The following is a 57671-nucleotide window of genomic DNA, read 5'->3' as shown; positions in this document are numbered from 1 at the left end:
ACGGGAAAGCGCCGTTTGTTTATGCAGGGAAGCTCGATTTCAATCCGATCGCTTTCGGCAGCGTGCTGGTTGACGGTGCTATCGATCCTGCGGTTGAGGCCGCACCTCCGCAAATCGAGCTGTCCAAGGGAACGAACAAGCTCAAAAATTATTCAGGACCGGCGGACCTGGATGGCAGCGTGTGGTTGAATTGGGACCGGGATACTTTTTATCTGACGGCGGAAATCACGGACGATATTCATTTTGCTTCCGCAAGCGAAGGAGACATCTGGAAGAACGACAGCGTACAATTTGCCGTGATGGCAGGCATGCCCGGAGAGCCGATGGGATGGTATGAGCTTGGGGTTTCCCAAACGCCGCAGGGGCCGCAAATCTACCGATGGCAGGCTGCCGATTATGGAGACAAGAAGCTGGTTGCGAACGGTTCCTTGCAGATAACACGCGACGAAGAGCGGAAGGTTACGACCTATGAGCTTGCGCTTCCATGGTCCGAGCTGACGCCGACCAAGCCGGTTTTGAACGAAGTTTTCAGCTTTTCGCTGCTGGTTAACGACAATGACGGAGCCGGTCGCAAAGGGTATATCGAGTGGGGCTCGGGGATAGGCGACGGGAAGGATTCCAAAAAATTCAGAACCGTACAGCTGACCAAAAATCCGTCCGCACCGGTCATCGCTGTCGAAGGGATCGCAGACGGGGAAACCTACGCGGATCAAGCTGTTCCAGTCGTAAACGTTGAAGACGAGGACGGCGATCTGCAAAACGTCCGGATCCTGCTGGACGGCGAGAGCTGGACGTCCGGTACGCCTGTAACCGGCAAAGGAAGTCATATTTTGTCCGTGCAAGCTTCGGATCAGACGGGGCATATGACCGAGCAGACGGTTGCGTTCAAGCTGGTTCACAGCACGACGCTTGAGGCGTCGAACGCAGCAGGGCAAGTTAACGACACGGTAACGCTCCGTGCGATGCTCCGGGATAAGAACGGTCAAGCGATTCCCGGGGAAAACGTGTCCTTCTCCGTGAACGGGAATTCGCTCGGAACCGCGGTAACCGGCGCAAACGGGGAAGCGGCGCTGAATTATAACATCCAGCTGGCGGCAAGCGCCGAGCAGGATACGGTTTACCCGGTGCAGGCTTCGTTCGGCCGGAACGATGCGGCGTATTTCCTCGGCAGCGAGGGAAGCGGGGAATTGACGGTTAAGCGTACGTCTCCGCCGAATCCGGCGGAAGCGCCGGGGAAGCCCTATTTGTCGGATGACAACGGGTATGATACGGGGATTATGGACGGGAACTATTCGGTGAAGATGAATATGTGGTGGGGGAATAACGGCAGCACGTATAAGCTGTACGAAAATGACGTCCTGATCGATACCCAAACGCTTATCGCTCATTCGCCGAATGCCCAATCGACCGTCACGTCCGTTACTTATCGGAAGAACGGCACGTACCGCTACTATGCGGAGCTCATCAACGCGTCGGGCACGACGAGAAGTGATATCCACACGGTAAACGTTGCGCAAGCGGCACCGGGTACTCCCGTTCTCTCCCATGACAACTGGGACGGCGACGGAAGCTACAAAGTCTCTATGAACATGTGGTGGGGCACGAACGGTACGACCTACCGATTGTACGAGAACGGTACGCTCATCGATACGCGAACGCTTGCCGATCAAACGCCGGGCTCGCAGTCGGCTGTAACGGTTATCGGCAACAAGCCGGCCGGCACGTATGAATATCAATGCGAGCTCATCAATGACGCAGGAGAAACGGTCAGCGGAAAGATCATTGTGAAAGTAACCAAGCCATAATATCGAAACGCTTGCTCTCCTTGGCGGGGGCAGGCGTTTTTTTTTGAAATTGTCAGAAAGTATATCCTTCGCTGACTATTCCAGTGCCCGGTAAACGCGCCCTCAGAACTCGTTGCGATGCCGGCAAAGCTGCTACGGCATATTCCAGGGCGACTAAAATCGTCCTTACTACCTATGCGCCCATACATGCTCCGCCCTGCGGACATATGCTATCCATGATGTTAGTAACAAAATTTGGAGGTGGCGATCATTCCTCCTATTCGAAAAAAAGCTTTAAGAAAAGGTTCATTTCCGGCCCGCTCGATACGCGCCAGACGAAAAAAACGCGCCGGCCGCTTCCGTAAGCTCAAGTGGAAGCGGCGTCTCGCTCTGTTCAGGCATTGGCACAAAAGGCACAAGCATAAACGGCGGTTCCGGTTTCTCCGCAGGTGGAGACGGGCGAGATACCGCAGACTGCGCGGGCGGAAGGGCAAGCAAGGCGTGCCGGGAACGCAAGGAGCTTCGGGAGCGTCAGGCGCTCCAGGCGCGCAAGGACAGCAGGGTCCTCAAGGCCAGCAAGGGATCGCGGGAGCGACAGGCGAAACCGGACCTGCGGGACCGGCAGGGGGACCGACCGGCCCGCAAGGCGTCACCGGCCCGACGGGGCCGCTTGGACCGCAAGGACCGATTGGTCCTCAGGGCATTGCCGGCGCGCTGGGCCCGACAGGACCGCAGGGCGTTTCCGGTCCGACGGGACCGCTTGGGCCCACCGGAGCCTTAGGGCTGCAAGGCCCGCTTGGCCCCCAAGGCCCGACCGGCCCGCAAGGGCCTGCGGGATTCGGCGGCCCGACCGGCCCGTTAGGTCCCCAAGGGGAAAACGGCCCGCAGGGAGCGGCTGGACCGACCGGCCCGACCGGCCCGACAGGCAGCGGCGGTCCGACCGGTTCGCAGGGCGAAACCGGTCCGGCGGGCCCGACGGGACCGGACGGATCGCTCGGTCCGACAGGACCGCTGGGGACGATCGGCCCGACAGGGGCTACCGGACCGCTCGGTCCGCAAGGGCCCGCCGGCGGCGACGGGGCGACAGGGCCTTTGGGGCCAACGGGACCGCAAGGTAACGACGGCCCGATCGGAGCGCTCGGTCCAACAGGCCCGACGGGGCCTACCGGACCGGACGGACCTGCGGGAACGACGGGCCCTCTCGGGCCAACGGGGCCGCTAGGCGAGACCGGTCCAAGCGGACCTGCGGGGCCGACGGGAGCGTTAGGCCCAACCGGGCCGCTTGGCCCGACTGGGCCTCAGGGAGGCGACGGGCCCACGGGTCCGCAAGGCGCAACCGGTCCGCTCGGACCTACGGGTTCCGGAGGCCCGCAAGGGCCTGCGGGCGGCGACGGGCCGACCGGTCCGCAAGGGCCGGCGGGGGCGGCAGGGCCGACAGGCAGCGATGGCCCGACGGGAGCGCAAGGCCAGCAAGGGCCGACAGGAGCGCTCGGCCCGACCGGCCCGCTTGGCCCTGCGGGTCCGACCGGAGCCGATGGCCCGACCGGCCCGCAAGGCCCGACCGGCGCTACAGGCTCGGATGGGCCAACAGGGCCGCAGGGCGGCACCGGAGCGCTCGGGCCGACAGGTGATAGCGGCCCGGCAGGCCCTACGGGTCCGCAAGGCGCTACGGGACCGCTCGGTCCGACAGGCGCTACAGGCGCCGATGGCCCCACCGGTCCGCAAGGGTTCATCGGTCCGACGGGTCCGACCGGTCCGCTGGGCGCTGTCGGCCCGACGGGACCGCAAGGGCCGATCGGGGCTGACGGCGCCACCGGCGCCACCGGGGCGACCGGGGCGCTCGGCACGACCGGTCCGACTGGCCCGACCGGTACTGCCGGAGCCGACGGGGCTGACGGCGTCACGGGCCCGACCGGGCCGACAGGCGATACCGGCGCGACGGGACCGGCAGGACCCGCCGGCGGGCCAACAGGCCCCACTGGACCTGCGGGGCCTGCCGGAGGACCGACTGGGCCGACTGGGCCGACGGGGGCTACCGGGCAGACGGGCGATACCGGTCCGGCAGGGGCAACCGGGCCGACGGGAGACGCCGGACCGACCGGCGATGCAGGGCAGACAGGACCGCAAGGCGCCATCGGCCCCGCGGGTCCGACGGGCCCGACCGGCCCGACCGGTCCGATCGGCGCAGATGGCCCGACGGGTCCGCAAGGGCAGATCGGTCCTACCGGTCCGACGGGACCTCTGGGGCCAGCGGGTCCGACGGGTCCGCTTGGCCCGACCGGTGACGCCGGTCCTACCGGATCGGCGGGACCGCAGGGCGGTACGGGGCCGCAGGGCGCCACAGGGCCGGACGGTGCAACCGGTCCGACGGGTCCGCAAGGGCCAACCGGCGCTCTCGGCCCGACCGGACCGCAGGGCGTCACCGGCCCGGTCGGAGCGGATGGGGCGACGGGCCCGCAAGGCCCGACCGGGGCGCTCGGTCCGACGGGTCCGACCGGTGCGCAGGGCGACGCCGGCCCTCAGGGAGCGACGGGTCCGACCGGACCTGCCGGGCCGCAAGGCGACGCAGGGGCGACGGGCCCGCAAGGCCCGACCGGAGCGCTCGGTCCTACCGGTCCGCAAGGCGCCACAGGACCGGTAGGGGCGGATGGCGCGACGGGCCCGCAAGGCCCGACAGGTCCGCTCGGTCCGACGGGCCCTCAGGGTCCGCAGGGCGATGCCGGTCCGCAAGGCCCGACTGGGCCGCTTGGTCCCACGGGGCCAATGGGGCCGCTCGGCCCTACGGGAGCCGCCGGTCCGGCGGGTCCGGACGGCGCAACCGGTCCGACCGGGCCGCTTGGCCCGACCGGCCCTCAAGGGTCGACCGGCCCGCAAGGCGACGACGGCCCGACCGGCCCGACCGGCCCGACAGGTCCTCAAGGGGCTGCAGGTCCGGCAGGACCTACAGGGGCCGGCGGCCCGCAAGGCGTCACCGGTCCTGCAGGCGCAACCGGCCCGCAGGGCCCGACAGGTCCCGCCGGCCCGCAAGGCTTGACCGGTCCGCAAGGAGCGATAGGCTCGACGGGTCCGACCGGCGGAACGGGACCGGCCGGCCCAACCGGCCCGCAAGGCCCGCTCGGCCCTACGGGTCCGACCGGACCGACAGGGGCGCAGGGGCCAACAGGCGCTTCCGGTCCGACCGGAGCGCTCGGTCCCACGGGCCCTACCGGCCCGCAGGGCGCAATCGGGTCTGCCGGTCCGACGGGGCCAACCGGCCCGACAGGCCCGACAGGACCTACCGGACCGACAGGCCCGCAAGGGGCGAATGGCGCCACGGGTCCGATCGGCCCGACCGGACCGGCGCCGGCCGTTTCGACGAAGGTTGTGCTTTTCGAAGGGGCGAACGCCGGTTTTCAGCGGGTAGCCGGGTCGCCGGGAGCATTGTCGAACGTCATTCCGTATGTCGTGGCGGGAACGGGAAGCGTCGTCGCTTTTTCGGGCTCGATCAACGTAAATAATCTCTCTGCAGGCGCTTATATTTTTCAAATATGCTCGAATGTAGCGAACAACGCATCCGCCCCCGCTGTAGGGAATATATTGGTTACCGTCACCTTAACTACAACCGCCGCCATTACCGGTACGATCGTCTTTTCGAGTCTGCGAACGGACGTGGGCGCGCAAGCCGTTTTCGTGTTTAATCCGGCTAAAGCGGCCGCGCCGGCCACTGTTTCGTGGACCAGCAACATTGCGGGAACGCCGATCACCCGGAATGACGCGATATCGCTTTATTCCAACCCGAATATAACGCAAAGCGCCATATACTCCGTATTCATGTCAACAAACAGCTGACGTTATATGCAGGCGCTGCGGCAAAACCGGGCGGTTGGCCAGCCGCCCCCACGCATCGCCGCACTGCGCGCTAAAGAGCTGCGCGAGGCGTAAAAGACGAATAGCCGGGCATGACGTGATTATCCCCCGGCTGTTCGGCATGCGGGTATGGGTTAGGTTACCCGACGAAAGATTTTCTGGAGGATCCATGATTACTATAAGCTTGTGCATGATCGTCAAAAACGCGGAGGACACGATCGGCGATTGTCTCGCATCTGTCCGCGGTCTCGTTGACGAAATCGTCGTCTTGGACACCGGCTCGACCGATTCGACCGAGTCGATTGTCCGTTCCTATACGGACCGGATTTACAGATTCGCGTGGATCGACGACTTCGCCGCCGCGCGCAATGAATCGTTCCGTTACGCCTCCTGCTCGCACATCCTTTGGCTGGATGCCGACGACGTGCTGCTGGAGGAGGACCGCGGCAAGCTGCTTGAACTCAAACAAACGCTTTCCCCCGATGTCGATTCCGTCACGATGATTTACCATTATGCCTTCGACGAATACGGCCGCGTGACGGTAAGTCTGAGGCGGAACAGACTGATTAAACGGGAGAACGGCTTTCGGTGGCATGGCGCCGTTCACGAATATTTAGCCGTAAGCGGGAAGATCGAAGACAGCGGCATCGTAGTCACGCATAAGCGCCGCCATCGGCAAGGCGGCCGCAATCTTGCGATTTTCGAGCGGAAGCTGGAAAACGGGGAAACGCTTACCTCCCGCGACCGGTTCTATTACGCCAACGAGCTGACGGATAACCGGCATTACGAGAAAGCGGCCGCGATCTACCGCGAGCTCATCGAGAAAAACGACGGCTGGAGCGAAGATCTTCTGACTTCGTGCGGCAGGCTCGCCGACATTTGCGAAGCTGAGGGAGACGACGAAGAAGCGCTGCGCTGGGCGCTCCATTCGTTTGCTTACGATATTCCGCGAGCGGAGTTTTGCTGCCGGCTCGGTTACCGCTTTTTGCAGGAAAACAGGCTGACGCAAGCCGTTTATTGGTATAAGCTGGCGACGGAGCTTCGCAAGCCGGAGCAAAGCTGGGGATTTTTCAACGACGCTTGCTGGACCTGGCTCCCTCACATCCAGTTGTGCATATGCTACTATCGGCTGGGCGATTACCCCGAAGCGTACCGCCACAATGAAAAAGCGCGGGCTTATCGGCCGGACGATCCCGCCGTCTTATCCAATAAAGCGCTGCTGGAAGGAGCTTTTCCCCATGTCTTCCCTCCTAGTTAGACCGGAAATGCCGAAACGTATCGTTCAAGTCGCGCCGGATTTTTACCCGGTGCCTCCCCGTCTGTACGGCGGCATCGAGCGGATGGTGCACGGATTGACGGAAGAGCTGGCAGCCCGCGGCTTCGACGTTTATTTATATGCCCGGGCGGGCAGCGAAACGAGCGCGAAGCTGGTCCCTTACGAGCACGAAGGCTCCGATCCGCAGGCGATCGCGTCGTTTGTGGAAAGGACGATGCCCGACGGCGTCGATCTGATCCACGATCATACCCATCATTCCGTCATCGGGCGAAAAAAATTACCCATCCCGACCGTCTGCTCGATTCACGACAGCTTGAAAAATCCGGTCGACCATCCGGTTTACTTAAGCCGCAGGGCGTTGGCCGTTATCGGGCGGAACGAGGGACGCTTCGTATATAACGGCATCGATGTGCAAGCCTATCCTTTTCAAGAGAACAAACAATCCTACTTGCTGTTTATGGGCGTACTCAACTGGCATAAAGGAATCGTGCACGCGCTTGACATCGCCGAAAAATCCGGCAAACGGCTCATTATCGCCGGCCCTGTATTCAACAATACTTATTACGAGAAGGAAGTGGCTCCGCGTCTTGCGAAAAATCCGAATGTAAGCTATGTCGGCGAAGTCGGAGGCGAGGAGCGGCTGAGTTTGCTGGCCGACGCCGAGTGCATGCTGTTCCCCACATCGTGGGAGGAGCCGTTCGGACTCGTCATGGTGGAAGCGCTGGCGTGCGGCACGCCCGTGCTTGCGCTGGCAAACGGCGCTGTCCCCGAGGTGCTGGCCGGATTTCCGGAGCTCGTTTGCGGCTCGGCGGAGGAAATGGCCGCCAAAGCTGAGGCAGGCTGTTATCCCGATCCCGGAACGCTTAGGGACTATGTGGCCGGGCAATTTACTACCGCTCTTATGGCGGACCGGTATGTGTCCGTCTACGAAGAGCTTTGGAGCGTCCCGACTTCGGCAGCCGAAGCCGAGCCGACTGCGGCGGATGCCGAACGGCAGCCTAAACTAGAGGAGGAAAACCTCGAGCAAGCTTTGGAGGCTTGCGAGCGGATGCTTCGTTCGTCCGATATCGGCGATGAAATGAAAATAACCGTATGCGAGCGGGCGGCCGACCTTTGCTATCGGAACGGGGACACGGCTCGGGAGCGGGCATACGCTCTGCGTTCTTTCCGGTACGATACGCCGCGGGCCGAATTTTGCTGCCGGCTCGGCTTCCAGCATCTGCAGCTGCAGGAGCTGGACAAAGCGATATTTTGGTACTCGCTCGCCGTCCGCCTGGAAAAGCCCGCTAAGCCGGGGGCTCTCTATTACGAGGCATGCTGGACGTGGCTCCCCTACGTGCAGTTGTGTATCTGTCATTACCGCCAGAACAATTATGAAGAAGCCTACCGTCAAAACGAGCTTGCCCGGCAGTTGGTTCCCGACAACGAGCATGTCATTCATAATAAAAGCCTGCTCAAGCGCCTATTGTCGCCGGCTCCTTCGGCGGCCTCAAGCAGGACGGAAGAAACAGTCGAGCTGACGAACGTCCGCGGCGGCATGTTCCGCATGACGCTCGAATTGCCCGGCTTCCTCGAGGAAACGATCATCCGGGAGGGCGGCTGGGAGCCGCAGCTGGCGCGGATGCTGAGCCGGTTCGTCCAAGTCGGCGGGATCTTCCTGGACGTCGGGGCGAATATCGGTTACCACGCCTTGTACATCGCCGGCTTATATCCCGATGCAACGTGCATATGCTTCGAGCCGCATCCGGACATTTTCCGTCAGCTTGAACGCAACAAATCGTTGAACGGGTTCGAGCGGCTTTTCGTCCGCGAGCTCGCCGTCGGCGATTCGAACGGGCGCGTTTCTTTTCATATGCAGACGGACGATTGCTATAACCGGGGAATGTCCGCGATCGACGCGTACGCCAATCTGGGGCCTTCCTACCGGGTCGCGGAAGTGGAGCTGGCGACACTCGACAGCCAGCTGCCGGAGGCCGACAAGTCGCGCGTCAGCGTCATGAAGATCGATACGCAGGGCAACGAACTCCGCGTGCTTGCCGGCGCCCGGGACATCATCCGCCTTTCGCGGCCGGTCGTCGCGTTCGAGCTGCATGACGACGCCAAGAGGATGCTTCCGGAGCTTCTGGTTTTTCTCGATGGCTACCGCATTTATAAAATCCAGCCGTGGAGCGGCGAAGTCCGGTCATACGACGAGGAAGATCCGCCCGGCTTTTTGCATGATTACATCTGCATTCCGGAAAGCCGCTTTTCGGGATTGTGGGCGCCTAAATTGTAGCGGGGCCGGACGTTGAAAAAACGCTAGTAACATTTCAACTCTAATACTATAGATTTTAAAGATGTAAGCACTTGATCATGCAACGGACAGTGGCCCTCATAATGAGGAAAAGATTGCTATTCGTGAGGCAAACCTCACTATTTCAAATCGAAAACCCGTGTTTTGTTGAGGTAATGAGGCAAATGCAACTATTAGTGAGTCAAACGAAATTGATAGTGGCGTTTGCCTCACTGATGGGCGAGAACGAGCATGTTACCTGCGAAATAGTGAGGACAGCCTCATGAACAATAAGGTTTCCTCCACTAATCGCACGGTTCGTGCATAACCACTACGATATCCATGTTTGCTTTCGTAAGCAGGTCATCACTCCCTAGTTTTAGACTTGATGGCGGACTAGTTGGCGGCAACGGGGGAAGCCCCATTTTCATATTCCGGTGATGTCGGTCGCAGGTTGTGCTTTTGAGGCTGGCGGGCTGCTGCGGGCCCGGCTGTCTGTATACATTCGCCTCCGAAAAAGTACGCTGCGCCGGCACCAATCGGGAACTGGGCGAATAACCTGCTTTTGTTCGGAAGCAAAGGAGGATTCGCAGTGATTCCCATGTACCCGTATTACGGTTACGAGACCCGCTGCCGGCAGGTGCCGGTCACGTTCCCGCCGCAGCATCAGAATGTGCAGCCCGGCTTGGAGTATTTGATGAACCCTTTACCGATATCGGATAATCCGGCATACAAGGGAAGCGGCAAAATGGCCGGGAAAATCGCCATCATCACCGGAGGCGACAGCGGGATCGGCCGTGCGGTCGCGATCGGCTTCGCCAAAGAGGGGGCGGATGTGGCGATCGTTTACTTATACGAACGCGTAGATGCAGAAGCGACCAAGCAGATGGTGGAGCAGTACGGGCGCCGCTGCCTACTGATCGAAGGTGATTTGCGGCATCCCGGTTTTTCCGCCGAAGCGGTAAGAAGAACATTGGCATGTTACGGGAAGCTTGACGTACTCGTTCTAAATCAAGGCGTTCAGTTCCCGCAAGAAAGCATTTTGGATATTTCCGATGAACAGCTCGAGAATACGTATCGGACTAACATTTTTCCGATGTTTTACATGACGAGAGCGGCGCTTCCTTATTTGCGGCCGGGCAGCACCATTATATCGACGGCATCGGTAACCGCTTATGCGGGCGCTCCTTTGCTTGTCGACTATTCTTCGACCAAAGGCGCGATCGTATCTTTCACCCGTTCCTTGTCTCTCCAATTGGCGGATAAGGGCATACGGGTCAACGCCGTGGCGCCGGGGCCTATTTGGACCCCGCTTATCGTCTCCAGCTATTCGGCGGAATACGTCAAAACGTTCGGCTTGGAAACGCCGATGAAGCGCGCCGGCCAGCCGTTCGAGCTGGCGCCGGCATACATCTATTTGGCGTCCGAGGATTCATCCTTCGTAACGGGCCAGGTACTTCACGTCAACGGCGGCATCATGACGGAAACCTGAATTTTCATAGCGGAACGTTTCGTGCGGGAGCTGTTGCGCAGCTCCTTTTTGGCGTATACACCGAATGAAATGTCAAGTAGAATTGGTAATATCATGAAATGGTTGTGCTGCTTCGTTCAAAGGAGGAAAATGCGATTCGGACGGAAATCAAGCTTGTCCAGTCAGCCTCCGGCGGGGATGTCGAAGCGTTCGCCGACTTGGTCGACCTATACACGAATGCGGTCTGTGCGGTAGCCTATGGCGTGCTGCGGGACTATCATCTCGCGCAGGATATTGCGCAAGAAGCATTTGTGAAGGCGTTCCGGGCGCTGCCTGATTTGAAGCAGCCCGATAAATTCGGGAGCTGGCTGTATGCGATCGCTACCCGGCTCAGCATCGATTTGAAGCGGAAGCAAAATCGGGATTTGCGGCTGCGTGACAAGCTTATCGCCGATCGTTCCGATGCTTCGATCGAAGAAAGGGTGCTGCAAAGCGAGCTGCGTCTCGATGTTTGGGAAGCGCTGGCCAAACTGGACGATAGGAACAGAACGATCCTGTTATCGTACTACATAAGCGAGATGTCCATGCCCGAAATCGCGCAAGAGCTGCACGTATCCGTCAGCTCGGTGGAAAGCCGGCTTCGCAGAAACCGCAAGCTGCTGAAAGAGAATTATTTGGCGGCATGGGCGGCGCATTTTGGAAACCGCGAAGCTGTGGAGAAGCTGGTCGGCAAAGTTGTCGAGCGCATTATCAAGCAGGCGGGACAATATTACATTCCGGTATCGGATCGGACGAGAGCGACGGACTGGTTCGTCGGTCGTTTCGGTTTGGCTTTGGATCATAACGGGTATCTGCTGCTTCCTTCCGGTCACGTTTTGTTCCTGATTCAGGTGAATCAACCGGTGCTTGCTTCGTTGACAAGCTCAGATTTGCCTGTGCTCATTTTTCAAGCGGAGGATTCTGCGGCTCTTTACGAGGCTCTGAAGGAGCAGGGGATAAGGGTGGAAAAAGGAGAACAAACCGGGAACGCGGGCGAAAGCTTCTGCTTTTACGATTTGGACGGCAACCGGTTCGGTGTCGTATCCGAAAAAAATAATGTTAAGTGACGACGGGGTTCCCCGTATTCGTTCGTCTATATATCGAAATATACTTTAGGAGGTTTTCGTATGAGCGAAATGTCTGCAGAACAGACCCATTCGGCCAAGAAGGAAATGAAGCCGCTATTGAAAGGCGTGCATTGCAATTACATTCCGGTGGCCGATTTAGAACGGGCGAAGGAATGGTATATGCGGGTTTTGGGGCTGAGGGCGTTCAGGCCCGACGGCGGTATTTTGATCATGGGCAGCGGGCAGTGGTTGTTTCTTATCGAATCGAAGGACAGGCCGAACGCCAACTTCACGACCGACTGCTGGGAAGGGGAAAACTTCGAGATGTTTTCCTTAACCTTCGAAACGGAGGATATCGTGGCGCTTCACGAGTCGCTGCGGGAGAACGGAGCGCAGGTCGAGCCGGTTACGGATTACGGGGGCTGTGGGCTGCAGTTCCGTTTTAAAGATCCGGACGGAAACAAATTCAACGTTTGGCAGCGGTAGCGGGTGGGACATGGGTGACAAAACGGGCGATATCGGCAAGTAAAGTCAACTAAATCGATCGAAGGGGTGTCCTATTCATGGATGGCGAAAGCAAAAAGAAAGCGGCATTTTACGACGGCTTACAGGTAAGACTCGTATCGGACCTGGAAAAGTCGCTTGCTTATTATCGCGATGTGCTTGGCTGCGAGACGAGCGGTTGGGGGCACGCCAATAGAGGCGGTATGAAATTGATTCTTCAGCAAGCCCAGAATCCGGGCGATGTCCGGCCGAATGCCGCTTCTGCGAAACGCGATACGTATCCGACCGACTGGAAAGGTCCCGAACTCGGCTGGGATACCTTTGTTCATGTCGACTACAATGAATTTGATTTGCTCGTAGAAGAAATGAGAACGAACGGAGCCAACATTATACTGGGGCCGATCGAGTCGACGCATGACAACGGCATGCATTTTAAAAATTTATATATTCAAGACCCGGACGGTTACATCATTGTGTTCGGTTAATTGGTAAAGGGTAACGCGAATTTATTACATACAACCGGATGCAGCTGCGCCGGTTGTTTTGTTTTTTTGGGGCGTCTCAAACCGAGGCGTGGAGGGCATTTCTTATTGCTCCGAAAAACCGAACATATTTTCCGATTAACAAATCGGCAAGGTGCGCGTACACTCAAAGTTACCGATAACTTCAAGGGGGTTTTGACATGATCAACACGCGCGCCAAGCTTTCGTATACGAAACCAGCCAAGCAGTGGGTACAGGCGCTGCCGGTCGGCAACGGCAGGCTGGGCGGGATGGTCTTCGGCAAGGTTGCCGTGGAACGTATCCAGCTCAACGAAGATTCCGTTTGGTACGGGGGACCGAAAAAACGGGACAATCCCGAAGCGGCCCTGCATCTCGAAGAAGTTCGCCGTCTGTTGTTTGAAGGTAAGCCGAAGGAGGTGGAAAAGCTCGCCCGTTTGACGATGACGTCGGTTCCGCAGCATTTTGCGCCGTATCAGACCTTGGGCGATTTGGAGCTTATGTTTGAAGGACTGGACGGCGAGGTGCGGAATTACGTGCGGGAGCTCGATATGGAAACGGGTGTTGCATCCGTAACGTTCGAAGCTTGCGAAACGCAATACCGCAAGAAGTATTCGTCAGCGCTGCGGATCAAGTGATGACGATCCGGTTGACGGCAGGAACGCCGGGGCGTTTGACGTTTACCGCGAGCTTGGGCAGGCGGCCATTTGACGGCATGATCGAACGGGTTCAGGAAAATACATTGTCTATGGAAGGCCAATGCGGTCCGGACGGGGTCGCTTATTGCGCCGTGCTGAAGGTGGAAGCCGAGGGCGGAAGCGTAAAAGGATACGGCAGCTATATATCCGTGGAGGGCGCAGACACGGTCACGCTTTTTTTGGCTGCGCAAACGACGTTCCGGCACGGGAATCCGAAGCGCAAGTGCCTTGAGCAAGCTGAAGCCGCAGCAGGCAAAGGTTATGCGGTTTTGCTACGGGACCATATCGAGGATCACCGTTCCTTATTCGGGAGAGTCGAGCTGGAGCTGGACGATCCGCGCAGCGGGGAATTGGAGGCGCTTCCGACGGACGAACGGCTTCGGCTTGTACGCGAAGGCGGGCAGGACCGGGGGCTGGAGGCGCTGTTTTTCCAATACGGCCGGTATTTGCTTATGGCGAGCTCAAGACCGGGCGCTCTTCCGGCGAATTTGCAAGGAATTTGGAACGAAAGCCATACCCCGCCGTGGGAGGCGGATTACCATCTCAACATCAATCTGCAGATGAATTATTGGCCTGCGGAGGTCGGCAACCTTGCCGAATGTCACATGCCTTTGTTCGATTATACGGAACGGCTGAGGGACAACGGCAGAATTACGGCCAAGACCGTATACGGCGCACGAGGCTTCGTCGCTCATCACGCCTCCGACCTGTGGGCGGATACGGCGATACAGGGCACCTACATTCCCGCCGTTTTTTGGCCGATGGGAGGGGCGTGGCTCGCCTTGCATCTGTGGGAGCATTATCAATACGGATGCGATCGCGCTTTTTTGGCGGATCGGGCGTATCCGGTGTTGAAGGAGGCTGCGGAGTTTTTCCTCGATTTTATGGTGGAGGACGAGCAAGGCCGCCTCGTGACGGCGCCGTCGCTGTCGCCGGAAAACAGCTACCGGCTGCCGAACGGCAATATCGGCTGGCTGTGCGTCGGCCCTTCGATGGACACGCAAATTTTGTTCGCCCTGTTCGATGCCTGCATCGAAGCTAGCCGGCTGCTGGAGGCCGATGCGGAATTCCGCGCGGAATTGGAGGGAGCGAGAGGAAGGCTTCCAGAGCCGAATATCGGCAGGCATGGCCAGCTGATGGAGTGGTCCGTCGATTACGACGAACCGGAGCCCGGGCATCGCCATATTTCGCATCTGTTCGGCCTTTATCCCGGCGAACAATTTACGCCCGGCGGCACTCCGGCGCTTGCCGAGGCGGCCAGAATCACGCTGGAGCGCAGGCTGCAGCATGGAGGCGGACATACGGGATGGAGCAGAGCCTGGATCATCCTGTTTTGGGCGCGGCTTGCCGACAGCGAGCAGGCATACGACAATCTTTCGGCGCTGCTGCGCCATTCGGTGCATCCGAATTTGTTCGGCGATCATCCGCCTTTTCAGATCGATGCCAATTTCGGAGGAGCGGCGGCTGTCGCCGAGATGCTGCTGCAATCCCACGGCGGAGAAATCCGCTTGCTGCCGGCGCTGCCGAAGGCATGGCCGAGCGGACGTGTTCGCGGTTTGCGGGCGAGAGGCGGCTTCGAGGTCGATATCGAATGGAAAAACCGCCAGCTTGTGCAAGCCTCGATCCTTTCTATAAGCGGCGGAACATGCGTTGTGCGCGGGGAGAAGGTTCTTTTTGCAAGCGAGGAAGGGAACACGGCCAGTGTGACGGAGATTGACAGGGGCTCGGCCATCCGGTTCGGCACGCAGATCGGGAAGCGGTACGCGATACGGTTGAAGTCGTGATGCTGGGTGCAAAGAGGGCGGCTTCTTGAGCCAGCACATTGCCCGGCACATGAACCGGGCATGAGCAAGGGCTTAATGCCGGTATTTGTCGTGAAAGAGCCGGCGTTACCCGTGACATGAAGGAGCCGGCGTTAATCGTGACATGAAGGAGTTGGCGTTATCCGAGACATGAAGGAGTTGGCGTTATCCGAGACATGAAGGAGTTGGCGTTATCCGTGACATGAAAAGAGCCGGCGATAATCGTGACATGGAGGAGCCGGCGTTACCCGTGACATGAAGGAGCCGGCGTTAATCGTGACATGAAGGAGTTGGCGTTATCCGTGACATGAAAAGAGCCGGCGATAATCGTGACATGGAGGAGCCGGCGTTACCCGTGACATGAAGGAGCCGGCGTTAATCGTGACATGAAGGAGTCGGCGTTACCCGAGATATGAAGGAGTCGGCGTTACCCGTGACATGAAAGGGTTGGCGTTATCCGTGACATGAAAAGAGCCGGCGTTAATCGCGACATGAAGGAGTCGGCGGTCAAACTGCGTCATGAGAGAGTCCGCGTCAACCGACTAGTTCGTATAGGTGTAATGGTATCCATACCTTGCATTTTGTCTTAAACTAGGGATTAATGAAGACGCGATTATGAAAGCTAACTCGGATATCCGAATATTTATGCCTGGACCGCCTGGACCGTGCGATTAGTGTAGAAAACCTTATTGTTCATGAGGCTGTCCGCACTATTCCACCGGTAAAATGCTCATTCCCGAGAGATAGTGAGGCAAACACCACTATCAATTTCGTTTGCCTCACTAATAGTTGCGTTAGCCTCATTAACTCGCTAGAACGCGGGTTTTCGGCAAGAAATAGTGAGGTTTGCCTTATGAACAGTAAACTTTTCCTTACTATTTCTACAGGACACAAGTCATCGGCGGCATAGAGTATATATCTGAAGCTCTGAAGTTTCGGATTGCATCCCTTATTCAAATTTATAGTATAAGAGTTGAAAGGCTATTAAGTGCATGATCAATGCATTGTTTGCATGAATTTATTTGCTATAACAAATGTTAACTTCAGCAGCCAAAGTCTTGTACAAGTAACGTAATCGGGAAATTTGTAATCAGAAACTCACCATTGAGGGGGCATGACGATGTCTGATACATTCACGACATGGAAAGAGGATCGGGCTTATTGGGTAGACGTGCTGCACAGAATTGCGAATCCGGTGCTGTCGGCTTTGGCGGAACGGCGGCTGAAGCGGACGATGCCCGTCGAGGGTAAAATCGCGGATCGGCCGCTCTACACGCATTTGGAGGCGCTGGGGAGGCTGCTCGCCGGACTGGCTCCGTGGCTGGAGAAGGGGCCGTCGGACGGGGAGGAGGGGCAGCTGCGCGAACGATATGCACAGCTGGCCAGAGCGGCGATCGATGCCGGAACGGATCCGGAATCGCCGGATTTCATGAACTTTAGCGAAGGGTTCCAGCCGATCGTCGATACGGCTTTCCTGGCTCACGCTCTGCTCCGGGCGCCGAACGAGCTGTGGGAGAAGCTGGACGAGCGGATTAAGCGCAACGTCGCCGCCGCTCTTAAGGCGACCCGTACCCGCAAGCCTTGGTTCAATAACTGGCTGTTGTTCTCCGCTATGATCGAGACGGCGCTTTACCGGATCGGCGAGCCGGATTGGGACGCGATGAGGATCGATTACGCGCTCAAGCAGCATGAGCAATGGTATTTGGGCGACGGCACTTATGGCGACGGTCCTGAATACCATGCCGATTATTACAACAGCTTCGTCATCCATCCGATGCTTATCGATATTACGGAGACTGTGCATGAGCTTTACCCGGAATGGGGACAAATGCGGGAGCGGGTTTTGAAGCGCGCTCAGGGTTACGCGGATATTCAGGAAAGGTCGATATCGCCGGAAGGGACGTTTCCCGTTCATGGCCGCTCGCTGGCCTATCGATTCGGCGCGTTCCAACTGCTCGCTCAAATCGCATACCGGAACGAGCTGCCGGAAGACACTGAACCCGCTCAGGTACGCTGTGCTTTGACGGCGGTTATTCGCCGCATGATCGAAGCCCCCGGCACGTTCGATGCCGAAGGATGGCTGACGATCGGATTTTGCGGCCATCAGCCGAGCATCGGCGAAACGTATATTTCAACGGGAAGCCTGTATTTGTGCTCGACCGTATTTTTGCCGCTCGGACTGCCGGCCGGCGACCCGTTCTGGCAGGGAGAAGCGGAATGGACGTCGAAGAAAGCGTGGTCGGGACTTTCCGTGCCTATCGCATCGGCGTTAAAATAGGTGTTTTGGACCGACCGGTTGAGGAGCGGCCGACTTATGGTCGGCCGCTTTTCTAACATATGAGGAATGATATGTTTCAACCTATCAAGTGCTTAATTCAACGGTAAATGTGTGCGCCCTAAAAGACGGCGAAGGCGTTTATCCTTGCGTTAGCGAGTTAATGTGATCGGTGGAGTATTCCTTATTAATGGCGAAGGGACGGAAACAAATGTGGATACATTAAACAAGCTGGTCCGGCAGCAATTTTCCGAATATCACATTAGCCCCTTAAGCGGGGGCGGTACGAATGCGGTGTATGTGCTGGAGCGTGGAGGGAGCCGCAGCGTTTTGAAAGTAGCCATGGTTTCGAACCGAAATGCTTCCGTTGAGCGGGAATGTTTGCGCATATTAGAAGAAAGCCGGACGGTACCACGCCTGTTTCAGAATTTCATTTTAGCTGAGCGCATTGGGCTGCATATGGAGTTCATTAGCGGAAAAACACTTTTGGAGCACATTCAGGAAAATCTTGAAGCTGCGAATAACGGGGCAATATATGACATATTTTCATCCTTGGGCCGGCTGCTTGCGGAAATACATAGCGCGAATATTGCGGATTGCTCGCAGCTTCGAAAAATCGAGCTGGAGGAACCGCCGTCAAAGCCGTTCATCGACAACCGCTTGCATAAACGGTCGATAGAGCTATTTTCAGAGCTGAGCGGAACCTTCGCTCGGCGTGCATCGCTGCTTCACGGGGACTTTGGGTATCACAATGTGATTAGAGATACTTCCGGAAACGATAGGTTAATTGATTGGGAGCTTGCCGGTATAGGCGACCCCAGAACGGATATGGCGAATGTGTTGTTTTGGACGCATTTGCATTTTCCGGACATTGCTCATGAATGCGGGAGAAGGTTCGTGGAGGCGTACTTGGAGCGAAGAGAAGAGGAGTGTAATCCGGAGATCATACATCGTTTCGTCATTTTTCAAGTTTGGCGAATTATCGAAATGGTCACCGATGACTTCCCTGCTCCGGTAAAAAGCGAATGGAATCGGCGGCTCGCGTGGGCTATTAACCATGATTTCTACTGAGCAGCACAATACAGAATAAGCGGTTATGAAGAAAAGGCATTAGGGTCTACCCCCAAACCCCCTTATTATTAACTATAGGGGGTGTTTACATGTCAACGGTATGGGAAGTGAAAATGATATCCACTTTTCGGGGGATCTTTGAGGTGTTCGTTACAGGAGAGGGCGACCCGATTGGCGTAACCCATTATTATTCGGCTTTTACCAAACGCGGATATTACTTTGCAGACAGGTTTGCCGGGCTGGGAAAAGTCATCCTAATCAATCTAAAGGAGTGCGGGAACTCGGATCGAATCGTGGATGAGTGCGAGCTGGACATGAACGAAACTATCGAGGACCTCGAGGCAATAAGAGCTGCGCTCGGTTATCAAAAGTGGTCTTTTGCCGGACATTCGACCGGGGGCATGCTGGGCCTTATTTATGCGATTCGACATGGGGGCTCTCTCAATAAGCTGATCGCAGCCGGTGCGGCAGCCTCAAACCGTTATATGGAATCCAAGCACAGCATGTATTGCAGGGATAACCCGCAAAACACCCGCCTGCGAGAGATTTTCTCTATTTTACAATCAGACGATACGAGCAATGAGCTAAAAGGGAAAGCGGCCCGCGAATGGACGGAAATGTCGCTCCATCATCCCGAAAGATGGGACGAATATTTCAGCAAGCCGAGCAGCGGGAGAACGGTTCAAAAAAGATTGGACTATTACAATAAAAGCTTATCTTCTTTCGATATTCGCGACTCGTTACCATTCATCGAAACGCCTACTTTGGTACTGTGCGGTAAATATGACGCTCAGTGTCCATTGGCCTCCTCTGAAGAAATCCATCGGCTAATTCCAGGATCAACGCTTCATGTATTTGAAGATAGCAATCATTGCCCGCATCTTGAAGAGCCGGAAACATTCATAGAAACCATAAAGGCATTCTTTATGCTAAAATAAAATAAATCTCAATAAATCCCAATTTCACCGTGGGCTGGAGGGAACTGGAGTGGCACAAAAGCTGACTGGACAATTCGGAATTATGCTTCGCGTACGGGATCTGGAACAAGCAAGCTCCTGGTACTGCTTGCATCTCGGATTTACCCTTGGACCGCATGATTTTCATGACTTTGCCGAGCTGCATATTAACGGGAGAAATGTTCTCCATCTTCTGAAGAGCGACGGAAGTACGCCTATGACGGAGCCTAATTTCGGCCTGTACGTCAACGATGCGGAAAGCTTGCATAAAAGCTTGAAAGAGAGCGGCGTCAAAGTGACGGATATGATTCGCCGTTCCGACCATGCGGAATTTTTTGTTACCGATCCGGATGGGAATACGCTAGGATTGACTCAGTGGTTTTGAGCCGGAGGGCCGGTAAGCTGACGGGCTGACGAGCGGAAAAGTAACTGATTTTAATAGAAATAGGATAAACTAAGGGTATGCGGCTATCTATTCATTTCTAGGAGGTACAATATGCTGGCAAGTCTACAACAAGCCCCGAACGGACATATTGCCCGATTCGAGCGTCATCTGAAGCATTCGGTCGAGAATGTATGGGCCTATTTGACGGAAAATGATAAATTGGCGGAATGGTTTACCGAGCTGCGGGTCGACGACCTCCGGGAAGGAGGCGTTTTCAAGTTCGACATGCAGGACGGCACATTCGAGGAGATGGAGATTATTGAGCTCCGAACGAATGCCGTTTTGGAATACACATGGGGCGAAGACCGCGTTCGCTTCGAGCTTTCTCCGGAGTCCGGCGGAACCCGCCTTATCTTGATCGAAAAGATAACCAAAATTACGGATCATACCCCAAAGGATCTCGCCGGCTGGCATGTATGCCTGGATGTCATTAGCACATTGCTGGACGGAAGGACGCTGGCATTGCGCGAGAACGAGTGGAAAATATGGCATGAGAAATATGTCGAGCTTATCGCGAGCCATACGAACTAAGGAATTACCCGGAACAATCAACCGCTTAGACTGAACTGCACCTCCAACTGTTAGATGATATCTAGCAATGGGGGGCGCTTCATGCGAGGCGGTTTTTATTTTTCGCCGATCTTCCCGGCTCTTATTGATAATGATAATTGTTATCGATTATACTAATTTACATCGGCGCTAACTATTCCCGGATCGTTTCCGGCCTTCAAGCGGAAGGGGATGGGACGATCCGTATCGGCGGCGTCATTTTCTGCCCAGAGGGAGTGCAGCTTGTGGAGCGATTCGATTCTTCCATACTGTGGAATCACGTTTTTATTAAAATATTGGATATTCGTCATGTGAAGCTGGATTTCGGTGAGCATATCCGCGGCTATCGGCTGCCGGCCGATGCTTTTCTTTGCGTATCCCGGGGGTGCGCTAGTTTGCAGCTGGGCGGAGTGTTTAGCGGCGCCAAGCGTTTTGATATTCTGCATGGGGGCAAAGGACTTCATTTGGATATAACGCCTGACGAGTGGTTCGAGTATTATATGATTTTGTACAGAGCGATTTTGCCGCTGCCGGCCCGTCCGGAGCTGGTTCGCCTCATGGAGAACGGCAATCCGTTTCAACTGCCCGGCTGCTTAGCTCCGCCTTACCCGATTTCGCTGCATAAAAAAGTCGAGCACATGCACAACGCTTGGCAGCGGCCGGATGCGTTCGTCAAGCTGCATGTCAAATCGTTGTTTTATCAATTTCTATATGAACTGACTGAGCAAACGCATGGACAGGGAGCGGCGGCAAACAAGCCCGATCTTGTCTCGCAGGCCATCCGCTTGATTGAAGAGGAGTACAAGGAGCAGCTGACGCTGGAATCGATTGCCGACATGCTGGATTGCAGTTCCCGGCAATTGCTCAGGCTGTTCAAAAGTCAGGCGGATACGACCCCCATCGATTATTTGATACGCGTCCGCATGAACAAAGCGATGGAGCTGCTGCTTGATTCGGATACCGGGCTTAAAGAAATCGCGGAAAGCGTAGGTTATGCCGACAGCTATTATTTCAGCAGGCTGTTTAAAAAGGTTGTCGGCATTTCGCCCATCCGCTTTAAAGACGAAGCTTACCGGACGAAGGCTTTGCGGAATAATCCATCCCTGCTGTCGCGATATCCCATTGTTGCAGACCGGCTTCGGAGCTATATTGATAATGATCATGAGAATGATTATCAATATAACGGAGAAGGGGAATTTTCTATGCACAGACGGTCGATCTCTATGGTGGCCGCAACATTGTTGTTTTGCTTCGCATTACTGTTAAGCGCCTGTTCCGGCGGAACAAGTCAAACCTCCCAGGGAGGAACGGCCTCGCCGAGCGAAAATAAGACTGCCGCTCCGACTGCCGCCGCTTCGGCCGCTCCGGAAGCGCCGCGCGTCGTCAAGCATGCGATGGGAGAAGTAACGTTGACGGGCACCCCGAAGCGCGTCGTCATTTTGACGAATGAAGGAACGGAAGCGCTGCTGGCCGTCGGAATCAAGCCGGTAGGAGCCGTGAAATCCTGGATCGGCGATCCGTGGTATAACCACATTAAAGACGATATGAAGGACGTGACGGTCGTCGGCGACGAAATGCAGCCGAACCTGGAGCTGATCGCCTCTCTTAAGCCCGACCTGATCATCGGCAATAAAGTGAGGCAAGAGAAGGTGTACGAGCAGCTGAAGGGGATCGCGCCGACCGTCTTCTCGGAGGATTTGGGCGGAGATTGGAAAACCAATTTCAAGCTGTATATGGAAGCGACCAATAAAAAAGAAGAAGGCGACAAAGCGATGGCCGCTTTCGACAAACGGGTTGCTGAGGTCAAGGCCAAGCTCGGGAGCAAGGCAGCCAATCAAATATCGGTTGCCCGCTTCTCGGCTACGCAGGTGCGTATTTACCAGAAGCAAACCTTCTCGGGCGTTCTGCTGAACCAATTAGGATTCGCTCGTCCCGATTCGCAAAACAAGGACGGCAACATCGAGGTCATGACTAAAGAACGGATTCCGGAATTGGACGGAGATGTTTTGTTCTATTTCGTAACGGAAGCCGCAGGCAAAACCGACGCCTCCAAAGTCGTTCAAGAATGGATGAACGATCCTTTGTTCAAAAACCTGCGCGCCGTGCAAAACGGCAAAGTCAAGCAGGTCGACGAAGCTATTTGGAATTCGGCCGGCGGTTACGAAGCGGCGAATTTGCTCTTGGACGAGCTGGTCACTTATTTTGATATCAAATAAATAGAGGCTGTTCCCCAGTCTCAAATTTTAAACAGGTACGCTTTCCAAAACCGCCGCTAGCGGGGAGGGGGGCGTATTTGTTTTTAAGTAAAAATGAGACCCGTTCGGGCAGCGTTTCCCTGATCTTACTGGAAAAACTACAGCTAATTGACAACATTGCAACACAGCTTCCAATATTGCTGTTGTGTTCCGACGGGCGCTCCCCTATACTTTTCTCCAAAGATAAGTCGGCATGTGCGGCTAATGGGTGACGGAACTATAAAAAAGGGGAGTATGGGACCTATGAAGCTCGGCATAAAAGCGTATCACTATCATATTATATTGATTCTGCTTCTCGTTTCGGTTCCTCCCTTCTTGGTTGCAAGCGTTTACAATATGGACTTGTTTTTGCAGCAATCGACCAGTCTGATCAATGCGAAAAACGAAACCGAGCTCGTCCGAACCGGCGCCTTCATGGAAAAAACGTTGGAGCAAATCAGAAAGGACGTGCTCACGGGGGCGGCGAACGACCAATATACGAGAACACAGCTTACGAACGACAAAACGAATATCATCAAAAGCCTGACCCAGCTCGTATTTAACAAAGAATATTTGGATCAGGCCTCGGTTTATAACGAAGACGAAGGGTATCTGCTCATTTCTAATTACGGCATTCTCAGCGATTTGCGAAATACGCCGTATGAACGGATTGTCGAGGAGCTTGGCTCCATGACCAATTACGAGGTAAAGGGAAGCGGGACTTGGAGCCTCGAGCGGGAAGGAAAGGCACGCTCCGTCGTTTCGCTGTACGCCAAGCTGCCGCTGCGCGAAGCGCAGACGTTTTTGATTTTCAATATCGACATCGAGAAGCTGTACAACGAATTTTTGCGGCAGCTCAACGTGGATGACGAGATTTACAGTTATTATATGACGGACGTTGACGGCATCGTTATTTATCACAAGGACAAAACGAAAATCGGCAAGCCTGCGGAAACCGGGATGCAGCCTGCGGATCGTTACAGCGTCAACAGCTATCCGCTCAAAGGAATGGGCTGGCAGCTGGTCGGCGAGGTGAACGTTTACGAGCTGTATCATGACGTTTATAAGGTGCGCAACAAAATGATCGTTCTGCTGGCCGTCGTCGCTTTGGCGATTAGCGGACTTATTGCGCTCGGGGCGCGGCAGCTCTACAAGCCGGTCGGAACGGTTATGGCGAAGGTGGCCGCCGCTTTTACCGGCAAGCTGTCAAGACAAGGAGAATTCGACTTCCTCAGCTCGGCTTTCGACGATGTGCTGCAGACGAACAGCCATCTGAAGCATCGTCTTAACGAGAGCGAGCAGCTTCTTAAGAGGACGCTGCTGCACAACCTGATGAAGGACCGTTTTAGCGGCAGCCCGGACATCGGCCGCTATTTGTCCGGCTATGGCGCGCATCTCGCCGTTGTCTTGTTTACGCTCCGCGGCAGAGGCGAGTCGATGAACGGAACGAACCCTGTCGCGCAGTTGGAACGCGAATTGGATACGCGGTTCGAGCACGACCTGTTTACGGAGTCGGACCGTGAAGCGGCTGCTCTATTCCGGCTGCGCGACGGCGATCTGAACGCGTTTATTACCGAACTTATCGCCGGTCTGGACGAACAGGTGCTGAACCGGCTTACCGTCAGCATAGGCGGCGTTTATCCGCTCGACAAGATCAACAATTCTTACGTCGAGGCTTTGTACGCCTGCAACATGGGACGCCTCTATTCCCCGCAAACGAACATTTATTGCTACAACAAGCTGCCGGTGGACTACAGCCACAGCCAGATCAAGGACCCGGCGATCGAAGAGCTGGAGCTGGCCGTACGGCAGCGCAACGAGAAGACGTATACGGAGATGCTGCATACGATGTTTTCGGAAAAGCGCAGCCTGATGGAATACAACTTCAACCTTTATATGAACATTTCGCTGCTCATCCGGCTGTACGATCAGGAAAGCGTTGTGTTTCTGAACGAGATCAACGAGCTGATCACGGATAACGGGATTATGAACGCCGATTGCGTCAAGCAGTTTTTCCTCGGCAAGTTCCAAAGCTTCAACGCCGATTACCGGACCGATTTCAAGGATTACGTGCAGAAGGTGGAAAAGTACGTCGAAGAGCATTTTGCGGAAAATTTCTCAATGGATGACGTTGCGGCCTACGCCGGGGTGACGCGGCAATATATAAGCCAGTTGTTCAAGAAGCAATACAATATGACGTTGATCGACTACGTGAGCCAATTCCGGATCGAGCGGGCGAAGAAGCTGCTGGCAGACACGGCAATCAAGGTCACGGATATCGGCAGCAGCACCGGCTTTAACAGTAAAAGCTATTTTACCAAAGTGTTCAAGCAATATACCGGCATTACGCCGACCGAGTACAGAGAGCTGGCATGGAATCGCAATAAGGAAACGGAAAACGAAAGCTTGATCCCATTGAAAGCGGATGGTTGATCGGGCTTTTTCCTTTTGTAAGCCTTTTTCACTCTTTTTACAACCGATTTGACAATTGTGGGATTGAAGAATAGGGGAGAATCCTTCCATAGTGATAATCGTAATGAGCGATTTGCAAAGTTGACGGCAGGGAGAGTGATACCGGAAAGAAGTTTAAGGATCGACGGTTTGCTTAGAGAAAAAATACGGTGGTCGGAGGGCAAGGGAGAGAGCTATATTCTGTAAGCTTTTTAAGTGAACGGAGGAGAAGAATTGAAAAGGACAAGAAGGCTGCTGATTTGCCTGATTACGATGATCTCCATGTTTGCCGGCAGTGCATCGCTGCTCGCCGCGCCGCCGTCGGAGGTGCTGGACGAATTTCCGATCGGGATTTATTATGGTCCATGGCCAGAGGATACAAACGACGGGAGCTATGCGGAAATCCGTGATATGAACGCAAATTTTATTGTCGGCTGGAATGATAAGCATGTGACGCTCGGACGCAACTTATTTTCGCTTGATCTGGCTGAGAAACACGGTTTGAAAGTACTTGTAGATGATTTCGTTACCTACAGTGAATTTAAAATGGAGCTTATTTCGCAAATGTCAACAGATGACGCTTGGAATGTACGCAATGACAAGCCGATCGGTCAAACCTTTACTACACCTGCGGGGCCTATTTGGGACCATGGTATAGTCGGACTCAAATTGAATAATCCCAATTTGCCCTCAGGGACATCTTTTACCCTTAGCATTTACGACAATCCGAATAAAACTTCGCTGATCTTAAGCGATACTGTTACTGCTCCACTCGAAGCGCCGCCATATTTGGAATTCAATCTAGGCCGTGTCAGTTACCAGCTTTCACCGGAAACGCAGTATTACATGGAAGTGACAACAACTAGTACAACTGATCTGGGCTTAGTCGCAGTAAGCACATCGGATGTTTACAATGGCGGGCAGGCATTTTATCAAGGACAACCGCAGAATGGAGATTTATTGTTTTATCTCTATATAGGTTCGACTCTAGCGCCGAACTTTACGGAAGATTCCAGACCTAGCGATGAAGCCCTCAAGCAAGCGGTGAACTTTTATAAAGATCATCCTGCTTACATGGGCATGCACCTTAGAGACGAACCGCCTGGCGAATGGCTTCCCAAGATGAAGGAGATCCAGGACACGGTTAGACAAAACGACCCCAATCATCTCGCTTATTTCAATATGCTGCTGGGAGGCAGCAAATCCGTGCGAACCATTCCGCTCACTTCTGCGCAAACAGTCGGGCAAACGTTTAAAACAAAGCCGAATCAAACTACAATCTCCTACATTCAAGCGGGTATTGATAAGGCCGGATGGGGAGCGAATGAAAGCGTAAAGCTGACGTTATGGGATTCGCCGTCCAAAGCGGCGAAAATAGCGGAGCGTACCCTAACAGGAACACCTGATTCAAGCTATCCGATGTTCAAGCTGAATGCAGCGGTTAATCCGGATACGAGCTATTATATGGAATTCTCGATTGAACCGGTTAATGGCTCCGTATCGGTATATGCTTCACAGAAAGGCGTCGATTGGGATAGCAACGGTACCGCATATCAATCGGGACAACCGGCCGATTTCGATCTCTGGTTCACTGTAGATGCTAATCAGAGTGGCGAAATACAGGGCGATTTTGTTACTTCTTCCAATAGAATCGGACAGACGTTCAAAACCGCTGCTAATCAAACGGCCATCAATTGGATCCAACTGTATATAGACAATGAAACGTGGAGCACCGGTGAGGTATTAACGTTAACGTTATGGGATTCGCCGTCGAAAACTTCGAAAATAGCGGAAAGCTCTATCGATACGCAACCAAGTTCATACTTCCCGAAATTCCGATTGAACGCTGCGGTAACGCCAAATACGACCTATTACATGGAGCTTACCCATAACGGAGGAGGAGACAACCAGGTCGGGTTGGTAATCCGATCGAAGGATGGAGTGAAATGGGTTGAAGGGGCAATGAATATATTAACGGTGTCCCGATCAATGCCGATCTCTGGTTTGCTATCGACGCTGATGTTCGCAGAGCCAGAAAACAAGACCAAGTCGAAGCTTACATCAGGCAATGGTCGAGTTATAACCCCGATGTTATTTCGTATGATGCTTATCCATTTTTTGTAGGCTCATTTGACGGTCAAGATATGTATGAATATTTGGAGCAAACCCGTTCTGCCGCGCTTGATTCAAATAAGGATCTTTGGATGTTTATTCAATCGACAGGTCAGGACGGGGAAATGATAGTTCCGAATGAGGACCAATTAAGATACCAAATTTATCCGGCATTAGCTTACGGATTAAAAGGTTATATGTACTTTACTTACAATACGGTACCGTATCGTGGGTTTCACGATGCTTTAATCCTACCGGACGGTACGAGGAACGATACGTATGAATGGGCTAAACAGATAAACGGAGAGGTGCTTAAGCTCGGACCGACGCTGCTGTCTCTCAAATCTCAGGCCGTATATCACACTGGCAATGAGGTGTTCCGGATACGACTGCGCTGCCGGCAGACTTCTTGTGGCAGGTGACGGATCGCAGCCAGCCGACGATTACCGGATATTTCACCAACGAGGCAGGCAAAAAGTATATTATGGCTGTGAACCGAGATTTTGAGAATAGCCGCACAATTTCATTCTCGCTTCCGGCGAAGCCGGCTTCGGTGAAGGAAGTATCGAAAACGACAGGCTTGGAAACCGCTACGAATTATGATAGCGCTTCCGGGACGTTATCGGCGAACTTTGCCCCTGGTGAAGGCAGGCTTTACGTTCTGGATGAATCGTCCGCGAGCGAAGCAAACGTTACTTCTTTAACGGCCGATGCCGCTTCGGTTTCCGCCGGATCGACGTTTAAGGTGAAATACGGTTTGAGCAGTGTAGCCCAGAATGTTTACGCGCAGGATATTAAGCTCCATTATGATCCTGCGACCGTAGAGTTTGTTTCGGCCAAATCGATCAAACAAGGAGTCAGTCTTCTGCAAACGGCTAACGATCAGGCCGGGAACCTTCAATTGATTTTGGCCAGCGAAGGCCCGGGAAATGAGGTCGCAGGTCAAGCGGATATCGTTGAACTGACGTTCAAAGCTAAATATGTATCCCAGACGGCAGCGAGTGAAATTAAACTGACAAGCGCCCGCCTGGCGGACAGCAACGGCATCGAATATGAGGCGGCTTTGTCTTCGGTTACTATTCAGGTAACTGCCGGCATTTCGGGCGATCTCAACCACGATAATAGAGTGACGATCGGCGATTTGGCCATCATGGCCGCCCACTACGGCAAAAATACGAACAGCCCGGATTGGGAACAAGTGAAACAGGCGGATCTGAATGGAGACGGCAAAATCGATATCGAGGATTTAGCTGCTCTTGCAAGGAAAATTATCGGATAACGGTGCGACAGTGCAGGAGGAGGGAGGAACAAGAGCTTGCCTCCTCCTGTCCGGCATCATACATGTACACACAGAAAACGGAGGAAGGCGGTAAAATTTTGTGTAAACGAGTCCTTTGTTTATTGATCGTTCTAGTTTGTTTGCCCGGGCTGTTCCTTGCGGACGCAAATGCCGAAACGGCTCCGGCATTTGCGATGGACGCCGGCATGCCGGCTGACGGAAAGATTACGATAACCTTGAGCGGGCGGAGCATCGTGGATATGTACGGCTATGAGGCACGTTTTACCTATGATTCCGACAAGCTTGAATGGGTGGAGTTTAAGTCGGGACGAGACGGTTTCTCGGTATCGCCGATCATCAAGGACAATGAAATCATTATCGCACATACCAAAATCGGCAGCGTTCCCGGCGATAGCGGGGATCTGACTATCGGCACCCTGACGTTTAAGCGGAAGAAATACGGGAAAGCCGACGTGAAATGGGAGTCTATGAAAACGGTAGCCGGCAATTTGAAAAGCAAAACGTCGGCTGTCGGAGCAAGCGTTTCGATCGGCAATACGTTCGTGGATTTGGCAGGCCACTGGGCGAAGGAAGATATCGAGCTGCTCGCTTCGCGGGGAATAATCGACGGCATGGATGACACGCACTTCGTGCCGGAAGGCAAGGTGACGAGGGGCCAATTTGCCGCCATGATAGCGAGAGCGTTCCATCTGAAAGAGACGTCGGCGCAAAGCCCGTTTACCGATGTGCAGCCGGATTCCTGGTATGCGAAGGTCATAAACGAAGCCCACGCTGCGGGGATCGTCCAAGGAATAACGGCAGACCGCTTCGCACCGGAGCAGGATATCTCAAGGGAAGAAATGACGGTCATGCTTGTACGAGCGGGGAAGTTTGTCTCGGAAGGGAAGTTCAAGGGAACGGGAACGGCTTCAAATGCGGCGCCTCAACAGATATTTGCGGATGAGCGGTCGATAAGCGAATGGGCGATCGAGGATGTTGCGCTGGCGGTACGTGCAGGCATCATCAACGGCAGAACGGAGGATACGTTCGTGCCGCAGGGGCAGGCGAGCAGAGCGGAAGCGGGCGTAGTTGTGAAGCGGCTGTTATTCGCTTTGGGGCAGCTATAGGGCTAATTGAAGTATGGATGGCAGGTCGGAGAACAAGCTCCGGCCTGCTTTTTTGGATTTAACGGAGAAAACCGGTGTCAAAGACGGCGGCATTAGAGTATCTCGGCAGGTTTCTTATACACGGTTTCGTTTTTTATGCATTACTTTCCCCTTTTCTACAATCCTTTTTACAATTGTTTGATTGAACGAGCCGGGATCCGACTCTAGGATATGGATGTGCAAGACAAGAAAATTGTGGAGGATGGATGTTATGAAGCCGATTGATTATGGTGTGTCATTTATTACCGGGAAGTGGTCGGAAAATCAAGTTCGTTTGTGGGTCGAATCGCGTATGCGTTTCATTGATGAGAAATCCGGCAGAGTTGAAGACTACTACCAATGCGGCGCTTGCAAAAGCGAGGCGACCTTTGCGGAGAAAGACTTGTTCTATGAGGACAACTTTGATTTTATCCCTGTGTTCGGTCCGGAATACGGGATTATTTTTAACCGCAAAGCCTATCTAAACGTTGACACCTACAAACAGTTTCCGAAGTCGGAAAATATGTGGGGCGGACAGCGTTACAACATTCGCGAACATAAGCAGTGCGAGCTGCTGGACACCAACGACAAGATCCGCGAAGCCACGCATAACGACTTGCTGCTCATCGGGCAAACGGAGCTATTCAATTCCGAGACGGGACTGCGCGCGATCATCGAGTTTCCGATTAAAACGATGAACATCCATGATAAAAGGAACATGTACCAAGTCGATACGGGACCGGTACTGTTGCCGGATCTGTCCAATCGTTATGACAAAGCTGTCGATTCCATCAGCCTGGCTTATGTTGCATTTAACGTCCCCCATTTTGCCGACTTTGTCGTCGAACAGCCTACGGCGATCTTTGAAGGCGGCAAGGAATTGTGCAAAGTGTACCATTATTCGGGTCCGATCAGCCTGACAGCGAGCAATCGATTGTATGCTGTTACCGGTTAAGTCATCCGGCGCACAACGGGGAAGGGCAGGTAAATTCAAGCATTCGCCTGCCTCCCATTAATTAATAAAAAAACGGGACGGAGAGATTAATATGGAACAGGTAGTGGTTAAGGCTGGGGTAACGGTACTGTTTCTTGACATGCTGGAGATCGAGTCGGCTTTAAATGCCAAGCTTACCGTAAACAAGGCCAAGAAGTGTAAAGCAAATCCCGTGCTGCCTCTGGGCGACTACTCCGACTGGGATAGATGGCGGGCTACGGATTGGGCGGGTTCCGTCATTTACGATCAGGACGATAAGGTGTTTAAGATGTGGTATTTCGGTCAAGACGGCCCCTACGGGGAAACATCTACAGGTTATGCGACAAGCCTGGACGGGGTTTGGTGGGAAAAGCCGAGCCTTTCGATCTATAGTGCGAACAGCTCGCGTAATAATATCGTTTTTAGCCATTACGATCATTCGGGCTTGAGGTTTTCCGAACATTTCTGCGTGATCAAGGACTATTCGGAGAAGGATGAACGGAAACGATACAAAGCTTTGGCTAGAAGCCTTGCGAAGGAAACAATAGACGGCAAAACCTTGAGAGATTTTAAGGTTGCCTCTAACGTTGTTTATTCGGCTGACGGTATTCATTGGACAACAAGCCCGCATACCGTAGACGGGGTGGATATGACAAATATCTTGATCGACGATAGCGATCCTAAGAAAAGGTTTAAAGTTTACGGATTTGTCGGGACACCGGAGAGGTGGTCTCATACGATAATGGCCTATGGGCCGGACATGGAAAGCCTTGAACTAAGACCCGACTCCCCGATATTGCCGCCGGAAGAAGAGTCTACGGTTCACCTGTTATGCGGTTTAAAATACAAAGGATATTATCTGGCGTTCTATAACTATAGTCTGTGGACCGATTACTACGGGTATACGGGAGTTCAAGAAAGCAGACGGTTCGATACGCGAGTTCCCAAGGACGTAAGGCCTGGAGAAGGATGGGGAGCTTTTAAGGCTAACACCAGATTGGCGGTAAGCAGAGACGGTGTAAACAATTTCGTCAAAGTAAACCCGTTGGAGGCTATTCTTGACAGGGGAGAAAAAGGTGAATGGGACGATGCTTTCATTGTAACTTCAAATCCCGTTGTGAAGGACGATGAAATCTACGTGTTCTATTCCGGAACTTGCGAGCCTGCTGCGAATGCGCCTCAGCGTTACGACACGTCTCAAGTTAGAAGCGGGGTCGCCAAAATTGAACGGGGAAGGCTAACTTATCTTTCCAGCGCTGATCAGCTTTCTACTGCTGTAATTACGACGGTTCCGATGGAAATTGCAAAGTCTTCTAATGTAGAACTGCGAATAAACGCCGGAGAGCTAATCCCTTACCGCGATTATATCGAGGTGGAAGCGATCGATGCGGAAACGAACGAACCGATAGCCGGATTTGAAAGACGCGACTGTCTGGATTTATATTCGGACGGCTTCGATATTCCCGCCATTTGGAACGGTTCAAGTTCGCTGGACGATTTGCGCGATAGAAATCGGATAAAGCTTCGTTTTTACTTATACGGCAAGGCAAGGCTCTACTCTTTTTCTTTTGCTGAAAGGGCTGTAGGACATGGCAACCAACTTTGACTTGAAAGCAAAAAAAAGATTAATAGAGCAGCTGGCTGATTCTCCTACCGCTTTGATCTGCAATGCCGCCGACCTTCTTGGCATCGAAGTTCCCTACATGGATCAAACCGTCAAGTGCCTTTCGCCCGGGCTGCCTCCTTTGGTCGGAGAAGCGGTGACGATAAAGCTTGACAGTTCAACGCCGGGCAATAAGGCTGATGCGGAGTCGTATTTTAGAATGCTCGATGAAATGAGCGGAAAAGATTTGCCTCAAGTGGTCATTGTGCAAACAGTCGGGGCACATAAAAAAAGGGAATGTGCTGCAGGAGACGGCATGGCGAAAACGATGATTTCGGTTGGTGCGGCAGGTCTTGTAACGGATGGCGGAATCCGGGATCTAAAGGATATTTTGAACCAAGGCTTCAAAGTATTCGGAGCGGGGCAAGTCGTACATCACACGCCTTACGTTTGGAGCGGGCTCTATGAACCCGTGCAAATCGGCGGAATTACGGTCAGGACCGGTGACATCATCCATGGGGATATGGACGGAATGATTGTAGTACCGGAGGAGAGCTGGGACAATATCATTGCGGCATGTCAGGTAACGCTCGATTTTGAGAAGAAAGCTCATTTGGTGCTAAGGCAGAGCGGACTGTCCGTCTCAAGCAAGAAGGATCAGGTGAAGGCGTTATGGGATGCGGCTCTGGCTGATAGGAAAACGAATCAAGAATTGTAGAGGAGGGATACATTGATCATTGACCGATTAGAAAATGCTTCTCTTTATTACGGAGTCAGTGAAAATATTAAAAAGGCTTTGGAGTATTTGGAGCAGACTGATTTCTCGGCAATGGAGCCGGGAAATTACGAAATAGAAGGCGAAAATATGTATGCGATGCTGCAGCATTATGTGAACCGGCCGATCGAGGAAGGGGTTTGGGAAGCGCATCGAAAGTACATCGACGTCCATTATATTTACGAAGGAATGGAACGTATGGGTTATGCGTCCGTTTCGAACTTGAAACTGATTAAGGAATACGATGAAAAAGACGATTACTCCTTCTACGTAGGGAAAGGGAGCTGGAATGTTTTCGATGAAGGGTCGTTCGTCATTTATGGCCTTCAGGACGCCCATATCCCGGCAATAGCCGTAAACGAGCCACAAGCCGTCAAAAAAGTGATAGTGAAGATAAAAGCATAAGGCAGAGAGTTTCTCATAAAGAAGGCTGCGGCAGCTGGCAGAATGGGGACGTAATTGTGATAACATGGATTCCTGTGACGAAAGAACGTTTTACAATCAGCGGACTTCCCTGGTTGCATGAACATGAGAGCCGATTCATCCGTTTTCCGCAAAGAGCACAGGCTTCAATCCCCGAAAACGTGTGGCTGCTTTCGCAAATGCCTAGCGGGGGGCGAATCCGTTTTACAAGCGACACAACCTCGCTCCAAATTCGCGCCGCTCATCATCATGCTCCGCAAATGATCGACATGCCCCCGCTAGGACATAGCGGTATGGATTTATATGCGGGAGAGCCGGGACAAATGAAGTATTGGGGGACCTCGGTCCCTCAAATGACGGGACAACCTTATGAATATATGTTTTTTAAGGATATCGCTTCGAAGGATCGTGAATTCACCTTATATTTGCCCGCCTACAATGATCTTGTGACTCTGGAAATAGGCATCGATAGGAAGGCAAAGCTCGGACAGCCGTCACCCTATGCCGCTAACGCTCCCGTCGTTTTTTATGGAAGTTCGATCACACAGGGGGCTTGTGCGAGCCGTCCAGGCAACGGATACGTTTCCATGATATCGAGAATTCTGCATATCGACATCGTGAATATGGGCTTTAACGGCAGCGGCAGAGGGGAGCTTTCCGTCTGTAAGCTGCTTTCCGAAATCAATTCGGCTTGCTATGTTCTCGATTATCATGTGAATCTTCCCTCAGCCGCCCAGTTGGCCGATGTTTACGCGCCATTTTACCGAAAGCTGCGCGAGACGAAAACCGATACGCCGATTGTAATGATTTCTCCACTATGCTTCAGCAGCGAACGGTACGATTCTGGGAAAGCGGAGCTTTATGGCAACATGCGTAGAACGATTAGGGGTGTCTACGAAGAAGCAGTTTGCTCGGGTGACTCGAACGTGTATTTTGCGGACGGCAGCGAATTGATTGGTTTGGATGAGGAAGGGCTGTACGTGGACGGACTTCACCCCAACGACCGAGGATTCGCTCAAATAGCGGACCGGCTCGCTCCAGTCTTGAAGCAAAATCTTTTCCAAAGTTAAGAACATGTATATGACGGCACAAGGAGAAACGGTTTATGAAGAAGCTTTTTGTACTTGGAGACAGTATTTCTATGGATTATGGCCCGTATTTGCAGCAGATGCTTAGAAACCAATTTCATTACAGCCGAAAGGGGGATGACAGTGGGCTGCTTCCGACCGAACGTGAAATCGAAAATCCCTATCTTATAAATGGCGGAAACAGCACGAAAGTATTACAGTATTTACAGGGGCGCATCGGCAAGCAGTTGTTGGAAATTGACGTTTTGCTGTTGAATTGCGGATTGCATGATTTGGTGACGATAGATAACGTTAAGCAAGTGCACATAGAGAACTATAAAGATAATTTGACGCAAATGTGCGAGCTGCTTTCCAATAGCCGACTCCAAGTCTGTTGGGTTCGAACCACTCCGGTAATGGAAACCATGGCCAATCGTACGGAGAAAGGATTTGCGAGGTACAATATGGATATATCGCTCTATAATCAAGCGGCTGACGCCATTATGGCCTCTTACGGTTTACCGATCGCGGACCTTCATGGCTTCACGCTTTGCCTTGGCGACGGAGCCTATAGGGACGGGGATCACTTCACGGATAAGGCTAGCGAGCTGCAGGCCGCTTTTCTTGCTGGAGTCCTGCAGCAATTTGTGTAAGTCCCATATTTTCTTAACATCCTAAGGAGTGTTTAAAGATGAGCCATAAATATTTTGCGGTCTTCCTGCCGATGTTGGATCCCGAGAAAAGCCGAATGTTCAGGGAGCAGCATCTGGCTTTCTTGGCACAGCAAAGGGAAGCGGGCAGGTTGTTTGCTAATGGCCGGTTTACCGACGGTTCGGGAGGATTGGTCATTTATATAGCCGAATCTATGGATGAAGTCACAAGCTGGGTGCAAACGGATCCTTACATCGTTCAGGGTGCGCGAAATTATGACATTCATGAATGGGAGCTTGTGAAAGGCAATTTGGAGTAAGCGAGGGTCAAGGAGATGAAGACGATAACGACTATAGGATTTATCGGCCTAGGGATTATGGGCAAGCCTATGGCCAAAAATTTGATTCGCGCCGGATACAAATTAAATGTCTGCAGCCGCAGTAAAGCGTCCGTTGAACAAATGGTTTGTCTGGGGGCCACGGCATCTTCGTACCCAAAGGAAGTAGCACAGTTATCGGATATCGTGATTACCATGCTTCCCGATTCTCCGCAGGTGGAAGAAGTTGCTCTGGGCGAAAACGGATTGATCGAAGGGTTTACTCCCGGCAAGATCTATGTCGATATGAGTTCGATTCATCCGATGACAGCTAGAAAAGTAGCAGCCGCTTTGATGAAGCAAGGGGTGTCCATGCTGGATGCCCCCGTAAGCGGCGGGGAAATAGGAGCGATCGAAGCCAAATTGGCAATCATTGTCGGCGGCCCGCAGGAGACGGTGGATCAGGTTACACCGCTTCTGAAAAAAATGGGGTCGACCGTCACGCGTGTCGGAGATATCGGAGCGGGCAATACGGTCAAGCTCATTAACCAAATCATCGTTGCCATTAATATTGCGGCGATATCCGAGGGGCTTGCGTTCGGAAAAAAAGCCGGAATTGATGCGAATACTGCTTTTGAAGCGATTCGCGGCGGGCTGGCGGGAAGCAGAGTATTAGAAACGAAAATAACCAATATAAGCCGCAAACATTTTTCCCCCGGATTTCGAATGAGCTTGCACAAGAAAGATTTGAGCAATGCATTGTCCATGAGCGCGCAGATGGGAATGCCTTTGGAATTCACAACAAGAGTTTATAAAATGTTCGAGCAATTAAGCGAAGAAGGCTATTCGTCGGAGGATCATAGCGCTCTATATAGATGCTTTGATCAGTTGTAGAGAACGAAACAAAGTACGGTATTCAACATCGGACGTAATGTAAACGCTTACTTTCATAAATTATTTGGTGATTCAATCCGCTTGACAATATTTTTATACACAATTACGCTCTGCGGCTGTCATTTTCCCCATTTTTTTAACGTTTCTGACAATTGTGTGATTGAAGCGGCAGTTGTCTCGATTCATGATAAGGATCGTAAAGCAAGAACAGTATGCACGATTGTAAAAAGAGAGGGGGGGACATCGGTAGACTTACGACGATTGCATGGACGAACAACGTATCGATTCGCTTACGGAGTGAACCTAAATTGAAGTTGGAGGCTGTCTTTTATGAATCAACCGATGAAAAAAGGCTTGATCGGATTCTTGATTTGCATACTACTTGTCTCGATCGCCGCCTGCAGTACCAAAACGAACGATCCGAATTCAAGCGCGCCTGCAGGAAGTACTGCTCCATCCGCCAAGGAAGGGGGCAAGGAGGGCGATAAAAAACCTCCTGTGAAGATTGTGGCGATCAATCCCAACGCCAGTTTTGATCGGAAAACGGAAGTTGAAAAGCATGCACATGACATTATTCAGGATAAAACCGGAGTCGATTTGAATATCGTATTCAGCCCGACCAGCGCGGATTTCAGCCAAAAGATGAATTTAATGCTTTCTTCCGGCGAGCAACTGGATATCATTCCTTTTCTTAGCATGGATCAGGCGATTGAATTGTATAAGAATGGAGCCATCATTCCTCTTGATGATCTGATTAATCAACATGGAGCGAACCTAAAGAAAAATTTCAATCCCGAGGTTTGGTCCGAGGTTACAGCCGACGGCAAGATTATCGGTATTCCGAGTCTTGCAACGAATACGAAAGGAACCGTTTTGCAGATTCGTACGGACTGGCTGAAGGAGCTGAAGCTGGAGAAGCCGGTTACCGTCGAGGATTTTGAGAAGGTGATGGAAGCATTTAAGCAAAATAAAAAGGACGCCTATCCGCTTATAGGCGCTTACGACTTCCAATATCTTCAAAACGGTCTCGCTCCTTATTTTTTGCCGCAGGCGTCCGAGTGGTGGCTTAATGAGAAGGGAGAGCTGCTGCCTCCGGAATTACATCCCGGCTACAAGGATTTTATGGCTAAATTGGTTGAGTGGAATAAAAAAGGTTACATCTGGCCGGAGATGATCTTGTCTACAACTCCGAAGCAAGTTGAGCTGATTGCGCAAAACAAGGTCGGGGCGGTGTCCGGTTGGTATTCCTCAACAATTGCCGGAGCAACCGAGGTCTTGGTGAAAACGATTCCGGATGCGAATTACGAACCCATTATTTTGAAAGGAAACGGCATAAATAAAATATCGGAGGCGCCCGACACTCAATTTGTAACTGTCATTACCAAGAAAAGCAAAAACCCTGAAGCTGCAATGAAATTTTTGGATTACCATGCGAGCAGAGAGGGCTACGAGTTGACTTATGTCGGTGTTGAAGGAGAATCCTACACGAAGCTGCCGGACGGCACATTGGAGTACATCGGCGAAGACAAATATGATTCTAACAAAGCAAGCTATTATGCGCTGTACTGGATGTTCAACATGGACTGGAACGATTTCTCGGCATCGCCGATGTCTTCCTGGATGGACCGCAAGTACACGGAAATGATGAAGAAAACGAAAGAGCTTCCAAGCTTCAAGGCGGCAGATCGAACGGTGAAATACGACAAATCGAAATGGAAATCCTATTCGAAGCTGACCGATTTGAATACGTTTATGGAGGAGCAAAAAATTAAAGTCTTTACAGGCGAGCGGCCTTTAAGCGACTGGGATGCGATTATGCAGCAGTGGCTGGATATCGGCGGCAAGCAAATGATTGAAGACCGCAACGCGCAGTTCAAAGCGCAAAAATAAGCTGCGGAAGCCGTCCCTTTTTGTGCAAGCTTCAAGTCGCAAAGGGGCGGCTTTATATAACTGTAAGGTAAACGCCGGTTGTCAAAAGGCGTCCTTGCCAGATCGAGGTGAGTTTCTTGTGCAGAGGATAAGGGTGGGAGCCGCGGCGGGACAGTTTGTACCGAAATCGAGAAAGAAAAGATTTCTCGGCAATATCAACAGGTATAAATTTTTTTATTTGCTTACGCTGCCGGGACTGCTGTATTTTTTGATTTTTCATTATATCCCGATGTATGGCGTCGTGATCGCCTTTCAGGACTTTAAGCCTTTCGGCGGTCTTGAGGCTATGCTCCTGAAGCCGGATTGGGTGGGATTTAAGCATTTTGAAGACTTTTTTAGCTCCTACTATTTCGGCCGGCTGCTTGAAAATACGCTGTTGATCAGCTTTTATAAGCTGTTGTTCGGGTTTCCGCTACCGATTATTTTGGCTCTGATGTTAAATGAGGTGGTTCGTGCCAGATTCAAAAAAATCGTGCAAACGATCTCCTATTTGCCTCACTTTTTGTCCTGGGTCATTATTTCAGGCATGGTGATTGCGCTATTGTCGCCGACAGCGGGGCCCGTCAATATGGTCATTCGCGCGTTAGGAGGCAGTTCCATAGCATTCATGGGAGACCCTGCATACTTTCGTTCTATTGTTGTAGCCAGTGATGTTTGGGCCAGCGTAGGTTGGGGGAGCATCGTTTATTTGGCCGCTCTAGCAGGCATCAATCCTGCGCTTTACGAGAGTGCGAGAATCGACGGAGCGAGTCGCTTCCGCCAGATGCTGCATATCAGTTTGCCGGGCATATCCAATATTATTTCGATTTTGTTCGTCCTATCTGCAGCCAATATTTTGAATGCCGGCTTCGAGCAGGTACTGCTGCTTTATTCTCCAAGCGTTTACAGTTCGGGCGATATTATTGACACCTATGTGTACAGAGAAGGCTTGTTAAAAAATAATTTCTCGTACGCCGCGGCAATTAGTATGTTCAAAAATGTGATCGGTCTGTTGTTTTTAATCATCTCCAATTATGTGGTCAAACGAATGGGAAAAGAAGGAGTCTGGTGATGAAAAGGAGAGTCGATTGGTTCAACCTGATTAACGTAACATTGCTGAGCTTGATGTCTTTGTTGTTCATCATTCCTTTTGTTTTTTTGATCAATCAATCGTTCATGTCCAATGAAGGGATCCTGAAATACGGCTATACCTTGTTTCCGCGGGAGATCGCTTTTTATTCCTATAAATACTTGCTGGTCGATAACGTCTTTATTTATAAAGGGCTGGCAATCAGCGTTCTAGTTACGTTGGCCGGGACCTTCTTTTGTTTACTTTTTACATGCACCTTAGCCTATGGGCTTTCGAAAAAATATTTGCCCTATAGGGGCATTCTTACAGTTGCCGTGCTGGTTACGATGTTTTTCAGCGGCGGGCTTATTCCCTCTTATTTGCTCGTTACGAACATCGGGCTGAGAGATTCGCTGTGGGCGCTCATATTACCTGGTTTAATAAGTCCGTGGTACATGTTTCTGATGCGAAATTTTTTTATGGATATCCCTCAGGAGGTGGAAGAATCGGCGCAAATGGACGGGGCGAACGAGATCGGGATACTGATCAAAATTATTATTCCGATGTCGCTTCCATCCATGGCTACCATAGGCCTTTTCTATGCGGTAGGCCACTGGAATAGCTGGTTCTCTGCCGCCATATTTATCAATACGCAGGATAAATGGCCTTTGCAGTTAATTCTACGCGGGATGCTTGCCAATCTCGATTTGGCTGCGCTGGGGAAAAATCCTGCGATGGCATCGGAATGGATGAAGAACATGCCCAAGGAGGGCGTGAAGGCCGCGGCTACGCTTTTGATCGCGCTGCCGATCGTTTGCGTATATCCGTTTATCCAGAAGTATTTTGTTAAAGGAATGATGGTTGGCTCTGTAAAAGGATAAGCGAGCAAAGGTTGGTAGACAGGAAGTATGGATGTCTTTTCATGTCGTACGAAACTAAAAATGTTTTTACAAGGAGAAAAGTGATGGCGGAGGATGTTATCCCTATCGGAAGCCGGAGGGAACTGCTATGGGACGATTATTTGATAGACAAGGATGCTACAACGGCTGTACTAAAGCTACACCAGCCCCAAAGCAAGGAAGTCGTGATCGATCACAACGAGCCGTGGGAGGGGGACGGCTGCGATTTTCATTGCATTGTGAAGGACGACGGCTTTTACCGTATGTATTATCTTGGCTGGGAAATGCTTAAGCCGGATATGAGCTTAGGACCGCGGCCGATTGTCGTATGTTATGCCGAAAGTCTGAATGGTAAGAACTGGTTTAAGCCGAGACTCGGGATTTGCGATTTTGAAGGCTCAAAGGAAAACAATATCATCCTGGATCATCATACGGCTAAATTCGATAATTTCTCGGTGTTTAAAGATATGAATCCCGCTTGCCCGCCTGAGGAGCTTTATAAGGGCCTCGGTATCGACGGTTTTAATACTTCCGGAGACGCTCATCATCTATGGTGCTTTACGAGTCCCGACGGCATTCGCTTCAAGAAAGCGTGGAAAATGACCGATAAGGGCAAATTCGATACGTTGAACGTTGCTTTTTGGGATAAAGCCGTAAGCCGGTACGTTTGCTATATCCGCGACTTTCACGATATTCCCGGCGACGATCTGAATGCGGGGATCCGGGATATTCGGCGAATGGTATCGAAGGATTTCAAAAGCTGGAGCACGCCCGTTCGGATCGATTTCGGCGAGGGCGAGGATTATCCGCTTTATACGAATGCGGTTCAGCCCTATTATCGAGCAGAGCATATGCTCGTCGGCTTCCCTTCCCGTTATGTGGAGAAGAAAGCTTGGACACCGGCCTTCGATCAGCTCCCGGGAGCGGAAAGGCGCAAGCGGCGAATGAAGTCGCACCCGAGACTGGGGCTGGTCATTACAGACTGTCTGTTTATGTCGTCCCGGGACGGCGAGAGGTGGAATCGCTGGGACGAGGCGTTCATGACGCCTGGACTGGAGAGGGAGTACAACTGGGTATATGGGGATTGTTATCCTGCGCTCGGCATGATCGAGACGGAAAACGACTTGCCTTATGCTCCGAACGAGCTCTCGATGTACGCCTACGACAACCACTGGTCGATGACGCCTGCGAAGCTGCGGCGGTACTCTATACGAATAGACGGTTTCGTGTCTTACAGCGCCACGTATAAACCGTGCCGGCTTGTAACGAAGCCTTTTCAGTTTGAGGGAAATCGTTTGTCCGTCAACTTCGCGACCTCGGCGGCAGGCTATGTCAGGATTAGGCTGATCGGCGAGGACAGAGAGCTGAATGCAGTCGAGCTTTTCGGCGACAGCTTGGACAAGACGGTGACGTTCGAAGGCGGCGATCCGGCCTCTCTCTCCGGCCAGCCGGTAATAATGGAAATTATGATGAGCGACGCTCATTTGTATTCGTTCAAATTCGAAACGGAAGCGTGATGAAAGCACTCATTTATTCGCGGTCTTTCGGCGGAAATAAGGGAGGGGAAGTCACATGGCAGTAAAGTGGGTAGAAGGCTTGCGCGTATCCCAGACGGCACCGGCCGGGTTAGCGGTTTCAGTCAGTCCAGGGGTCATCGAGGCGTACGGCAGGCGAATGGGAGTACCGGGTGTCGAACGGCTGGTTTTGACGCCGCCGCCTTTGCTGCAGCTGCGCAATCATTATTATACGCTCGAGCGCCAAGGCGAAGCATCTCCATGCGGCTGGGATTGGAGCGGGAGGCGCGGCTCGAACTTCAAGCCGTATCAAATGCGGATGCCGGGAACGCTGCGTGTGCGTTCGTCCGAAGGGCTGACCGAGTATGAGCAGGATAAGGATTACGTATTCGACGATTATTGGGGATCGGTAAAAGCTAAGCCCGGCGGACGGTTGAAGGTAGGGGATATCGTACGGCTCGATTATGACGTCTACACGTGCAGATATATACTGATCTGTGTGGATGCCGAAGGGCGATTCCGGGCGGTTGAGGGCGATTGGCGGTATGGCGATGAAACGAACTTGCTGCTGCCTGATCTGCCTGTGCCTCCGCATGATGCGGCAGTTCTCGCTTCCGTATTCGTCCCGTGGGGAGCCGAAGCGGTATATGAGCGCCAGAGTCTCGTGGAATACAAGGAGACGGACGGGCGAGCATGGCAGACGACCAAGGGCTTCGAGTGGGAGTGTCGCCATCTCGACTGGCGGCCGCGCACGTATGAGGTCGAGTCATGTGGCGAAGATAAGGTAGGGTGCAGCAAAGCCGGTTCTTCGGACAGCACAAATGCCGGAGGCGGGAAGGTCGTCGTGCGAACGGCAGATTGCGCTTACGGAAGCGCGGCGGGACGGGGGCTTGTACAGCCTCTAAACGGTAACGGCGAGGTGGATTTGCCCGTGGCGCGCGAAGACGGCCTGCCGGTTTATTGGCGGGTCAGGCTCCCGTGGAGGCGGCTGCTGGCCGACTTCCCGCAGCTGCGGAAGGCGAAGGTCCATACGTTCCCCGCGAATATTATGGATGTACGCGGGCGGGAATTGACCATTGGAGCGGCCGCAAACGAGGTACCGATCGAAGAGAACGATGCGGCAAACGCCGAATGGTGGAAAGCGCTGGCCGGCAAGCGTAATATCCGGCTCTGCTTTCTCGGAGAGAGCACGACGTATGGCGGAGACTGGCCGCTGTTAATCGCGAAGCGGCTTGGCGGGCTTCTGCCCGGCAAACGGATTGAGTACGCCAATGCGGCCGACGGCGGACATTCGTCCGTTCACGGCATTTCCCATGTAAAACGGACCCGTTCGGTCGGAGACCCGTATGACATCGTTTTTATCGAATACATGATCAACGATACCGGCTGTCAAAGCGATGACATCGACGCGGCGATGACCGGCATCATCGATTGGGTGCGCGAGCATAATCCGCTGGCGCTTGTCGTGATCGTCGCCGGAAACGGAGGAAACCCGATGTTCCTGCCGCACTACAGCCCGGCGCAGTTCGAACGTGTTTACGAGCTTCATCGCGAAACGGCGCGGAAGAAGGGCGCCGTGTTTGTTGGGATGTACGACCATTTCTGCGAGCTCGAACGGAGGGGGCTCTATTTTATGACGGAGCTGAAGGAAAATATGATCAATCATCCGTATTTGAATACGGCAATTGACGGTACGCGCTGGGATCAACTACTGGCGGATGTGTTCGTCCGCTGGACGGCGGGTAAGCTTGGGCAGTAGCATAGAAGCGGGATGAAGCCCACTAAGGAAAGAGAAACGGCCGCGCTAGGCCGGTGTTTTTTGGAGGAAGCAATATGTTTCGCACATCATGCTAATTGTTCATTTGTAAACACAGGAAGCCCGATTGGCTTACGAGCTAATGCGGGCTTTTGTTTGCTTAGGAAAGTATACCGCGACCAAGAGGAAGAATCGGCGTTTGACGAGCTTGTAACCAAAACCTTCTCAGGTGAATCGGCGAAAGGGGCCGGTCAAAGCTTTAGAGCCGTAAACTTGCCGTATAGCGCGGAGAACCGTATCGTAAGTAACGGCAAGTTTTGTCTGCAAAGTCTGCTTTTCTCTATCCAAGAACTACGCCAAAGAAGCGGTAGAAGACGGATGGTGGTATTTGGGAAATGACGCTTTTATCCTTTGGCTTGCGTTTGGATGTTTCGGGCGACGCGTTCTCCAAGCTCGGCGGATGCCTGGTACAGGTAGCCGAGCACGATGTTTTGCGTTTCGAGAGATATGCCGGCAAGATCGGCGGCCAGGTTTTCTACCAAGTGTTCTTGCTGCAATGGCGCAAGAGCATGATAATACTGCCCGGCCTGCGCGAAGTCGTCTTGCTTGGGCAAGTCGGACCGCACGAGGCGTCCTTCCACGAATCGTCCGCCGCCGCTTGTCACAACGGAATCGGGCGTCCAGTTCTGCTGATGGTTGATCGGAATTTTGCGGAAATCCGGACCAAGCCGCCGCCGCTGCGAATCCCAATAAATATTGGCGCGTCCCTGCAGCATTTTGTCGTCCGACAGCTCGGCGCCTTCCAGCAGGTTGGTTGGGGAGAAAGCCAGCTTTTCTACCTGCTCCATATAGTTGTCCGGATTGCGGTTTAACACCAATCTCCCGACCGGAAGCAAAGGATATTGCCGTTCATCCCATACCTTAGTGTCGTCCAGCGGGTCATAAGGCAGAAAGGATTCGTCTTGGGGATTCATCAGCTGCACGTAAAGCCCGTATTCAACCGTTTTGCCAGCATTCAGCGTATCGAATAAATCTTTGCCGGCATAATCCGGATTCTCGCAAGCTAGCCGGGCTGATTCCTGACGGTTTATATACTGCACGCCGGCAAGCGGCAGCCAATGATATTTCACGTAAGTGCGGACGCCTTGCGCGTTTTTCCAGACGTATGTATTAACGCTGTGGCCCGGGATGTGGCGAAGGCTTTTGACGGTGCCTGCGTCGGAGTAAAGCCGGACGAGAAAGTTCGTGGCTTCCGGAGCTCGGGCGATAAAGCTCCAAAATCGTTCCGGATCGAGGAGATTGTTGACGGGCGAAGGCAGGAAGGCCTTGATCGACTCGGGAAAGCGGATGGCGTCTCGGACTAGGAACACGGGGATGTGGTTGCAGACAAGATCGAACACGCCTTGATCCGTATAAAACTTGGTGGCGAAGCCGCGCACGTTTCGGGAAGTATCCGGCGTGCCTTTGTTGCTGACGGCTAAGGAGAATCTTACCGCGACGGGGACCTGCTGCCCCGGATTTTGCAAGAAGCAAAGCTGCGTGTAAGCCGTCATGGCATGCACGGTCTGAAAGTAGCCGAATGCGCCATAGCCTTTGACGTGAACGGGTCTTTCCAACAATTTCGCGTGGATGAATGTTTCCAGCGTTTCATGCAGCACGCTGTCCTGCTCCAATACGGGGCCCCGCTCGCCCACGGTCTGCGAATGAAGAGTCGCCGGTGCATCCCCCGACCATTTGTTAGGGCGAGTTCGTTTGTTCTCGTTCATCTCTCTGCCTCCTATGCCAGGCATGTGAATGTTTTGGATATATACAAGGTATGCTGAGCTTTCAGGCGAATATGACAGTGACAGCGCATTGTCCAATAGGGGCCGGTTGGTCTGTCAAACTGCTTCTATGCAAGGCGTTAAACAGCGAAAGTTACCGGATAGACGAACGAAGGCGTTAAGTATGGCTGGGCAGGTCTTTGTCTTTTGCTCCGCTAATGGATAAAAGCAGCTGCCTTAATGGAAAACATACAGCTAATTTTGCATAGAAGGGGTAAAAATTAAGTTTAACTGGAAAAACTGAAGTTAATTTTTTGAAAAGTCCCATTTGGGGCTCAGAAGTCAAAAATTAGATGGAGGTTTTCCATTTAGTAGTGTGAAAATCTGCAAATATGGAAAATTAGATGGATGTTTTCCAGTTAGACCACCGTGGCTCATGGGGCTGACGCGGCACGATCAATAGGATGAAATAATAAGTGCGGCAATTCCATTCCCCGAATCGTAATTGTATACAACAAAAAAGACCTCCCGCAAAGGATGGCCTCTAAAAACAGCATAGTGCGGTTGACTGCCAGCACGTATCGCCCCACCGGGCGATGGGGGCTGCGCGCGGTGCAGAAGGAAAGTCCCCAGTTTACTAGGCAAGGATCGATTGTATATTCAAAACTCCCTTATTAACCGACGTCTCAATATAACCGACGATCTGATTGAAGGTAAATACATTTAGCTTTGCATGTAAGACTTCCTGATCGTACTCCATATCTCCCAATACGGAAGGTATAAAAGCTTCGACGTCTTTGGACTTCACTTCTTCTATGTCGCAGACTGTCGGCGGATTAACGAGCGCTTGTTTCAATTCATCCGTACAATTATAGTATTCCAATAGTTTTCCATTCAGCAGCCGAAAATCATTATGGTATAAAGGATAGAGCTCTTGATCGGCTTCCATTCTGTTTCTCAGCCATGGAATATAAAAACCTTGCAGCCACATATCATCGGCGATTAAATGCGTAAAATATCCCAGTATGTAATGATTTTTCGCTTGCGAGCGATAGGTATCCCAAAATCCTTTATAGTCGATAAATCGGGAGTAGTCTTGATGGTCACCCTTAAAAAAGTGCGACGCGTCTTTAGTCGAAACCGCATCCGGGGCGACGCCGCCAATCAAAAATGCCGCTTTATCTTTAATGGAAAGGCGTTCCGCTATTCGATTAGCGATAATCAAGTGCATGATTCTTGAACCCAAAACCATCCTCACCCTTCGAATGATCTCTATGCCTATTGTGCTCTTTCGATTGAATATTTTCTAGCCTATTTGGTAAATTCTGATAAACCGAGTTTATCAGTTTTATATATATAAGTCACGAATGATAAACGGAAAGAAGGGATAACCGTGACCGGCATGGTGAATGAATACGAACAGTTTCGCAAAGGGATACCTCTCCTATGCGGCAGTTCCAAGCTTGAACGCATACACAAGGGATACTCCAGTGACGCCAAATACATCGTATATGCCAGCGATGGACGTCCCCAATACATTTTAAGAACGTACGGCATCGACCGGGATCCAGCCAAGAGACTGGAGTATAACAGTCTTAAGCATATGGAAAAGCATGACGTGACATGCTCCAGACCCATCGAAATCGGGGTTCTGCCGGAACTGGAGCTCGGCTACATGATCGTCTCTTACCTGGAAGGAAATGAAGCATCGGAAGAGCTGCCTCTCCTAACGGAAGAAGAGCAATTCAACATTGGCGTAGAAGCGGGCCTGGAGCTGCTGAAGATTCATCAGGTCAGCTGTCCCGACGACATGAAGTCTTGGGAGGAAAGAACGGCCGCCAAGCATCGCCGGTACCGGAAGGAGTATGCCGAATGCGGAGTTTCAATACCAAACGACGAGAAGTTTTTGTCCTTTATTGATGACAATTTGCATCTGATGAAGGGGAGACCTAATCTTTATCAACATGACGATTTCCATATCGGAAATCTTATCGTTAAGGACGGGAAGCTTTCAGGCGTCATCGATTTCAACAGGTACGATTGGGGAGATCCGATTCATGAATTCTTGAAAGTCGGCATGTTCAGCGCGGAAGTCAGCGTGCCTTTTGCCGTCGGTCAAATTCAGGGGTATCATAACCGTACAAGTCCCGGCGACGAGTTTTGGCGGCTTTATTCGCTCTATTTAGGCATGACGCTTGTTTCGTCTGTCGTATGGATCTTGAAGGTAAAGCGGGATGAACTGGACGAGATGCTGAGGAAGATCAACAAAGTAATGGATGACCACAGCAATTTCGAGTTAACGGTGCCTAAGTGGTACAGCGAGTATAAACCCGGCTTTTAACCGGGAAAAAGGGCGGACCCGACAGGAGGTCCGCCCCTCATTTATAGGTTTCACGTAACAAGTGCTTACGGCAAACGCGCCAGTCCTTTAGAATATGCTTACGAAGCCGCTTTATCCCCATACCAGGAAGGCTTAAGCTGTTTATCCTGTTCGCGACAATGGTTTATTTTTTCACAATGGGAATCCAAATCTCGCACCGGTAGTCTTCGGCCATCACATCTCCCGGCAAATAAACTTCCATCTCGGGACCGCCGGAATGCTCGTAGCCTGTAGCCGGGAACCATTCCTGATAGATGCGGCAAAATGTGTTCTGAATGGCTGAGGGTGCCGGTCCTACGGAAGTGAAAACCACCCATGTGGAGGCGAGAATCGTGGCGGAGGCGAGCCCCTCTGCAAGGGATGCCGCATCGGCTTCGGTTTGACTCGCGACCATGTACGTAAATTCATCCTTGCCTGTCTGCATATCCAGCGTTATGCCAAGCACATTGTTGTCTTTCCCGATGGAAGCAAGCTTGGCGACGGTGCCGTCTTGATGGCAAGCACCCCATAATACCGGAATGTCCCGGGTTTGCTGATTGTCCTGGCATGTGGTTCGAATCGTCTTCCCGATAACGTTAAACGCTTCTTGCTCTACAATGCGATAATCCATATCTTTGTCTCCCTTCAGCGATAGGTGGAAGGAGATGCGGGGGAAGGCCTTCAGGCTGACTCCAGGACTGCGGGCTTCGGAGGGCGAGATGCCGTGGACTTTGCGAAACGCCTTGGCGAAGGCTTCCGGCGATTCGTAGCCGTATTTAAACGAGACATCGATCACCTTGGAGGACGATAACGCAAGCTCTTGCGCCGCTAACGTTAATTTGCGTTTGCGCATGTACTCGGCGACAGTCATGCCGGTCAGCATTTGGAACATGCGCTGAAAATGAAAGGGGGACGAATACGCCGCCTTCGCGATTTCCTCGATATCCAGCCGGCCCTCCATGTTCCGCTCCATCAAATCCAGCGCATCTTTCATCCGATTGAACCATTCCAATTCGCATCTCCACCTTATGCTTCTCATCCTATCACCCCAATAAAGGGCAGTCCTGTCATTTCGTGCTCTCTGCGAACAGGTCGGCGTTCTGCACGGTCTAAGCGCTTCAGCCGCTTCTTAACTGTACATCGATTTGCCCGCCCGGCTTCCGCTTCGAAGCGATCGACTCCTCTTTGTCACAACGTGCAGCATGTCAGTCTCAAGTTTACTCAAAAAAACACTTTTGAATGAAGAACATCGAGCGCGTGCTCGACTTCCTTCAAATCTTCCTCGGAAAGCTTTGCGATTCGTTCGTCAAATCGGGTTTCTACGCGCCGAAAAGCTTCGTGCATCATCACTTCCCCCGCCGTTGACAGCCGAATATACTGCTTGCGCTTGTCTTTGTCGTCGGCAAGCTTCTCGCATAGCTGCTTGTCGGTCAGCTTTTTCAGCTCGCGGCTCGTATTCGGCATGGACATATGCATGCATTCGCTGATATCGCTAAGCGTCACGGGCGGACTGACCGCTAAGTATTCAAGAATTTTATATTGGAGAGGCGTAATCGCGTCTATTTTGACATCTTTGGTCATCTCATTGGTTATTTGATGCATAGCGGAAGTAAATGCCACGAATTTTTGGAATAATGCGTGTTTGTCCACAAGATCACCCCTACAGTCACCATAACAAAGATATTATCAAAATACAATTATCATTTGACAACTAAAAAAGAGATGTGTTACCTTTTAGTTATCAAATGATAAGTAAGGGGTTTTCAAAATGAATATGCTGGTCATTTATACGCATCCTAATCATCAGAGCTTAAGCTATGCATTTTTGCAGGAAGTTATTTCGGGCGGCAAGGAGAACGGCAATATCGGCGAGATCAAAGTATTGGATTTATACGAGGAGGGCTTCAATCCGGTTCTAGTTTTTAATGAAAAGAAGCGGAGGAGAGATATACATACGGATCCCGATCTTGCTAAATACAGGGAGCAGCTTTTGTGGGCGGACAAAATCGTTTTCGTTTATCCGATCTGGTGGGGCCGTCCTCCGGCGATGCTGCTCGGATATATCGACCAAATGTTTGCCTCGGGATTCGCGTACAAAGATACGGGCAAGCTTTTGCCGGAAGGTTTGTTGAAGGGGAAGTCGGTCGTTTGCGTTTCGACTATGATGGGGCCGGCGTTTTATCCTTTGTTTTGGCTCAATAACGCCCACAAAGTATTAATGCGCAAAGCGCTGTTCAACTACGTAGGCATCAAAAAAGTGAAGTTTTTCGAGTTCGGCAGCATGGAGAGTCCGCGGGGCAAGCATAAAGAAAAGCTGAACAAAATATACAACTATTTTAAAGCGGTCGCCGGTTAAGAGTTGCAGGTAGCTTAATAGAGGAGTAAGGCATGGCGCCGAAGTTCTTTGCGAACGGGCGCTTTTTGTTTGCAGACGAACCTAAGACATGGACTCGTTCCTTGCTTTAATTGTTCTGGCATATTCCGAGGGCGTCATGCCGACCGAATTTTTGAAAGCCCGCGAAAAATAATGGAGGCTGCTGTATCCGAGCAGATCCGATATTTCCGTCAAATTGTACAGTTCCTCGCGGATGTATGTTTTGGCGCGCTCGATTTTTAATCGATTGACGTAAGCGTTGATCCCGACCCCGACCGTACGCTTGAATTGGATGTTCATCTGCGTTTTGCTTATGCTGAATTGTGCGCTCAAGTCGTCCGACGTTATTTTGCCTGACAAATTTCGTTCGATATAGTCGATGATCCGCTTGCTCAGATGCGTGCTTTGATTTTCGGTTGTAGTCGACAACAAAGGGGCTTGCGGCTTGTCCGAAGGACCATTGCGTATGATCAAAATAAGAAGCTGCTCCAAGTAAATTTTGAAAAGCTGCTCTGCGGCGAACGGCGTATTTTCTTTAGGTATGATCGGGTACAGATTCAAGCCGAAGGAACTCTGACTTTCCTTCATTAAGCGCGCCAGCACGGCATGCTCGGCATGTCCGATGCGGAACAGCTTATGCTCGTCAAAAAAGGTCATCGCCTCGTTATCGCAGCGGAAGGTGACTATGAACAAATTCGGCGCTTTTTTACCGGTGCTCTCCAGCTGATGATACTCGTTAGGACTATGGATGAGAATATTGCCCTGATTGAGCCGGTAGTAGCCGGATTGGGTATCCGCGTTCACTTCGCCTTTATCCACGTAGACCAATTCCCAAAAATCATGGCTTTCTCCGTTATAATGCTGACGATTGGACATCTCGAAATAGAAACAGGTGTATATGTCGTTAACGACAAGTTGTTCGCTAAGTCTGTAAGGTATAAAGTCCATCGTCATATCTCCCTTCGATATAAATAAAGTATAAATTATCGGTTCGATAATGCAAATAAAAGTGCAAATTAACGGGTGCATTTGCTAAATCCAACGAATGGACGAAACGATATAGTGTGACTGTCGGCCTGTATTCCTTTGGGCCTGATGTTTCGTTCAACTGCATAATCATAAAATACGCAAGTCGCATAATCGCAAATTATTCGAATGGGAGGCACTTATCATGGATATTGGCGTCATTCATCTGCTTAACGTAAAAACTGAGGGCAACATGTTTCAGGTAGTCAGCGATTATGGCTTGCCTGTGTGTCAGCTTTGCGGGTGGGACCGCGGGAGCTGTACGCCTGAGGTGGCCGAGCGCGTAGTAAAAGAAGCAAAAGAAGCGAATGTTCGCATTTGCGCGGTTTGGGCGGGCGTTCCCGGGCCGGCGGTGTGGAATTTTACGGAGGGACCGGTCACGCTGGGGCTCGTGCCGGAGCAGTATCGCGAGGAACGGATCGCGGCGCTTAAGGGATGGGCGGATTTTGCGGTATGGATCGGCGCGCCTGCAATCATCACCCACTGCGGATTTATTCCCGAGAACATGACCGACCCGGAATATCCGAAGGTTGTCGAGGCTATACGCGAGGTGGCGGAATATTGCGAAAGCAAAGGTATCGGCTTCTGGTTCGAAACCGGGCAAGAAACGCCGATCGTGCTGCTGCGTACCATTCAGCGGGTAGGAACCTCCAATTTGGGCATTAACCTGGACCCTGCGAATCTGATTTTGTACGGCAAAGGCAATCCGATTGACGCGCTTGACACGATCGGTTCCTATGTGCGCAATATTCATGTGAAGGATGGGCTGTATCCGACCGACGGCGACAGGCTGGGCGAAGAGGTGCGGGCAGGTACGGGGAAGGTGAATTTTCCGGCATTCATAACCAAGCTTAAAGAAATAGGCTTCACCGGCGAATACATTATCGAACGTGAAATATCCGGCGAGGAGCAGCGGAAGGATATTTTGCAGACGGTAAGCGATCTGAAGCTTTGGTATGGAGCGTAGGGGAACGAGTTGAGGCTTGCGTTCATATAGTCTCGAAGCGCGGATAGAGGAATATCAAGACTGGAAGAACCGTCAGGATCGCTGACGGTTCTTTTTTTTCAAACTGTAAGAACTTATAAGTGTAAACAACGGGGTCAAATCGTTTGCAGCGAAGTCGGCGACAAATTTATTAACGATGGTTGCAGAATGTCTTAGCGTGCTCAAAAGTACAAAAAAAGCACCTGTTTTTCCATTGAGCCGTTAACGGCAGTTCCTTATAATCAGTGATAGTAATTATCATTATCATTTAAAAAAAGGGGTATCAAAACATGAATTTGATCCGTACTGCTGCTGCAAGAATAAGCCTGCTTTGCATCGTTTTGCTTCTGCTCTCCGCCTGCGGCAGCAAACAGGAAAAAGACGCCTCCGTCCCTACACGTTCCTTCACGCATGATGCGGGGGTCACGGATGTTCCCGTCAAGCCGCTGCGCGTCGCTTCCGATCAGCATATGGGCCATCTTATTAAACTAGGCATCAAACCTATCGCCGTACGCGAGAATATGCTGAAAGAGGAATGGATTCCTTACGCGAAGCTTGATAAGGACATATTGACCGGAATCGAAGACTTGGGAGGTTTTCCGCTTAATTTGGAAAAGCTTGCTTCGCTCGATCCGGATTTGATCATCAGCGCGCTCCCGAACAATCAGGAACAATACAGCAAAATTGCTCCAACGGTCAACATTCCATACTGGTCGAAGAGTTTTACAACACCAATGGATAAATTCCTGAAAATCGCCGAGTTATTCGATAAAACCGCCGAGGCGAACAAGTGGATCGAACAGTTTCAGAAAGCATTAACGAGCGCACGCGACAAAATCTACGCCTCCGGCAAGTTGAAAGAAGGACAAACCGTATCGGTTATGGCGGTGTTCGAAAAAAACGTCTTTGTATTTGGCCCGAATGGCGCATACGGCGGTTATATGATCTATGATGCGTTGAAGCTGAAGCCGACTGACAAAGCAAACGATTTGCGAAATAAAGATATGGGGAGCGCCGAGCTGTCGCTAGAAGCGGTTCCTGAATATATGGGTGACCATGCTTTTATTACGGTTGTTAACGAAGCGAAGGCGAAAGAATTGCTCGAAAGCGACTTCTGGAAAAGCACGCCTGCCGTCAAAAACAATCAGGTTTATTTTTACGACTCCAAAATTTTCGCAATGGACGATCCGTATTCCTTGGAAGCCCAGCTTGACGTGATCGCCAATTTGTTGACAGGAGCCAAGTAATTGGCTAAATCTCATAGATTCGAATGCCCGTTCCCGATCTTGAGGATAACGGGCTTGTTTTTGTATGATAAGAGGAGCAAAAAACGACTCGTGAAAGCAAGTGAGGAAGAAGCGGAAGAAGGGAAAATAGATGGGCGAATGGTCTGAACAGCTTGGGCGCGCACCGCGTTCGATCTCCTTTATGCTTTGCGGCATGCAGCGGCAGCGGTTTCTTGAACAATCCGGCCGCATCGATTTTGTAACGGAGCAGCCGATGCTGATAGCGAATACAAGAGGCAGCCTGACTGTCACGGTGAGTCATGCCGATCGGCAGGAGAACCTGCATTTGCAACAGGGGGAGCTTGTTTCGCTTGCTCCGGAAACCGCAATTGTACTGGCCGGCGCTGAAGAAAGCCTTGCCGAGTGTTATATGCTCTCCTATACCGTGCAAAGCGTCGGTGTTCCGGACGGCAAGAACGATGTGCTGCCGGCGTCGGCGCTGTCGACATGTTTGGAGCTGTTTCCCCATAACACGGTGTGGAAAGTGTCTTCACAGCGATTGTCCCGAAGTCTCGATCAACTGAATCAGAATCGAAACAGCACCGATCCGTTGCAGCAGCTGGCCAATCATATGCATGTTCAGGAATGCATGATGCTGATTTTGTTGGAGCGCGGTTTGCATACCGGCAAAGAGCAGGATCGCAAGAAAGCCGTCGAACGGGCCATTGACTATATGCGTACGGCTTATCATGAGAATATTACGGTCGACAAGCTGGCAAGCGAGGCAAGGATGAGCCGCCGGCAGTTCACCGATCTATTTCGCAAGCTGACGAATAGCAGCGTTACGGATTATTTGACTGAGCTGCGCATTCACCATGCCAAACAACTGCTGCTGACGGGCGGCCATTTATCCGATATATCCAGAATGGTCGGCTACCGGGATGAATTTTATTTTAACCGCCGCTTCAAGCAGACGGTTGGCCAGTCCCCGCGCCAATATGCCCGCAACAAGCACCGCCAGCTGCAAATCGCCACCCTGCATTCGACTCCGGAGCGTATCGTTGCCGATCAGTACATGGGGCAATTGCTGAAGCTCGGCATCATTCCGGTTGGCGTTCGATCGAATATGCTCCAGCCTCATTTTCTTGCGGATACTCAACGCCATAACAGCAAATTAAGCGAAATCACCGATATTGGGGAAGGCTTTCCGATAAGCCTGCCCCTTGTCTCCCAGCTTCAACCGGATCTGATCGTGACGCAAAATGAACGCCAGTACGAACAACTCAAGCAAATTGCACCGACGATACTTATTCCGTACGCCAGCACCGATCCGCTGGAGAAGTACAGCTTGCTCGGCAAGGTGCTTGGAAAATCGGATATGGCCGAGCAATGGATCGAAGATTACAAATGGCGTACCGAGCAAGCGCGGACACAAATTCAGGCTAAGCTTGGCCACGACTATAGCATAACAAATTTGTTATTTTTGGATGGAAAACTGTTTGTTCAAGGCCATTATGCAGGATATGGAAGCTTCAGCATGTACCGTGCCTTGCAGCTCCCCGCCCCTGTATTGCTGCGCAACGAGCTGAACGAAGAAAAGCTCAGTATAGAAATTCCGCTGTCCGCTTTGCCTGCGTATGCCGGCGATTATATTTTTGTATCCATGTATGGCGATTGCTCGGTATTGACCAAGCATGAGTTATGGCAAAGCCTGCCGGCAGTCCGGGAAGGCCGCGCATTTTTTTGCAATCCGTATCGCTTTGCCTTCGAGGACCCTTATTCGCTGGATGATCAGCTCGAGATCATTAAATCGCGTTTGCTTGGCTGAGCAGTTTCAAGAAATTTGAAGGAAGAGGGTATGGTATACTTACTTCATATAGAAATATCTGTTTTTGGAGGCGGCGATATGCAATGGCAAGAGGTTCGTGAGAAATTTTCGAACGAATGGGTTGTTTTCGAGGCTATTAATGCGTATTCCAAGGATGGATTTCGTTGTATGGACTCCTTGATGGAAGAGGGACGAAGACAATGAAGGATAAGGTGATCGAAGCTTACGCTAAATTAGCGAAAGATTACGAGAAGCATGTCGACACGCAGAGCGCGTATAACGCATATTACGAACGGCCGGCGATGATAAGTCTTCTGCCGCAAGACATGAATCGGCTTTCAGTCCTCGATGCGGGCTGCGCCGCCGGATGGTATACGGAGCAATTTATTAGGATGGGCGCTCAAGTTACAGCCATTGATCTGAGCCCCCAAATGGTCGAAGCCTCCAAAAGGCGGGTCGGCGATAAAGCGACGGTATTCGCTTGCGATCTAACGGAACCGCTCCCTTTTGACGACGAGTCGTTCGACCTTATCGTAAGTTCACTAACCCTTCATTATATTGAAGATTGGGCGCCGGTCTTTTGTGAATTCCACCGCGTGATGAAGCCGGAGGGAAGCCTGATTTTTTCCGTGCATCATCCGTTTATGGATTTTAAGAGTTTTGATAGGTCGGACTACTTCGCCCGGGAGTTATTATCTGAAGTTTGGAACAAAAAAGAAGCCGGTCCGGTGGAGGTCACCTTCTATCGAAGGCCGCTGCAAGAAATATTGAATAGAACATCGGAGCGTTTTATTATCGATCGAATCGTCGAGCCGCAGCCAAGCCCGGAATTTAAGGACGAACCCTGGTATGAGCGGATTAATAAGAATCCTCATTTTCTGATCGTGAAGGCTCGGAAATAGTTTTGCCGGTTGAAGGCGAACGAATGCCTTACGGTGTGGCCACTGTTGCAAGAAGGAGTAAGTGCAGTGAATAGTGCCGCGATCGACTGTGTGCTCTGTAATCCGGACTGGATCCTAGGCTGCGTTAATAGAGGAATTGTTCCGCTAGTACGCCATCAAGTCTAAAACTAGGGAGTGATGACCTGGTTACGATAGTAAACACGGATATCGTAATGGTTATGCACGAACCGTGCGATTAGTGGAGAAAATCTTATTGTTCATGAGGCTGTCCTCACTATTTCGCAGGTAAAATGCTCGTTCCCGCCCCTTAGTGAGGCAAACGCAACTATCAATTTCGTTTGACTCACTAATAGTTGCATTTGCCTCATTACCTTACCGAAACACGGGTTTTCGATTTGGAATAGTGAGGTTTGCCTCACGAATAGTAATTTTTTCCTCATTATGATGGCCCTTATCCGTAGTAGTTCTCCCTTAATGATCAAGAATCTGCTGTTCTAAGTTTTAAAACGTCAGATATTGACGAGCTTCATTCGACTTTGAAATACAAGAAGTATGACGTAGGGGAAATCGTAGTATATGGTATGGGAACGAATGGCCCATATCGGGAATTTGGGATAAGAGATCCTGACGGCCATATTATTGAAATAAACAGCTATCCGGACCTAGCTTTACCGCGATTCCGCGGGTACTAGAAGGGGCGGAAGAAATGGACACCATAGTTTGGGTGACAAAGTGATAATCCTTGCTGGCGGGGAACCAGCACGTGTAAGCTTGGTCAGCGGGATTCAAAGCGAGTGCTCTTCTCTAACAGCCGCCACAGCCGCTTTTTCGACATAAAGGGGTGTTTTGAAACTTTAACGGAGGCGAGAGTCGTGGTGATCGAATGGCATCGCTTCACGAAATAAGAGTCAAATGATGGAGGGATGTTGAATGGGAGCGGAAACGTCCGTGTATAAGCAAAAATACCCGAATCTTTTCGGTACATATGATTGGGGGAAAAGTGTTTCGGATTTTGACGTATACGAGGAAATACCGCCCGAACGATTGATAAGCAATGTAAATATCGTACCCTTTATTGAAGACAAGTGCGTCTTAATCAGGCTGGACAACGGCAATTGGGAGATTCCCGGGGGTACGTTGGAAGCGAATGAGAGCTATAAAGCTGCTATCGAGCGTGAGCTTATAGAGGAAGCCGGGGCAAGGCTGGTCGCCCCGATTAAGGTTTTCGGAGCATGGAAATTTATTTCATCAGCCGAAAACCCTTACCGGCCTCATTTGCCTCATCCCGTGTATTATCGGGTCGTCGGATACGGCGATGTGCAGCTTATATCCGCACCGGTAATTCCGGAGGACGGCGAGAAGGTGGCGGCAGTCGAGGCGATGACCTTGCAGGAAGCCAAACAAAATTTTCTCGCGACGGGCAGACCGGATTTAGCGGAACTATACGAGCTGGCAAACGATATTCGTCGAAGGGATGCCGCGGCAGACTAATAATAATAAGAAAGCTGACGGTCAAAATACACTGGTACCCACAGTCTGGACACTTTGAAAAAGTGTCCAGACTGTGGGTACCTTTTTTTTGTA

44 protein-coding genes and 1 pseudogene (1 of these 45 running past the window's edge) are annotated in these 57671 nt (G+C 51.9%); 40 read left to right on the top strand and 5 right to left on the bottom strand.

The genetic code is table 11. The features are described 5' to 3' along the window. From DQG23_RS27975 to DQG23_RS27795, 33 genes and pseudogenes are all read left to right on the top strand, one after another. Positions 1-1805, top strand: the 3' end of a protein-coding gene (locus tag DQG23_RS27975; protein WP_238178075.1) for a sugar-binding protein. Its footprint begins 3115 nt before the window's first position; the window shows 1805 of its 4920 coding nt (coding positions 3116-4920); its start codon lies off the left edge, out of view; its stop codon occupies positions 1803-1805. A 480-nt stretch (positions 1806-2285) separates the two neighbouring features. Beyond that, positions 2286-5612 (top strand): collagen-like domain-containing protein, encoded by a 3327-nt coding sequence (locus DQG23_RS41900; protein WP_238178065.1) that lies wholly within the window; start codon positions 2286-2288, stop codon positions 5610-5612. Between the two features lie 187 nt (positions 5613-5799). After that, positions 5800-6888, top strand: a complete 1089-nt coding sequence (locus DQG23_RS27945) for a glycosyltransferase (RefSeq protein WP_113034339.1) — start codon at positions 5800-5802, stop codon at positions 6886-6888. Continuing rightward, on the top strand, positions 6869-9181 hold the full coding sequence (locus tag DQG23_RS27940) for an FkbM family methyltransferase (RefSeq protein WP_158560727.1): 2313 nt from the start codon (positions 6869-6871) through the stop codon (positions 9179-9181). The genes DQG23_RS27945 and DQG23_RS27940 overlap by 20 nt, the downstream gene beginning before the upstream one ends. A gap of 589 nt (positions 9182-9770) precedes the next feature. Then, positions 9771-10670: an SDR family oxidoreductase gene (locus DQG23_RS27935; RefSeq protein ID WP_113034337.1), complete on the top strand. Its 900-nt coding sequence runs from the start codon at positions 9771-9773 to the stop codon at positions 10668-10670. A 98-nt stretch (positions 10671-10768) separates the two neighbouring features. After that, positions 10769-11755 carry a sigma-70 family RNA polymerase sigma factor gene (locus DQG23_RS27930; RefSeq protein WP_113034336.1) on the top strand — a complete coding sequence of 329 codons (987 nt, stop codon included), beginning with the start codon at positions 10769-10771 and terminating at the stop codon, positions 11753-11755. Positions 11756-11815: 60 nt separating this feature from the next. Beyond that, entirely contained in the window at positions 11816-12241 is a 426-nt protein-coding gene (locus tag DQG23_RS27925; protein ID WP_113034335.1) for a VOC family protein, read from the top strand. A gap of 77 nt (positions 12242-12318) precedes the next feature. Continuing rightward, a complete protein-coding gene (locus DQG23_RS27920) occupies positions 12319-12744 on the top strand; it encodes a VOC family protein (protein ID WP_113034334.1) in 426 nt (141 codons plus the stop codon). A 197-nt stretch (positions 12745-12941) separates the two neighbouring features. Then, positions 12942-14878, top strand: a pseudogene (locus DQG23_RS27915) (glycoside hydrolase family 95 protein); the annotation flags it as partial. A gap of 54 nt (positions 14879-14932) precedes the next feature. Beyond that, the gene (locus tag DQG23_RS43830; protein WP_420330258.1) at positions 14933-15241 is read left to right on the top strand and encodes a glycoside hydrolase family 95-like protein; all 309 of its coding nucleotides are present in this window, start codon (positions 14933-14935) and stop codon (positions 15239-15241) included. A 1138-nt stretch (positions 15242-16379) separates the two neighbouring features. Next, positions 16380-17537, top strand: a complete 1158-nt coding sequence (locus DQG23_RS27910; RefSeq protein ID WP_113034333.1) for a DUF2264 domain-containing protein — start codon at positions 16380-16382, stop codon at positions 17535-17537. 210 nt (positions 17538-17747) lie between these two features. Next, positions 17748-18605, top strand: coding sequence for a phosphotransferase family protein (locus DQG23_RS27905; RefSeq protein WP_158560726.1), 858 nt, complete (start codon positions 17748-17750; stop codon positions 18603-18605). Between the two features lie 89 nt (positions 18606-18694). Continuing rightward, entirely contained in the window at positions 18695-19543 is an 849-nt protein-coding gene (locus DQG23_RS27900; protein WP_113034331.1) for an alpha/beta fold hydrolase, read from the top strand. A 49-nt stretch (positions 19544-19592) separates the two neighbouring features. Beyond that, the gene (locus DQG23_RS27895; protein ID WP_113034330.1) at positions 19593-19946 is read left to right on the top strand and encodes a VOC family protein; all 354 of its coding nucleotides are present in this window, start codon (positions 19593-19595) and stop codon (positions 19944-19946) included. A gap of 111 nt (positions 19947-20057) precedes the next feature. Next, entirely contained in the window at positions 20058-20537 is a 480-nt protein-coding gene (locus tag DQG23_RS27890; RefSeq protein ID WP_113034329.1) for an SRPBCC family protein, read from the top strand. 263 nt (positions 20538-20800) lie between these two features. After that, positions 20801-22771 carry an AraC family transcriptional regulator gene (locus DQG23_RS27885; protein ID WP_238178062.1) on the top strand — a complete coding sequence of 657 codons (1971 nt, stop codon included), beginning with the start codon at positions 20801-20803 and terminating at the stop codon, positions 22769-22771. Between the two features lie 282 nt (positions 22772-23053). Next, positions 23054-25222 carry a helix-turn-helix domain-containing protein gene (locus tag DQG23_RS27880; protein ID WP_158560725.1) on the top strand — a complete coding sequence of 723 codons (2169 nt, stop codon included), beginning with the start codon at positions 23054-23056 and terminating at the stop codon, positions 25220-25222. Positions 25223-25522: 300 nt separating this feature from the next. After that, positions 25523-27364: a hypothetical protein gene (locus DQG23_RS27875; protein ID WP_146762393.1), complete on the top strand. Its 1842-nt coding sequence runs from the start codon at positions 25523-25525 to the stop codon at positions 27362-27364. Between the two features lie 406 nt (positions 27365-27770). After that, the gene (locus tag DQG23_RS27865; RefSeq protein ID WP_238178073.1) at positions 27771-28631 is read left to right on the top strand and encodes a cohesin domain-containing protein; all 861 of its coding nucleotides are present in this window, start codon (positions 27771-27773) and stop codon (positions 28629-28631) included. A 98-nt stretch (positions 28632-28729) separates the two neighbouring features. Continuing rightward, entirely contained in the window at positions 28730-29758 is a 1029-nt protein-coding gene (locus tag DQG23_RS27860) for an S-layer homology domain-containing protein (protein WP_158560724.1), read from the top strand. Between the two features lie 250 nt (positions 29759-30008). After that, a complete protein-coding gene (locus tag DQG23_RS27855) occupies positions 30009-30731 on the top strand; it encodes a hypothetical protein (RefSeq protein ID WP_113034323.1) in 723 nt (240 codons plus the stop codon). Positions 30732-30822: 91 nt separating this feature from the next. Beyond that, complete coding sequence (locus DQG23_RS27850) at positions 30823-32355, top strand: glycoside hydrolase family protein (protein WP_113034322.1); 1533 nt, start codon at positions 30823-30825, stop codon at positions 32353-32355. Continuing rightward, positions 32339-33070, top strand: a complete 732-nt coding sequence (locus DQG23_RS27845) for an RraA family protein (RefSeq protein ID WP_113034321.1) — start codon at positions 32339-32341, stop codon at positions 33068-33070. The genes DQG23_RS27850 and DQG23_RS27845 overlap by 17 nt, the downstream gene beginning before the upstream one ends. 12 nt (positions 33071-33082) lie before the next feature. Beyond that, the gene (locus DQG23_RS27840; RefSeq protein ID WP_113034320.1) at positions 33083-33532 is read left to right on the top strand and encodes a NanQ anomerase/TabA/YiaL family protein; all 450 of its coding nucleotides are present in this window, start codon (positions 33083-33085) and stop codon (positions 33530-33532) included. A gap of 56 nt (positions 33533-33588) precedes the next feature. Further along, positions 33589-34620, top strand: coding sequence for an SGNH/GDSL hydrolase family protein (locus tag DQG23_RS27835; RefSeq protein WP_113034319.1), 1032 nt, complete (start codon positions 33589-33591; stop codon positions 34618-34620). A gap of 35 nt (positions 34621-34655) precedes the next feature. Next, positions 34656-35270 carry an SGNH/GDSL hydrolase family protein gene (locus DQG23_RS27830; RefSeq protein WP_113034318.1) on the top strand — a complete coding sequence of 205 codons (615 nt, stop codon included), beginning with the start codon at positions 34656-34658 and terminating at the stop codon, positions 35268-35270. Between the two features lie 38 nt (positions 35271-35308). After that, positions 35309-35587 (top strand): YciI family protein, encoded by a 279-nt coding sequence (locus tag DQG23_RS27825; RefSeq protein WP_113034317.1) that lies wholly within the window; start codon positions 35309-35311, stop codon positions 35585-35587. Positions 35588-35602: 15 nt separating this feature from the next. Further along, entirely contained in the window at positions 35603-36478 is an 876-nt protein-coding gene (locus tag DQG23_RS27820; protein WP_113034316.1) for a 2-hydroxy-3-oxopropionate reductase, read from the top strand. Positions 36479-36808: 330 nt separating this feature from the next. Beyond that, positions 36809-38368 carry an extracellular solute-binding protein gene (locus DQG23_RS27815; RefSeq protein WP_113034315.1) on the top strand — a complete coding sequence of 520 codons (1560 nt, stop codon included), beginning with the start codon at positions 36809-36811 and terminating at the stop codon, positions 38366-38368. A 118-nt stretch (positions 38369-38486) separates the two neighbouring features. Then, positions 38487-39458, top strand: a complete 972-nt coding sequence (locus DQG23_RS27810; RefSeq protein WP_238178061.1) for an ABC transporter permease — start codon at positions 38487-38489, stop codon at positions 39456-39458. After that, positions 39458-40336, top strand: coding sequence for a carbohydrate ABC transporter permease (locus DQG23_RS27805; protein ID WP_113034313.1), 879 nt, complete (start codon positions 39458-39460; stop codon positions 40334-40336). The genes DQG23_RS27810 and DQG23_RS27805 overlap by 1 nt, the downstream gene beginning before the upstream one ends. Before the next feature lie 83 nt (positions 40337-40419). Further along, positions 40420-41871: a hypothetical protein gene (locus tag DQG23_RS27800; protein WP_113034312.1), complete on the top strand. Its 1452-nt coding sequence runs from the start codon at positions 40420-40422 to the stop codon at positions 41869-41871. 55 nt (positions 41872-41926) lie between these two features. Further along, positions 41927-43627 (top strand): SGNH/GDSL hydrolase family protein, encoded by a 1701-nt coding sequence (locus DQG23_RS27795; RefSeq protein ID WP_113034311.1) that lies wholly within the window; start codon positions 41927-41929, stop codon positions 43625-43627. A 401-nt stretch (positions 43628-44028) separates the two neighbouring features. On the opposite strand, the gene DQG23_RS27785 is transcribed toward DQG23_RS27795, so the two are convergent. Both DQG23_RS27785 and DQG23_RS27780 read right to left on the bottom strand, forming a co-directional pair. Next, entirely contained in the window at positions 44029-45390 is a 1362-nt protein-coding gene (locus tag DQG23_RS27785) for a catalase (RefSeq protein WP_113034309.1), read from the bottom strand. A 634-nt stretch (positions 45391-46024) separates the two neighbouring features. Next, complete coding sequence (locus tag DQG23_RS27780; RefSeq protein WP_113034422.1) at positions 46025-46633, bottom strand: zinc dependent phospholipase C family protein; 609 nt, start codon at positions 46631-46633, stop codon at positions 46025-46027. Positions 46634-46789: 156 nt separating this feature from the next. On the opposite strand from DQG23_RS27780, the gene DQG23_RS27775 reads away from it, so the two are divergent. Next, positions 46790-47728, top strand: a complete 939-nt coding sequence (locus DQG23_RS27775) for an aminoglycoside phosphotransferase family protein (protein WP_238178072.1) — start codon at positions 46790-46792, stop codon at positions 47726-47728. A 163-nt stretch (positions 47729-47891) separates the two neighbouring features. On the opposite strand, the gene DQG23_RS27770 is transcribed toward DQG23_RS27775, so the two are convergent. Continuing rightward, a complete protein-coding gene (locus DQG23_RS27770; protein WP_192894648.1) occupies positions 47892-48758 on the bottom strand; it encodes an AraC family transcriptional regulator in 867 nt (288 codons plus the stop codon). A gap of 209 nt (positions 48759-48967) precedes the next feature. Then, entirely contained in the window at positions 48968-49396 is a 429-nt protein-coding gene (locus DQG23_RS27765; RefSeq protein ID WP_113034306.1) for a MarR family winged helix-turn-helix transcriptional regulator, read from the bottom strand. 118 nt (positions 49397-49514) lie between these two features. On the opposite strand from DQG23_RS27765, the gene DQG23_RS27760 reads away from it, so the two are divergent. Beyond that, positions 49515-50102, top strand: coding sequence for an NAD(P)H-dependent oxidoreductase (locus tag DQG23_RS27760; RefSeq protein WP_113034305.1), 588 nt, complete (start codon positions 49515-49517; stop codon positions 50100-50102). 81 nt (positions 50103-50183) lie between these two features. On the opposite strand, the gene DQG23_RS27755 is transcribed toward DQG23_RS27760, so the two are convergent. Further along, positions 50184-51068, bottom strand: a complete 885-nt coding sequence (locus DQG23_RS27755; protein ID WP_158560723.1) for an AraC family transcriptional regulator — start codon at positions 51066-51068, stop codon at positions 50184-50186. 223 nt (positions 51069-51291) lie between these two features. Here DQG23_RS27755 and DQG23_RS27750 point away from each other — a divergent pair, with 223 nt between their 5' ends. From DQG23_RS27750 to DQG23_RS27730, 5 genes are all read left to right on the top strand, one after another. Next, positions 51292-52113 carry a sugar phosphate isomerase/epimerase family protein gene (locus DQG23_RS27750; RefSeq protein WP_113034303.1) on the top strand — a complete coding sequence of 274 codons (822 nt, stop codon included), beginning with the start codon at positions 51292-51294 and terminating at the stop codon, positions 52111-52113. Positions 52114-52421: 308 nt separating this feature from the next. Further along, a complete protein-coding gene (locus DQG23_RS27745; protein WP_113034302.1) occupies positions 52422-53378 on the top strand; it encodes an ABC transporter substrate-binding protein in 957 nt (318 codons plus the stop codon). 130 nt (positions 53379-53508) lie between these two features. After that, the gene (locus tag DQG23_RS27740; protein WP_113034301.1) at positions 53509-55185 is read left to right on the top strand and encodes an AraC family transcriptional regulator; all 1677 of its coding nucleotides are present in this window, start codon (positions 53509-53511) and stop codon (positions 55183-55185) included. A gap of 200 nt (positions 55186-55385) precedes the next feature. Then, positions 55386-56087 (top strand): class I SAM-dependent methyltransferase, encoded by a 702-nt coding sequence (locus tag DQG23_RS27735; RefSeq protein WP_113034300.1) that lies wholly within the window; start codon positions 55386-55388, stop codon positions 56085-56087. Positions 56088-57017: 930 nt separating this feature from the next. Beyond that, entirely contained in the window at positions 57018-57578 is a 561-nt protein-coding gene (locus tag DQG23_RS27730; RefSeq protein WP_113034299.1) for an NUDIX hydrolase, read from the top strand. Positions 57579-57671: the final 93 nt, after the last annotated feature.

This window comes from Paenibacillus contaminans (assembly GCF_003285015.1).
Lineage (GTDB): Bacteria > Bacillota > Bacilli > Paenibacillales > NBRC-103111 > Paenibacillus_V > Paenibacillus_V contaminans.
The sequence above is the reverse complement of the archived record's forward strand: the minus strand, read 5'-3'. Positions and strand labels throughout refer to the sequence as shown.

Coding starts and splice junctions, on each gene's coding strand:
- DQG23_RS27830 (WP_113034318.1), top strand. CDS start 34,656: ATGAAGAAGCTTTTTGTACTTGGAGACAGTATTTCTATGGATTATGGC.
- DQG23_RS27795 (WP_113034311.1), top strand. CDS start 41,927: ATGGCAGTAAAGTGGGTAGAAGGCTTGCGCGTATCCCAGACGGCACCG.
- DQG23_RS27785 (WP_113034309.1), bottom strand. CDS start 45,390: ATGAACGAGAACAAACGAACTCGCCCTAACAAATGGTCGGGGGATGCA.
- DQG23_RS27820 (WP_113034316.1), top strand. CDS start 35,603: ATGAAGACGATAACGACTATAGGATTTATCGGCCTAGGGATTATGGGC.
- DQG23_RS27730 (WP_113034299.1), top strand. CDS start 57,018: ATGGGAGCGGAAACGTCCGTGTATAAGCAAAAATACCCGAATCTTTTC.
- DQG23_RS27845 (WP_113034321.1), top strand. CDS start 32,339: ATGGCAACCAACTTTGACTTGAAAGCAAAAAAAAGATTAATAGAGCAG.
- DQG23_RS27900 (WP_113034331.1), top strand. CDS start 18,695: ATGTCAACGGTATGGGAAGTGAAAATGATATCCACTTTTCGGGGGATC.
- DQG23_RS27775 (WP_238178072.1), top strand. CDS start 46,790: ATGGTGAATGAATACGAACAGTTTCGCAAAGGGATACCTCTCCTATGC.
- DQG23_RS27825 (WP_113034317.1), top strand. CDS start 35,309: ATGAGCCATAAATATTTTGCGGTCTTCCTGCCGATGTTGGATCCCGAG.
- DQG23_RS27910 (WP_113034333.1), top strand. CDS start 16,380: ATGTCTGATACATTCACGACATGGAAAGAGGATCGGGCTTATTGGGTA.
- DQG23_RS27890 (WP_113034329.1), top strand. CDS start 20,058: ATGCTGGCAAGTCTACAACAAGCCCCGAACGGACATATTGCCCGATTC.
- DQG23_RS27920 (WP_113034334.1), top strand. CDS start 12,319: ATGGATGGCGAAAGCAAAAAGAAAGCGGCATTTTACGACGGCTTACAG.
- DQG23_RS27740 (WP_113034301.1), top strand. CDS start 53,509: ATGGGCGAATGGTCTGAACAGCTTGGGCGCGCACCGCGTTCGATCTCC.
- DQG23_RS27945 (WP_113034339.1), top strand. CDS start 5,800: ATGATTACTATAAGCTTGTGCATGATCGTCAAAAACGCGGAGGACACG.
- DQG23_RS27815 (WP_113034315.1), top strand. CDS start 36,809: ATGAATCAACCGATGAAAAAAGGCTTGATCGGATTCTTGATTTGCATA.
- DQG23_RS27875 (WP_146762393.1), top strand. CDS start 25,523: ATGTTTGCCGGCAGTGCATCGCTGCTCGCCGCGCCGCCGTCGGAGGTG.
- DQG23_RS27940 (WP_158560727.1), top strand. CDS start 6,869: ATGTCTTCCCTCCTAGTTAGACCGGAAATGCCGAAACGTATCGTTCAA.
- DQG23_RS27750 (WP_113034303.1), top strand. CDS start 51,292: ATGGATATTGGCGTCATTCATCTGCTTAACGTAAAAACTGAGGGCAAC.
- DQG23_RS27850 (WP_113034322.1), top strand. CDS start 30,823: ATGGAACAGGTAGTGGTTAAGGCTGGGGTAACGGTACTGTTTCTTGAC.
- DQG23_RS27805 (WP_113034313.1), top strand. CDS start 39,458: ATGAAAAGGAGAGTCGATTGGTTCAACCTGATTAACGTAACATTGCTG.
- DQG23_RS27735 (WP_113034300.1), top strand. CDS start 55,386: ATGAAGGATAAGGTGATCGAAGCTTACGCTAAATTAGCGAAAGATTAC.
- DQG23_RS43830 (WP_420330258.1), top strand. CDS start 14,933: ATGCTGCTGCAATCCCACGGCGGAGAAATCCGCTTGCTGCCGGCGCTG.
- DQG23_RS27800 (WP_113034312.1), top strand. CDS start 40,420: ATGGCGGAGGATGTTATCCCTATCGGAAGCCGGAGGGAACTGCTATGG.
- DQG23_RS27755 (WP_158560723.1), bottom strand. CDS start 51,068: ATGGACTTTATACCTTACAGACTTAGCGAACAACTTGTCGTTAACGAC.
- DQG23_RS27855 (WP_113034323.1), top strand. CDS start 30,009: ATGAAGCCGATTGATTATGGTGTGTCATTTATTACCGGGAAGTGGTCG.
- DQG23_RS27930 (WP_113034336.1), top strand. CDS start 10,769: ATGGTTGTGCTGCTTCGTTCAAAGGAGGAAAATGCGATTCGGACGGAA.
- DQG23_RS27760 (WP_113034305.1), top strand. CDS start 49,515: ATGAATATGCTGGTCATTTATACGCATCCTAATCATCAGAGCTTAAGC.
- DQG23_RS27925 (WP_113034335.1), top strand. CDS start 11,816: ATGAGCGAAATGTCTGCAGAACAGACCCATTCGGCCAAGAAGGAAATG.
- DQG23_RS27745 (WP_113034302.1), top strand. CDS start 52,422: ATGAATTTGATCCGTACTGCTGCTGCAAGAATAAGCCTGCTTTGCATC.
- DQG23_RS27880 (WP_158560725.1), top strand. CDS start 23,054: ATGAAGCTCGGCATAAAAGCGTATCACTATCATATTATATTGATTCTG.